This window comes from Pseudomonas khavaziana, from assembly GCF_019145205.1.
GTDB classification, from domain to species: Bacteria; Pseudomonadota; Gammaproteobacteria; order Pseudomonadales; family Pseudomonadaceae; genus Aquipseudomonas; species Aquipseudomonas khavaziana.
The window spans coordinates 1-56,546 of the sequence record NZ_JAHSTT010000002.1 but is presented as its reverse complement, the minus strand read 5'-3'; the positions used below and the strand labels follow the sequence as shown (position 1 = coordinate 56,546).

General features: G+C 59.6%; 54 protein-coding genes and 1 pseudogene (1 of these 55 running past the window's edge). 23 read left to right on the top strand and 32 right to left on the bottom strand.

The window, feature by feature from the left end:
* Both KVH01_RS04770 and KVH01_RS04765 read left to right on the top strand, forming a co-directional pair.
* Positions 1-361, top strand: the 3' portion of a protein-coding gene (locus tag KVH01_RS04770; RefSeq protein WP_217880634.1) for a cytochrome c oxidase assembly protein. 191 nt of this gene lie to the left of the window's left edge; 361 of the gene's 552 nt are visible here — the last part of the coding sequence; its start codon lies off the left edge, out of view; the stop codon is at positions 359-361.
* Between the two features lie 35 nt (positions 362-396).
* Positions 397-1,284: a cytochrome c oxidase subunit 3 gene (locus KVH01_RS04765; protein ID WP_217880633.1), complete on the top strand. Its 888-nt coding sequence runs from the start codon at positions 397-399 to the stop codon at positions 1,282-1,284.
* Positions 1,285-1,290: 6 nt separating this feature from the next.
* On the opposite strand, the gene KVH01_RS04760 is transcribed toward KVH01_RS04765, so the two are convergent.
* Positions 1,291-1,494 carry a twin transmembrane helix small protein gene (locus KVH01_RS04760; RefSeq protein ID WP_217880632.1) on the bottom strand — a complete coding sequence of 68 codons (204 nt, stop codon included), beginning with the start codon at positions 1,492-1,494 and terminating at the stop codon, positions 1,291-1,293.
* Between the two features lie 33 nt (positions 1,495-1,527).
* Here KVH01_RS04760 and KVH01_RS04755 point away from each other — a divergent pair, with 33 nt between their 5' ends.
* The 5 genes from KVH01_RS04755 to KVH01_RS04735 are packed head-to-tail and all read left to right on the top strand — an operon-like array spanning position 1,528 to position 5,451.
* Positions 1,528-2,292 carry an SURF1 family protein gene (locus KVH01_RS04755; protein ID WP_217880631.1) on the top strand — a complete coding sequence of 255 codons (765 nt, stop codon included), beginning with the start codon at positions 1,528-1,530 and terminating at the stop codon, positions 2,290-2,292.
* On the top strand, positions 2,258-2,842 hold the full coding sequence (locus KVH01_RS04750) for a hypothetical protein (RefSeq protein ID WP_043048381.1): 585 nt from the start codon (positions 2,258-2,260) through the stop codon (positions 2,840-2,842). The genes KVH01_RS04755 and KVH01_RS04750 overlap by 35 nt, the downstream gene beginning before the upstream one ends.
* Positions 2,843-2,852: 10 nt before the next feature.
* The gene (locus KVH01_RS04745; RefSeq protein ID WP_217880630.1) at positions 2,853-3,932 is read left to right on the top strand and encodes a COX15/CtaA family protein; all 1,080 of its coding nucleotides are present in this window, start codon (positions 2,853-2,855) and stop codon (positions 3,930-3,932) included.
* Positions 3,920-4,819, top strand: a complete 900-nt coding sequence (gene cyoE, locus KVH01_RS04740) for a heme o synthase (RefSeq protein WP_217880629.1) — start codon at positions 3,920-3,922, stop codon at positions 4,817-4,819. Before KVH01_RS04745 ends, cyoE begins: the two co-directional genes overlap by 13 nt.
* Complete coding sequence (locus tag KVH01_RS04735; RefSeq protein WP_217880628.1) at positions 4,816-5,451, top strand: SCO family protein; 636 nt, start codon at positions 4,816-4,818, stop codon at positions 5,449-5,451. The genes cyoE and KVH01_RS04735 overlap by 4 nt, the downstream gene beginning before the upstream one ends.
* 142 nt (positions 5,452-5,593) lie before the next feature.
* On the opposite strand, the gene KVH01_RS04730 is transcribed toward KVH01_RS04735, so the two are convergent.
* The 3 genes from KVH01_RS04730 to KVH01_RS04720 are packed head-to-tail and all read right to left on the bottom strand — an operon-like array spanning position 5,594 to position 8,097.
* On the bottom strand, positions 5,594-6,364 hold the full coding sequence (locus tag KVH01_RS04730) for a MetQ/NlpA family ABC transporter substrate-binding protein (RefSeq protein WP_043048319.1): 771 nt from the start codon (positions 6,362-6,364) through the stop codon (positions 5,594-5,596).
* Between the two features lie 51 nt (positions 6,365-6,415).
* The gene (locus tag KVH01_RS04725; RefSeq protein ID WP_003187354.1) at positions 6,416-7,090 is read right to left on the bottom strand and encodes a methionine ABC transporter permease; all 675 of its coding nucleotides are present in this window, start codon (positions 7,088-7,090) and stop codon (positions 6,416-6,418) included.
* Positions 7,090-8,097, bottom strand: coding sequence for a methionine ABC transporter ATP-binding protein (locus KVH01_RS04720; protein WP_043048321.1), 1,008 nt, complete (start codon positions 8,095-8,097; stop codon positions 7,090-7,092). Before KVH01_RS04720 ends, KVH01_RS04725 begins: the two co-directional genes overlap by 1 nt.
* Positions 8,098-8,362: 265 nt before the next feature.
* On the opposite strand from KVH01_RS04720, the gene katE reads away from it, so the two are divergent.
* Positions 8,363-10,504 (top strand): catalase HPII, encoded by a 2,142-nt coding sequence (gene katE / locus KVH01_RS04715; RefSeq protein ID WP_043048323.1) that lies wholly within the window; start codon positions 8,363-8,365, stop codon positions 10,502-10,504.
* A gap of 99 nt (positions 10,505-10,603) precedes the next feature.
* Here katE and KVH01_RS04710 read toward each other — a convergent pair whose 3' ends face one another.
* The 4 genes from KVH01_RS04710 to zur are packed head-to-tail and all read right to left on the bottom strand — an operon-like array spanning position 10,604 to position 13,394.
* Positions 10,604-11,323, bottom strand: a complete 720-nt coding sequence (locus tag KVH01_RS04710; RefSeq protein WP_217880627.1) for a PA5502 family lipoprotein — start codon at positions 11,321-11,323, stop codon at positions 10,604-10,606.
* A 37-nt stretch (positions 11,324-11,360) separates the two neighbouring features.
* On the bottom strand, positions 11,361-12,149 hold the full coding sequence (znuB, locus tag KVH01_RS04705) for a zinc ABC transporter permease subunit ZnuB (RefSeq protein ID WP_043048326.1): 789 nt from the start codon (positions 12,147-12,149) through the stop codon (positions 11,361-11,363).
* On the bottom strand, positions 12,142-12,912 hold the full coding sequence (znuC, locus tag KVH01_RS04700; protein ID WP_043048328.1) for a zinc ABC transporter ATP-binding protein ZnuC: 771 nt from the start codon (positions 12,910-12,912) through the stop codon (positions 12,142-12,144). The genes znuB and znuC overlap by 8 nt, the downstream gene beginning before the upstream one ends.
* Positions 12,912-13,394, bottom strand: coding sequence for a zinc uptake transcriptional repressor Zur (gene zur, locus KVH01_RS04695; RefSeq protein WP_043048330.1), 483 nt, complete (start codon positions 13,392-13,394; stop codon positions 12,912-12,914). Before zur ends, znuC begins: the two co-directional genes overlap by 1 nt.
* 58 nt (positions 13,395-13,452) lie before the next feature.
* Here zur and KVH01_RS04690 point away from each other — a divergent pair, with 58 nt between their 5' ends.
* The gene (locus KVH01_RS04690) at positions 13,453-14,382 is read left to right on the top strand and encodes a zinc ABC transporter substrate-binding protein (RefSeq protein WP_217880982.1); all 930 of its coding nucleotides are present in this window, start codon (positions 13,453-13,455) and stop codon (positions 14,380-14,382) included.
* A 171-nt stretch (positions 14,383-14,553) separates the two neighbouring features.
* On the opposite strand, the gene KVH01_RS04685 is transcribed toward KVH01_RS04690, so the two are convergent.
* Complete coding sequence (locus KVH01_RS04685) at positions 14,554-15,507, bottom strand: homoserine kinase (RefSeq protein WP_043048332.1); 954 nt, start codon at positions 15,505-15,507, stop codon at positions 14,554-14,556.
* Between the two features lie 55 nt (positions 15,508-15,562).
* Positions 15,563-15,853 carry a DUF2782 domain-containing protein gene (locus KVH01_RS04680; RefSeq protein WP_016978788.1) on the bottom strand — a complete coding sequence of 97 codons (291 nt, stop codon included), beginning with the start codon at positions 15,851-15,853 and terminating at the stop codon, positions 15,563-15,565.
* Between the two features lie 74 nt (positions 15,854-15,927).
* On the opposite strand from KVH01_RS04680, the gene polA reads away from it, so the two are divergent.
* Positions 15,928-18,723 carry a DNA polymerase I gene (gene polA / locus KVH01_RS04675; RefSeq protein ID WP_217880626.1) on the top strand — a complete coding sequence of 932 codons (2,796 nt, stop codon included), beginning with the start codon at positions 15,928-15,930 and terminating at the stop codon, positions 18,721-18,723.
* Positions 18,724-18,991: 268 nt separating this feature from the next.
* On the opposite strand, the gene yihA is transcribed toward polA, so the two are convergent.
* Positions 18,992-19,633, bottom strand: coding sequence for a ribosome biogenesis GTP-binding protein YihA/YsxC (gene yihA / locus KVH01_RS04670; protein ID WP_043048336.1), 642 nt, complete (start codon positions 19,631-19,633; stop codon positions 18,992-18,994).
* A 192-nt stretch (positions 19,634-19,825) separates the two neighbouring features.
* Here yihA and KVH01_RS29715 point away from each other — a divergent pair.
* The 6 genes and pseudogenes from KVH01_RS29715 to KVH01_RS04645 all read left to right on the top strand — a co-directional run bounded on the left by KVH01_RS29715 (position 19,826) and on the right by KVH01_RS04645 (position 25,321).
* Positions 19,826-20,046, top strand: a pseudogene (locus KVH01_RS29715) (cytochrome).
* A gap of 33 nt (positions 20,047-20,079) precedes the next feature.
* Entirely contained in the window at positions 20,080-20,706 is a 627-nt protein-coding gene (locus tag KVH01_RS04665; RefSeq protein ID WP_217880625.1) for a c-type cytochrome, read from the top strand.
* Positions 20,707-20,874: 168 nt separating this feature from the next.
* A complete protein-coding gene (gene dsbA, locus KVH01_RS04660; RefSeq protein WP_217880624.1) occupies positions 20,875-21,510 on the top strand; it encodes a thiol:disulfide interchange protein DsbA in 636 nt (211 codons plus the stop codon).
* 10 nt (positions 21,511-21,520) lie between these two features.
* On the top strand, positions 21,521-22,399 hold the full coding sequence (locus KVH01_RS04655) for an endonuclease/exonuclease/phosphatase family protein (protein WP_043048339.1): 879 nt from the start codon (positions 21,521-21,523) through the stop codon (positions 22,397-22,399).
* Positions 22,396-24,456, top strand: coding sequence for a GGDEF domain-containing protein (locus tag KVH01_RS04650; protein WP_217880623.1), 2,061 nt, complete (start codon positions 22,396-22,398; stop codon positions 24,454-24,456). Before KVH01_RS04655 ends, KVH01_RS04650 begins: the two co-directional genes overlap by 4 nt.
* 88 nt (positions 24,457-24,544) lie before the next feature.
* On the top strand, positions 24,545-25,321 hold the full coding sequence (locus KVH01_RS04645; protein WP_217880622.1) for an N-acetylmuramoyl-L-alanine amidase: 777 nt from the start codon (positions 24,545-24,547) through the stop codon (positions 25,319-25,321).
* Between the two features lie 94 nt (positions 25,322-25,415).
* On the opposite strand, the gene KVH01_RS04640 is transcribed toward KVH01_RS04645, so the two are convergent.
* Together KVH01_RS04640 and algB are read right to left on the bottom strand one after the other, a co-directional pair.
* On the bottom strand, positions 25,416-27,203 hold the full coding sequence (locus KVH01_RS04640; RefSeq protein WP_043048342.1) for a KinB sensor domain-containing domain: 1,788 nt from the start codon (positions 27,201-27,203) through the stop codon (positions 25,416-25,418).
* Between the two features lie 10 nt (positions 27,204-27,213).
* The gene (gene algB / locus KVH01_RS04635; protein WP_043048344.1) at positions 27,214-28,560 is read right to left on the bottom strand and encodes a sigma-54-dependent response regulator transcription factor AlgB; all 1,347 of its coding nucleotides are present in this window, start codon (positions 28,558-28,560) and stop codon (positions 27,214-27,216) included.
* A 391-nt stretch (positions 28,561-28,951) separates the two neighbouring features.
* On the opposite strand from algB, the gene KVH01_RS04630 reads away from it, so the two are divergent.
* The 5 genes from KVH01_RS04630 (at position 28,952) to KVH01_RS04610 (ending at position 33,325) form a co-directional block, all read left to right on the top strand.
* Complete coding sequence (locus KVH01_RS04630) at positions 28,952-29,236, top strand: hypothetical protein (RefSeq protein WP_217880621.1); 285 nt, start codon at positions 28,952-28,954, stop codon at positions 29,234-29,236.
* Positions 29,237-29,314: 78 nt separating this feature from the next.
* Entirely contained in the window at positions 29,315-29,479 is a 165-nt protein-coding gene (locus KVH01_RS04625) for a DUF1328 domain-containing protein (protein WP_003187386.1), read from the top strand.
* Positions 29,480-29,481: 2 nt separating this feature from the next.
* Entirely contained in the window at positions 29,482-29,949 is a 468-nt protein-coding gene (locus KVH01_RS04620; RefSeq protein ID WP_043048347.1) for an inhibitor of vertebrate lysozyme family protein, read from the top strand.
* A 716-nt stretch (positions 29,950-30,665) separates the two neighbouring features.
* Complete coding sequence (gene gltP / locus KVH01_RS04615; protein WP_043048349.1) at positions 30,666-31,997, top strand: glutamate/aspartate:proton symporter GltP; 1,332 nt, start codon at positions 30,666-30,668, stop codon at positions 31,995-31,997.
* Positions 31,998-32,095: 98 nt separating this feature from the next.
* Positions 32,096-33,325, top strand: coding sequence for a nucleoside recognition domain-containing protein (locus KVH01_RS04610; RefSeq protein WP_043048350.1), 1,230 nt, complete (start codon positions 32,096-32,098; stop codon positions 33,323-33,325).
* A 92-nt stretch (positions 33,326-33,417) separates the two neighbouring features.
* On the opposite strand, the gene KVH01_RS04605 is transcribed toward KVH01_RS04610, so the two are convergent.
* From KVH01_RS04605 to KVH01_RS04515, 19 genes are all read right to left on the bottom strand, one after another.
* Positions 33,418-34,029, bottom strand: coding sequence for an ABC-type transport auxiliary lipoprotein family protein (locus KVH01_RS04605; protein WP_217880620.1), 612 nt, complete (start codon positions 34,027-34,029; stop codon positions 33,418-33,420).
* Positions 34,026-34,964: an MlaD family protein gene (locus KVH01_RS04600; RefSeq protein ID WP_217880619.1), complete on the bottom strand. Its 939-nt coding sequence runs from the start codon at positions 34,962-34,964 to the stop codon at positions 34,026-34,028. The genes KVH01_RS04605 and KVH01_RS04600 overlap by 4 nt, the downstream gene beginning before the upstream one ends.
* 1 nt (position 34,965) lies before the next feature.
* Positions 34,966-35,769, bottom strand: coding sequence for an ABC transporter ATP-binding protein (locus tag KVH01_RS04595; RefSeq protein ID WP_014716351.1), 804 nt, complete (start codon positions 35,767-35,769; stop codon positions 34,966-34,968).
* On the bottom strand, positions 35,766-36,914 hold the full coding sequence (locus KVH01_RS04590) for an ABC transporter permease (RefSeq protein ID WP_217880618.1): 1,149 nt from the start codon (positions 36,912-36,914) through the stop codon (positions 35,766-35,768). Before KVH01_RS04590 ends, KVH01_RS04595 begins: the two co-directional genes overlap by 4 nt.
* 54 nt (positions 36,915-36,968) lie before the next feature.
* The gene (locus tag KVH01_RS04585) at positions 36,969-38,000 is read right to left on the bottom strand and encodes a DUF5924 family protein (protein ID WP_043048357.1); all 1,032 of its coding nucleotides are present in this window, start codon (positions 37,998-38,000) and stop codon (positions 36,969-36,971) included.
* Between the two features lie 68 nt (positions 38,001-38,068).
* Entirely contained in the window at positions 38,069-39,454 is a 1,386-nt protein-coding gene (locus KVH01_RS04580) for a M16 family metallopeptidase (protein ID WP_217880617.1), read from the bottom strand.
* Positions 39,455-39,512: 58 nt separating this feature from the next.
* Entirely contained in the window at positions 39,513-41,171 is a 1,659-nt protein-coding gene (locus KVH01_RS04575; RefSeq protein WP_217880616.1) for a Na/Pi cotransporter family protein, read from the bottom strand.
* Between the two features lie 242 nt (positions 41,172-41,413).
* Positions 41,414-42,181, bottom strand: coding sequence for a TerC family protein (locus KVH01_RS04570; RefSeq protein WP_043048361.1), 768 nt, complete (start codon positions 42,179-42,181; stop codon positions 41,414-41,416).
* A gap of 68 nt (positions 42,182-42,249) precedes the next feature.
* Positions 42,250-43,557 (bottom strand): CitMHS family transporter, encoded by a 1,308-nt coding sequence (locus KVH01_RS04565; protein WP_003187405.1) that lies wholly within the window; start codon positions 43,555-43,557, stop codon positions 42,250-42,252.
* A 368-nt stretch (positions 43,558-43,925) separates the two neighbouring features.
* Positions 43,926-45,887, bottom strand: coding sequence for a DUF7844 domain-containing protein (locus KVH01_RS04560; RefSeq protein WP_043048362.1), 1,962 nt, complete (start codon positions 45,885-45,887; stop codon positions 43,926-43,928).
* Positions 45,884-46,204: a DUF2388 domain-containing protein gene (locus KVH01_RS04555; RefSeq protein WP_043048363.1), complete on the bottom strand. Its 321-nt coding sequence runs from the start codon at positions 46,202-46,204 to the stop codon at positions 45,884-45,886. The genes KVH01_RS04560 and KVH01_RS04555 overlap by 4 nt, the downstream gene beginning before the upstream one ends.
* A gap of 26 nt (positions 46,205-46,230) precedes the next feature.
* Positions 46,231-46,539: a DUF2388 domain-containing protein gene (locus KVH01_RS04550; RefSeq protein ID WP_217880615.1), complete on the bottom strand. Its 309-nt coding sequence runs from the start codon at positions 46,537-46,539 to the stop codon at positions 46,231-46,233.
* A 106-nt stretch (positions 46,540-46,645) separates the two neighbouring features.
* Entirely contained in the window at positions 46,646-46,966 is a 321-nt protein-coding gene (locus tag KVH01_RS04545) for a DUF2388 domain-containing protein (protein ID WP_043048366.1), read from the bottom strand.
* A 328-nt stretch (positions 46,967-47,294) separates the two neighbouring features.
* On the bottom strand, positions 47,295-47,510 hold the full coding sequence (locus KVH01_RS04540; RefSeq protein WP_043048367.1) for a DUF1127 domain-containing protein: 216 nt from the start codon (positions 47,508-47,510) through the stop codon (positions 47,295-47,297).
* 318 nt (positions 47,511-47,828) lie between these two features.
* Positions 47,829-49,322, bottom strand: a complete 1,494-nt coding sequence (locus KVH01_RS04535) for an acetyl-CoA hydrolase/transferase family protein (protein ID WP_217880614.1) — start codon at positions 49,320-49,322, stop codon at positions 47,829-47,831.
* Positions 49,323-49,501: 179 nt separating this feature from the next.
* On the bottom strand, positions 49,502-50,938 hold the full coding sequence (locus KVH01_RS04530) for an NAD(P)(+) transhydrogenase (Re/Si-specific) subunit beta (RefSeq protein ID WP_217880613.1): 1,437 nt from the start codon (positions 50,936-50,938) through the stop codon (positions 49,502-49,504).
* A complete protein-coding gene (locus KVH01_RS04525) occupies positions 50,938-51,261 on the bottom strand; it encodes an NAD(P) transhydrogenase subunit alpha (RefSeq protein ID WP_005783507.1) in 324 nt (107 codons plus the stop codon). The genes KVH01_RS04530 and KVH01_RS04525 overlap by 1 nt, the downstream gene beginning before the upstream one ends.
* A 15-nt stretch (positions 51,262-51,276) precedes the next feature.
* Positions 51,277-52,398 carry a Re/Si-specific NAD(P)(+) transhydrogenase subunit alpha gene (locus KVH01_RS04520; RefSeq protein ID WP_043048372.1) on the bottom strand — a complete coding sequence of 374 codons (1,122 nt, stop codon included), beginning with the start codon at positions 52,396-52,398 and terminating at the stop codon, positions 51,277-51,279.
* Between the two features lie 453 nt (positions 52,399-52,851).
* Positions 52,852-53,751, bottom strand: coding sequence for a LysR family transcriptional regulator (locus tag KVH01_RS04515; RefSeq protein ID WP_217880612.1), 900 nt, complete (start codon positions 53,749-53,751; stop codon positions 52,852-52,854).
* A gap of 157 nt (positions 53,752-53,908) precedes the next feature.
* Here KVH01_RS04515 and KVH01_RS04510 point away from each other — a divergent pair, with 157 nt between their 5' ends.
* Both KVH01_RS04510 and KVH01_RS04505 read left to right on the top strand, forming a co-directional pair.
* Positions 53,909-55,090, top strand: a complete 1,182-nt coding sequence (locus tag KVH01_RS04510) for an acyl-CoA dehydrogenase (protein WP_003187423.1) — start codon at positions 53,909-53,911, stop codon at positions 55,088-55,090.
* 13 nt (positions 55,091-55,103) lie between these two features.
* Entirely contained in the window at positions 55,104-56,324 is a 1,221-nt protein-coding gene (locus KVH01_RS04505) for a CaiB/BaiF CoA transferase family protein (RefSeq protein WP_217880611.1), read from the top strand.
* The last annotated feature ends 222 nt before the right edge of the window (positions 56,325-56,546 follow it).

Genomic DNA, 56,546 nt, shown 5'->3' with positions numbered 1-56,546 from the left:
GTTTCTGTCAACCAATGCCATCGACATGGTCTGGGAGTTTCATTCCAAGGCTGATGAAATCGTGGTCAACCCCGGGGCGGTCAACGAGATGCTGTTCGTGGCCTACAACCCCACCGATAAGCCGATGACGGCCCAGGCGATCCCGAGCATTTCCCCGGCCGAGGCGGCGATGTATTTCCACAAGACCGAATGCTTTTGCTTTACCCAGCAGGTGCTGCAGCCAGGCGAGCGTATCGAAATGCCGGTGCGTTTTATCGTCGACCGCGCCATGCCCAAGGATGTGAAGCATTTGACCCTGGCGTACACGCTGTTTGATATCACTGCGCGGCAAGCGCCGGTGGCCGCGAACAGCGGCGGCTAGCTACTGTTTGCCCCTTCAATCAGGAGAGCGAATACATGTCGACTCATGATACGTACTACGTACCAGCGCAAAGCAAATGGCCAATAATTGCCACAATTGGCCTGCTGGTCACCGTGTATGGCCTGGCCGTATGGTTCAACGACTTGAAGGCGGCGCGCCCGGAATCCCATGGCCCGTGGATCTTTTTCGTCGGCGGGCTGCTGCTGGCCTACATGCTGTTCGGCTGGTTCGGCGCGGTGATCAAGGAAAGTCGCGCCGGGTTGTACAGCGCGCAGATGGATCGCTCGTTTCGCTGGGGCATGACCTGGTTCATCTTTTCCGAGGTGATGTTCTTCATCGCCTTTTTTGGTGCGCTGTTCTATGTACGCGTGTGGGCGGGCCCCTGGCTGGCGGGCGAGGGCCCCAAAGGCATCGCCCATATGCTGTGGCCTAATTTCGAGTTTGCCTGGCCGCTGCTTAACAACCCCGATCCCAAGCTCTACCCGGCGCCCAAAGGCACCATCAGCCCCTGGGGTCTGCCGTTGGTGAATACCATTCTGCTGGTGAGCTCCAGCGTGACCATCACCATCGCTCACCATGCGCTACGCAGAGGCCATCGCGGTGCGCTGAAGATCTGGCTGGCGATCACCGTGCTGCTGGGCCTGGCGTTTCTCGGTTTTCAGGCTGAAGAGTACATCCACGCCTATAAAGAGCTGGGCTTGACCTTGGGCTCTGGCGTGTACGGCGCGACCTTCTTCATGCTCACGGGCTTTCACGGTGCCCACGTGACCATCGGCACCATTATTTTGTTTGTGATGCTGATGCGCATCCTGCGCGGGCATTTCAACGCCGAGCATCAGTTTGGTTTCGAGGCGGCCAGTTGGTATTGGCACTTTGTGGATGTGGTGTGGATCGGGCTGTTTTTCTTCGTTTATGTGCTGTGAGGCGGTTTACCACGGCACATGAGAGACCAGCTGGCCGCTGAAAAAGCCCCAGGCGATCAAGCCCACGGTGATCAAGGCCAGTACCACGCGCACGGTCAAGGCAGTGACGAGGCGGTTGGAGTTGCCCTCGTCCTTGACCAGGAAGAACAAGCCACTGAACAGGCTCACGACAGTCGCGATCAGCATCAGGGCAATGGCTGCTTTGAGCATGGTCTGGCTCCAGGGCTATTGGGGGGAGGGGCGATGAGATCCAGTATAGCCAGTGCCATGCAGCGCTTTCGTCCGGGTATCGCACCGACGCTGGTGGTGCTGGTGTTGTTGCCATTGATGGTGAGCCTGGGGTTCTGGCAACTGGCTCGGGGGCATGAAAAACAGCTGCTGGTGGACAATTATGCCGAACGCCGTGCCGCCGAGCCGGTGAGCAGCGTGCAACTCAACGACATGGCCGATCCAGCCTTCCGCCGCGTCCATCTTCGTGGTCAATTCGATGCCGAGCACAGCGTGCTGCTGGATAACCGTATGCGTGACGGCAAGGTTGGTGTCGAGTTGCTGCAACCCTTTCACGATCAGGCCAGCGGCCTGTGGCTGTTGCTTAATCGCGGCTGGCTGCCGTGGCCGGACCGGCGTACGCCACCGGCCTTTTCCACTCCTGAGCAGGCACTGAATCTCGACGCCTGGGTCTATGTCGCCCCCGGTGAGACCTTCCAGCTGCATGCCGACCCTGCAAGCGCGCGATGGCCGCGTCTGCTCACCGCGTTGTACCCCGCCGCGCTGTGGGACGAGCTTGGGCGTAGCGGCTTTGCCTACGAACTACGTGCCGAAGCCGGGCCCGGTACGTACGAAACCACCTGGCCAATAGTCGCCATGGGCCCGGAAAAACACCTGGCCTATGCGGTGCAGTGGTTTGCCATGGCACTGGCGTTGCTGGTGCTCTATCTCTACCTCGGATGGCACAACAAAAAGGAGAAGCCCCATGGGAGCGGCCATGAATCCACTCAACATATCTGAGGTGCCTGACCGCCGCAAAGGTCGCTGGCAACTGGTCCTGATCCTGCTGATGGTGGTCGGCCCGATGGTGCTGGCGACCCTGATGTACAAGCTGCAATTCTGGGTTCCGGACAGTCGCAGCTACCACGGCGAACTGATCGGCAACGGCCAGACCCGTGCCGACATCGGCGTACAGGCAGATGAAGATCGCTGGCAGCTGCTGGTTACTGCCCCTGCTACTTGCGCTGCCGATTGCCAGCAATTGGTCTACCTCGCTCGGCAACTGCAGATTGGCCTCGGTCGCGACGCTTCCCGTGCCAGCCACGCCCTGGCCAGCGCGCAACCTGTCGCTGCGCAATACGACGCCAAGCTCAAGGCCGAATACCCACAACTGCAGCGTTACCCGCTGGATCTGCCGACCTTTACCAGGAGCGCCGCCGCCCCCGGCGAAGCGCAACTGTGGATCGTCGACCCCCACGGCAACCTGGTGCTGCGCTACGACGCCAAGGTCAAGGGCAAGGACTTGCTCAACGACCTGCGCCTGCTGCTGAAACTGTCGAACATCGGATAAGGGCATCGTCATGGCCAAGCCTGGATTTCGTCTCGCGCTGTTTGCCACGTTGCTGGCGCTGATTGTGGTGCTGCTAGGCGCCTACACGCGCCTGACCCATGCCGGCCTGGGCTGCCCGGATTGGCCGGGTTGCTACGGTTTTATCAGCGTGCCCAACAGCGAAGCCCAATTGGCCCATGCCGAACTGCATTTTCCCGACACACCGGTAGAGGCTGACAAAGGCTGGGCCGAGATGACCCATCGCTATTTCGCGGGCAGCCTGGGGCTATTGATCGCGCTACTGGCCGCGCGCTCGTGGAGCCATCGGCGTGATCCGGGCCAGCCGGTGAAATTGCCCATGTTTGTGTTGGTGGTGGTATTCGCCCAAGCCGCCTTTGGCATGTGGACGGTGACCTTGAAGTTGTGGCCGCAAGTCGTCACCGGGCACCTGTTGGGTGGTTTTGCGACCTTGAGCCTGCTGTTTTTGCTGACCCTGCGTTTATCTGGCGTGCTGCCGGCGCTGATTGTGCCCAAGCGCCTGCAGTATTGGGCGACGGCGGGGCTGGTACTGGTGATCGGGCAGATCGCGTTGGGCGGTTGGGTCAGCTCCAACTATGCGGCCGTGGCCTGTGTCGACCTGCCGACCTGCCACGGTCAATGGTGGCCGGCGGCAGATTTTGCCAATGGCTTTCACCTGACCCAGCACATTGGTCCCAATTACTTGGGCGGCCAGCTCGACAGCGAGGCGCGCACGGCGATCCACCTGACCCATCGCATCGGCGCTGTACTGGTCACCCTGGTGCTGCTGGGCCTGGCCTGGCAGCTTCGCGCCGTGGGCATGACGCGGCTGGCGGGTTTGTTGTTGATCGCCCTGGCTGCGCAAATCAGCCTGGGGGTGAGCAATGTGGCTTTCGGCCTGCCGTTGCCCGTGGCGGTGGGGCATAACGCGGGTGGAGCGGCGTTGTTACTAACCCTGGTACTGGTCAATTACCACGCCCGTACCAGCCTGGTCCGGGTTCGCCACCAGTTACCGTTCGGCTGGCGTTTCAGCCCGCGCAAACGGGTTTCGGGCCTGATCACCCTTAAAGGAGAAATGCCATGGCGACCTTGATCGGCGCACGTCGCGATCAGGCGATCTGGCGCGATTATCTGGAGCTGACCAAGCCGAAAGTAGTGGTGCTGATGCTGATCACCTCGCTGGTGGGCATGTTTCTCGCCACCCGCGCCGGGGTGCCGTGGACGGTGCTGCTTTTCGGCAACCTGGGCATTGCCCTGTGTGCCGGCGGCGCGGCGGCGGTGAACCACGTTGTCGATCGACGGATTGATGCGGTGATGGCGCGTACCCATAAACGCCCGATGGCCGAGGGGCGTGTATCGCCGGTTGCGGCGTTAGCGTTTGCATTGTTTCTGGCTGTTGCGGGATTGGCCCTGCTGCTTGCATTCACCAACCCGCTGGCGGCATGGCTGACGTTGGCTTCACTGCTCGGTTACGCGGTGATCTACACCGGTTTTCTCAAGCGTGCGACGCCGCAGAATATCGTCATCGGCGGCCTCGCCGGCGCAGCGCCGCCACTGCTGGGCTGGGTCGCCGTCACCGGGCATGTGAGTGCCGAACCCCTGCTGCTGGTACTGATCATCTTCGCCTGGACCCCGCCACACTTCTGGGCCCTGGCCATCCACCGCAAAGAGGAATATGCCAAGGCTGACATTCCGATGCTGCCGGTCACCCATGGGGAGCACTACACCAAGGTGCACATCCTGCTGTATACCTTTGCCCTGCTGGCGGTGAGCCTGTTGCCCTACGTCATTCATATGAGCGGCCTGCTCTACCTGGCTTGTGCCTTGGTATTGGGGGCGCGCTTTCTGCAATGGGCCTGGGTGCTGTACCGTGGCAGCAAGCCGCACGCGGCGATCAACACGTTCAAGTACTCTATCTGGTACCTGTTCCTGTTGTTTATCGCCCTGCTCGTAGACCACTACTTACTGTTGAACCTATGACTCGAACTCAAAAAACCGTTTTCATCCTTGTGGCCCTGGTGGCGTTGATCATGGGCCTGACCGTTAACAAAGTGCTCTCGGGCAAAGGCCAGGGCGACCCCACCGCGCTGATCGACGCCGGCATCATCCTGTTGCCGCAAAGCCGCCAGTTACCTTCGGTGAGTATGACCAACCAGGACGGCCAGCCGGTGCTGGTCAATGAATTGAAAGGCAAGTGGAGCCTGCTGTTTTTTGGCTACACCTTCTGCCCGGATATTTGCCCGACCACCCTCGCCCAACTGCGCCAGATCAAGAGCGAGCTGCCCAAAGAGGCTGTGGATAAGTTGCAGGTGATCCTGGTCAGCGTCGATCCGAACCGCGACACCCCGACCCAGCTCAAGCAGTACCTGGGCTACTTCGATCCGCAATTCGAGGGCCTGACCGGCGCGACTGTAGAGGATGTGCAGAAGGTTTCGAATGCCGTGAGCATACCCTTCATTCCGGCGGATACCAGCAAGCCGAACTACACCGTGGATCACAGCGGCAACCTCGCGCTGATCGGCCCGGACGGTACCCAGCGTGGGTTTATCCGTGCGCCGTTGAACAACCAAAAACTGGTAGCGCAGTTGCCAGTGCTGCTACAGCGAAAGTAGCAGGCAGCACAAAGCAAATGTGGGAGGGGGCTTGCTACCGATAGCAGGGTGTCAGTCGATGAAGATGTTGACTGACCCACCGCTATCGGGAGCAAGCCCCCTCCCACATTTTGATCTTCAGTGTGCTGGAGATCGAGGCGGATCAGAATGCTGGCTTGATCGCGCCTTTGTACTTCTCTTCGATGAATTTTTTCACTTCGGGCGTGTGCAGTGCTGCAATCAGCTTCTTCACTGCGTCCGAATCCTTGTTGTCTTCTCGAGTCACCAGGATGTTCACGTAAGGCGAGTCGCTGCCTTCGATTACCAGGGCATCCTTGGATGGGTCCAGCTTGGCTTCCAGGGCGTAGTTGGTGTTGATCAGCGCCAGGTCGACCTGGGTCAGCACGCGCGGCAAAGTGGCGGCTTCCAGTTCGCGGAATTTCAGGTTTTTCGGGTTCGCGGTGATGTCCTTGATGGTCGACAGGATGTCGGTCGGGTCCTTCAGGGTGATCAGGCCGTTCTTGGCCAGCAGCAACAGCGCACGACCGCCATTGGTGGCGTCGTTCGGGATTACCACGTTGGCGCCGCTTGGCAGTTCGTCCAGTTTCTTGTACTTGCTGGAGTAGGCGCCCAGGGGTTCCAAGTGCACGCCGCCAACGCTCACCAGGTGAGTGCCCTTGGCTTTGTTGAATTCATCCAGGTACGGCTGGTGCTGGAAGAAGTTGGCGTCCAGACGCTTTTCGGCGACTTGCACGTTGGGCTGCACGTAGTCGGTGAAGACTTTGACCTGCAAGTCCACGCCTTCTTTGGCAAGGGCAGGCTTCACGAATTCGAGAATTTCCGCGTGAGGCACCGGTGAGGCAGCGACCTTGATAGTCTCGGCATGGGCGGAAAACGCGGCAACGGCAGCGAAGGCAACCAGTAGTTTTTTCATCCAGCAAGCTCCTTGTTCGGGCATCTGCCGGCTCTGGGCCGGCAATGGCCGTTATTTTCGAGAAAAGTGCACCACCAGCCTGTCGCCGACGGTTTGCAGAATTTGCACCAGAATCAACAGCATCACCACAGTGACCACCATCACATCGGTCTGGAAGCGTTGGTAGCCAAAGCGGATTGCCAGGTCGCCCAGGCCGCCAGCACCAACCACACCGGCCATTGCGGTGTAGGAAACCAATGTAATCGCCGTCACTGTAATCGCCGCGAAAATGCCAGGGCGGGCTTCGGGCAACAGGGCGTTGGTGATGATCTGGCGGGTGGTAGCCCCCATGGCTTGAGTGGCTTCGATGATGCCACGGTCCACTTCGCGCAGTGCGGTTTCCACCAGGCGCGCAAAGAATGGCGTAGCGCCGACGACCAGCGGTGGGATCGCACCGGCGACACCCAGCGACGTGCCGGTGATCAGTACCGTGAACGGAATCATCACGATCAGCAGAATGATGAACGGCAGCGACCGCAGGATGTTTACGATCAGCGACAACAGCGCATACAGGCCTTTTTGTTCGAACAGCTGGCGCGGGCTGGTCAGGAACAGCAGCACGCCCAGGGGCAGGCCCAGCAGCACGGTGAAGAACAGCGAACCGAACAGCATAGTCATGGTGTCGCCGGTGGCGAGCCAGATTTCAGACCAGTCGATGTTGGCAAAAAAACTCAGGAAAACGTCCATCAGCGCAGGACCTCCATGTGAACGTCGGCGGCGGTGAAGCGCGCAAACGCGGCTTCCATGTCACCGCCGGTGACGGCGAGAGTCAGTTGCCCGTAAGGGATGTCTTTGATGCGGTCGATACGACCGGCAAGGATGCTGTAGTCCACACCCGTTTCCCGGGCGACGGTACCCAGCAGTGGCGCGTAGGTCGCTTCACCCTGGAATGTCAGGCGCACGATACGGCCTGGTACATGGGCGAAGTCGTCGCGCTGCTCGCCTTCGTCGACCTGTTCGGCTTCCTGTACAAAGCGCTTGGTGGTTGGGTGCTGGGGATGCAGGAACACGTCGGCCACCGAGCCTTGCTCGACGATCACGCCGGCGTCCATCACGGCGACCTGGTCGCACACGCGGCGGATCACATCCATTTCATGGGTGATCAGCACGATGGTCAGGTTCAGCTCGCGGTTGATCTCGGCCAGCAGTTGCAGGACCGACGCAGTGGTTTGCGGATCAAGGGCGCTGGTGGCTTCGTCGCACAGCAAGATTTTTGGTTTGGTCGCCAAGGCACGGGCGATGCCGACACGTTGCTTCTGGCCGCCGGATAACTGCGCCGGGTACTTCTTGGCGTGGTCCGACAGGCCGACGCGCGCGAGCAGTTCGGCGACGCGTTGGTCGATGGCCTTGCGCGACAGCTCACCAGCCAGGGTCAACGGCAGCGCCACGTTGTCGGCGACGGTCTTGGACGCCAGCAGGTTGAAGTGCTGGAAGATCATGCCGACCTGCTGGCGGAACCGGCGCAGGCCGTTGGCGTCCAGGGCGGTGACTTCTTCGCCATCCACGCTGATCTGGCCACCGCTGGGCTCTTCCAGGCGGTTGATCAGGCGCAGCAGGGTGCTTTTACCTGCACCCGAATGGCCAATCAGGCCAAACACCTGGCCGTTCTCGACGCGCAGGCTGGTGGGGTGCAGTGCGGGGATATCCTTACCGGCGACGCGGTAGGTTTTATGAACGTTTTGAAACTCGATCACGTAGCGAACCTTGTGGGGCGCATTGAAAAGGGATCAGCGGTTAGCCGGGCGCGCATTTTAGCCTGTCCGTATAGCGTTTCTTAGCATTTATTTCGCATTCATCCAGTCATTTGGCAATAACGCGATCAAAGGTCATAAAAAAGGAACGGTGCAAAACCGCGTCAGTCATTACTTAAGCAACTCGATTTCCCAGGTGCCGTGCCTGGGGTTTTGCTCAAACGAGCCGGGGACCGCTCTGGCCACTTTGAATAAGGAGTTTTGACTGATGAGTATCAAGAAGCCAGCCACCCCGGCCAAGAGTGAAGTCGCGGGTACTGATACCCTGGACCGTGGCAACACCAACGCCAAGCTGCAGGCCCTGGAAGAATTCCGTTCCGATGCGACCGGCCAGGCCCTGCGCACCAACCAAGGCGTAAAGATTGCCGATAACCAGAACACCCTCAAAGTCGGCGCCCGTGGCCCTTCGTTGCTGGAAGACTTCATCATGCGTGAAAAAATCACGCATTTTGACCATGAACGTATCCCGGAGCGCATCGTGCATGCTCGTGGTACTGGCGCCCACGGTTATTTCCAATCTTATGAAGACCATTCGGCGCTGACCAAGGCTGGTTTCCTGCGTACTCCTGAGCATAAAACCCCAGTGTTCGCACGATTTTCCACGGTGCAGGGCCCGCGTGGCTCGGGCGATACCGTACGTGACGTACGTGGTTTTGCCGTGAAGTTCTTCACCGAGGAAGGCAACTTTGACCTGGTGGGCAATAACATGCCGGTGTTCTTCATTCAGGATGCGATCAAGTTTCCTGACTTTGTGCATGCGGTAAAACCTGAGCCCCACAACGAAATTCCTACCGGTGGCTCGGCCCACGATACGTTCTGGGATTTCGTTTCGCTGCAGCCGGAGTCGGCGCACATGGTGATCTGGGCCATGTCTGACCGGGCCATTCCGAAAAGCCTGCGGGCCATGCAGGGATTTGGTGTGCACACCTTCCGCCTGATCAATACCGAAGGCAAATCCAGCTTCGTCAAATTCCACTGGCGGCCGAAGGTAGGCACCTGCTCCCTGGTGTGGGATGAAGCGCAGAAACTTGCCGGTAAAGACACCGATTACCACCGTCGTGACCTGTGGGAATCGATTGAAAGCGGCGACTATCCTGAGTGGGAACTGGGTGTGCAGATCGTGGCGGAAGAAGACGAACACAAGTTCGATTTCGACTTGCTCGACCCCACCAAGATTATCCCCGAGGAGCTGGTACCGATTACGCCGCTGGGCAAGATGGTACTCAACCGCAACCCGGATAACTTCTTCGCTGAGGTAGAGCAGGTCGCTTTCTGCCCAGGCCATATCGTGCCGGGTATCGACTTTACCAACGACCCGCTGCTGCAAGGCCGTCTGTTTTCCTATACGGATACTCAGATCAGCCGTCTGGGCGGGCCGAACTTCCACGAGATCCCGATCAACCGACCTGTGGTGCCGTTCCATAACGGCCAGCGCGATGCCCAGCATCGTACGGTCATCGACAAAGGCCGTGCTTCGTACGAACCAAACTCGATTGATGGCGGTTGGCCGAAAGAAACCCCGCCTGCGCCGCAGGATGGTGGCTTCGAAACCTATTACGAGCGTGTCGACGCCAACAAAGTGCGCGAGCGCAGTGAGTCTTTCGGTGATCACTTCTCCCAGGCTACGCTGTTTTACAACAGCATGAGCCATCACGAGAAAGAGCACATCATCGCGGCCTATAGCTTCGAGTTGGGCAAGGTGGAACGTGAGTTTATCCGTGCGCGCCAGGTGAATGAGATTCTGGCCAATATCGATCTGGAATTGGCCAAGCGCGTTGCGCAAAACCTGGGCGTGCCGGCGCCGACCAAAGGCACAGTCCCAGCGCGTGAGACATCGCTGAAAGAATCGCCAGCGTTGAGCCAGGTGAACTTGCTGTCGGGTGATATCAAGACGCGCAAAGTGGCGATTCTGGCGGCTAACGGCGTGGATGGTGCGGCGATTGATGCGCTTAAGGCCGCGCTGGAGGCTGAAGGCGCCCATGCCAAATTGCTGGGGCCGACGTCGGCGCCTGTGACTACCGCAGATGGCAAAACGCTACCGGTAGACGCTTCGATGGAAGGCATGCCGTCCATTGCCTTTGACGCGGTGTTTATCCCAGGCGGTGCAGAGTCTGTCAAAGCACTGAGCGGTGATGGTGTGGCGTTGCATTACGTGCTGGAAGCTTACAAGCACCTCAAGGCGATTGCGGTGGCCAGTGATGTGAAGCCGTTGCTGGACCTGCTGAAGCTGGAAGCGGATGCGGGGTTGATCGTGGGCGCTGATGCCAAGGCGTTCAAGGCGTTCTTTGCTGCGATTGCTCAGCATCGGGTGTGGGAGCGGGAGCCGAAATCCAAGGCGATTCCGGCCTAAACTCAGGGTTGTTAGTTAGATCGTCATCGGGAGCAAGCCCCTCCCACACTTGAATTGTTAAGACATTCAAGTGTGGGAGGGGCTTGTTCCCGATGCTCTTTAGTCCGCCTTGCGCGGAATCAGCACAACCTGCGCCGGAATATGTTTCAGAATCTGCCGGTGAATCTTCAGGTCGTACCCCGAATCAATCCGCTTCACCCGTTTGGTCAGCAATGTGGCCAGCCACGGGTAGTCCTGGGTGCGCGGCACTTGAATGCTGACGTCGCACTGGTAATTCACCACGTCGGTAGCGATGGCATCCAACTGATGACGCATGTCGTCGATATCCGCGAGGTTCAACGCCACCGTGGTGCTGGGCGCCGCCGGGTCGATGACCTTGGCCGCCGGCTTGGCTTCGGCGGCTTTCAGTGCGGCTTCTGCCTGATCCAGTTCGGCCTTGCGCGCATGGCTGATGGCGCTGTTGACGCCACCGGTCAGTGCGGGCGCCTTGGGCATCAGTGCGCGGGCACGGCTCAGGGCTGTGGCGGCGACATTGACGTCGCCTTTTTGCAGCACGATCTGACTGCGCTGCAGGTAGGCTTCGGCCAATTGACGCTGATAGGCCTCAAGTGCGGGGTCGTTAGGCGACTGGGCCTGCAACGCCGCAAGTTGGTCTTCGGCGGTTGCCAGCTCGCTGCTGGCCAGGTTTTGCTCCAGCTGCGCGATGGTCACAGCGCGTGCGTCCGGGGCCTCGGGGGCAGCGGGCGGCGTGCTTTGACAGGCGCCCAGCAGCAGGGAAAATGCGGCAAGGAGCAGATAACGGGAGGTGAACGGCTTCATTCCTGCGACTCTCTATTTGCGCAAAAAGCGAGCAAGTCTACACCCCTCGACGGGGCAGGACAAAACTCAGCAGAAACAGGGCGGCCGCCGTAACCACAATCGACGGTCCGGCCGGGGTGTCCTTGAACCAGGACAGCGCCAGGCCCCCGCACACTGCCAGCATCCCCAGGAAGCTGGCGCCGATTGCCATCTGCTCCGGAGAGCGAGCATGGCGCTGGGCGGCGGCGGCGGGAATGATCAGCAGCGACGTGATCAACAATACGCCGACTATCTTCATCGCGACAGCAATCACCACCGCGATCAACAACATCAACGCCATGCGCAGGGCGGGCACCGGCAAGCCTTCCACCGTGGCCAGCTCTTCATGCACCGTGATCGCCAGCAACGGCCGCCACAGGGTCACCAGCAGCGTCAGCACGGCCACGCTGCCGCCGAGGATCCAGGCCAGGTCAGTCGGGCTGATCGCCAGCAAATCCCCGAATAGATAAGCCATCAGGTCGATGCGCACTTCATGCATGAAGCTCAGCACCACCAGGCCCAGGGACAGGGTGCTCGGCGCGAGGATGCCCAGTAACGTGTCGGAGGCCAGCGGCTGGCGCTGTTGCAGGGTCACCAGCAGCACCGCCAGTAACAGGCAGCCCACGGTCACGGCGATGGCCGGGCTAACATCCAGCAAGAAGCCCATGGCCACGCCCAGCAGCGCGGCATGGGACAAGGTGTCGCCGAAATAGGCCATGCGCCGCCAGACCACGAACGAGCCCAATGGGCCCGCCACCAGTGCCAGAGCCAAGCCTGCCAGCAGGGCGTAGAGCAGAAAATCAGCCATGCTTGCAGCTATCTCCATGGACGTGGGGAGTATCGACGACGGCACCATGCAGGTCATGAGCGTGGTCGTGATGGTGGTGGTAGATCGCCAGGCTCTGGGCATTTTTGCCGAACAGCTCGACGAAAGCCGGGTCGCTACTGACCTGCTCCGGATGGCCGGAGCAGCATACGTGGCGGTTGAGGCAGACAACCTGGTCGGTAGTGCTCATCACCAGGTGCAGGTCGTGGGAGACCATCAGCACGCCGCAGCCATGGCGGTCGCGCAAGCGGGTGATCAGGCTGTAAAGCTCGGCCTGGCCGGCGACGTCGACGCCCTGTACGGGCTCATCGAGTACCAGTAGCTGCGGCTCGCGCAGCAGAGCACGGGCCAGCAGCACACGCTGCATTTCGCCGCCGGAGATACTTTGTACCGGGCTGTCGATCACCTGCTCGGCGCCGACTTCCTTGAGTGCGGCCTGCGCGCGGGCGCGGTCGACGCCGGGCACCAGACGCAGGAAGCGCAATACGGACAGCGGCAACGTCGGGTCCACATGCAGCTTTTGCGGCATATAGCCCACGCGCAGCTTGGGCTTGCGCCACACGCTGCCGCTGTCGGGCTTGAGCAAGCCGAGTACGGCGCGCACCAGGGTGGTCTTGCCGGCGCCATTGGGCCCGATCAAGGTGACGATTTGCCCAGGCTCCACGCTCAGCGCGATGTTATCCAGCACCTTTTGCCCGGCGAATGTGACGCCGACCTGTTCCAGGCGGATTAAGGCGTTGCTCATCAAGCCCCCTGGCAGCCCGCGCACAGGCCGACCACTTCGACCGTTTGCCCTTCGACCTTGAAGCCGACCTCGGCAGAACTTTTGATAATGGCGTCACTGATGCTTTTTTGTTCAAGCTCGATGGCGGCGTGGCATTCGCGGCAGATCAGGAACTGACCCTGATGCGCGTGCTCCGGGTGGTTGCAGCCGACAAAGGCGTTGAGCGAAGCGATACGATGCACCAGGCCGTTTTCCAGCAGGAAATCCAACGCGCGGTATACGGTAGGCGGCGCGGCGCGACGGCCGTCCTGCTCGCTGAGTACGCCGAGAATGTCGTATGCGCCCAGCGGCTTGTGGCTCTGCCAGACCAGCTCAAGCACCCGGCGACGCAAGGCGGTCAGGCGCAAGCCTTTCTGCGCGCACAGGGTATCGGCCTCCGACAATGCAGTGTGCACGCAGTGAGAGTGGTCGTGGGGACGGCTGGCAAGCGGTGTTTTAGGCATGAGCGGCGACAGATATTTGATAGAGACGTTATTATGTTACCCGTTCCTACGCCATCGAGTGGTCATCGTGTCCCGACTTTTTGCCGTTTTTGTCGTATTTGTCACCAGTTTGTTCGTTGCCAGTGCCGCCCAGGCCGAGGTCAAGGTGCTGACGAGCATCAAACCGTTGCAACTGATTGCCGCTGCTGTGCAGGACGGGGTGGCTGTTCCGGAGGTATTGCTGCCGCCGGGGGCATCGCCGCATAACTTCGCGTTGCGCCCATCCGATGTACGGCGTGTGCAGTCGGTGGACCTGTTGTATTGGATCGGGCCGGATATGGAGACCTTTCTGCCCCGCGTGCTGAAAGGCCGTACGACCGCTACCGTAGCCGTCCAGGACCTGCCTGGGATGAAATTACGTATTTTCGGCGAAGATAGCCACTCCCACGCCGACGATGCCGACGAACATGACCATGATCATCGCCCTGGCAGCGTCGATGCGCATTTATGGTTGTCAACGGTGAACGCGCGGGTAATCGCCACGCGCATGGCTGCCGATCTCAGTGCGGCTGATCCAGCGAATGCCGAGCGCTATCAGGGCAACGCAAAAGCCTTCGGTGAGCGCCTGGATGCGTTGGATACGCGCTTGAAAAAGCGACTGGCGGGCGTCGATGGCAAGCCTTACTTCGTATTCCATGAGGCGTTTGACTACTTCGAAGAGGCTTACGGCCTCAAGCACGCCGGTGTGTTCAGCGTGGCCGCCGAAGTGCAGCCAGGCGCCCAGCATGTAGCGGCGATGCGCACGCGCTTGCAGGAGGTGGGCAAGACCTGCGTGTTCAGCGAGCCGCCGTTGCGGCCGCGATTGGCCGAGACGCTGGTGGCCGGGTTGCCAGTGAAGTTGGCGGAGCTGGATGCGTTGGGTGGCTATACCCCGGCTACCGCCCAGGGTTATGAGCAGGTGCTGGAGAAGCTAGGCAACGACTTGGCAGGGTGCCTGGAGTCGTTGTAAGCCTCAATGGGGCCAAATGTGGGAGGGGGGCTTGCTCCCGATGGCGGCCTGACAGCCAACCAGGATGTTGGATCAGACCGAGTACATATCCGTTGCTGACCCACCACAATCGGGGGCAAGTCGAATCGTCGCACCGCCCCCCTCCCACATTTTTGACCGAGCAGATCTTCTTTAGAGCGCGAACGGCAGGTGGACACTGACCTGCTGGCGTTGCGCCAGGCGGTGTTCGAACTCCGCGGGATCGTGAATGAGAACATCCTGCCCGGCAAAGGATTCGGCGGCGATCAGTCGTGACAGCCAGAAGCGCACGCACGCCACGCGCAGCAGGGTCGGCCATAGCTCGGCCTCCTTCGCGGTGAACGGTCGCAGTCCTGCGTAGGCCCCCAACAGTGCCCGGGCACGTTGCCCGTCAAGCACGCCATCGGCATCCGAACACCAGTCGTTCAAGGCGATGGCGACGTCGTAGAGCATCGGCCCCGAGCAAGCGTTATAGAAGTCGATCAGGCCGGTCAGGTGCGTGCCTTCAAACATCGCATTGTCGCGAAACAGGTCGGCGTGCACGTTGGCCCGTGGCAGGGCGAGGATGTCGGCTTTGTGAGCTTCGATCTCGCTCAACGCGTCCTGCAGCAAGCGCTGTTGTGCGTCGTTGAGGTGCGAAATCAGCTGCGCGCCCTCACTGAGCATCCAATCCAACCCACGGTCGGTCTTGCGCTCCAGCACCTTTGCGCCCTGAGTGGCCAGGTGCAGGTGGCCGAGCAGCTCGCCGACCTGGACGCAATGCTGGGCGTTGGCATCCTTGATGTGCTTGCCAGCCAGGCGCGGTTGCAGCAAGGCCGGTTTGCCCTTGAGCTCGCGCAAAGCGATGCCATCGGTGGTGCGCAGAGCGTAAGGCACCGGCAGGTCAGCATCGTGAAGCACGTCAAGCAGTTCGATGAAGAACGGCATTTCCGCCACCGGGCCGCGTTCAACCAGGGTCAGGACAAACTCGCCCTGTTCCAGGCTGATGAAGAAATTGGTGTTTTCGCTGCCGGCGGCAATCCCCTGGAAATCAAGCAGGCGGCCGAGCCCGTAGGGTGCGAGAAATGTTTCCAGCTCGGGCCGAGCCAGGGGTGTAAACACAGACATGGTTAAACTGCCGTTACGGGCGCGGCCGTGGGCGGCGCCGGTTAAAATTAAGAAATCATTTCCATTCGAAGATCTTCCATGACGGGATCAGCATATCCGGCTGGTCAGAACGGATGAAGTTCGCATCGGTTCCGTCAGCGCGCACCAGGAAGTACGGCGGTGCACCTTTGGGCGTGACCTTGATCGCATACAGGAAACCGTTCTGGCGGTATTCCTGGATCGTCTTGTCGCCTTCCGTGCGAATGGTAACTTCCGGATCACCCCCAGGCGCACTGTCTGCCGCCATGGCAGCCATCGGAGCGAGTGCAATCAAGCCGGTCAACAGCAGGCGATTGAATGTACGCATGATAACCTTGTCCCTTTGTTTTCATTGGTCCGGCTATTCTAGCGCCTGACCCGCCGAAAAGGTTGATCCTGCTCATGAGCCAATCGCCCCTCGTCCTGGTGGACGGTTCTTCTTATCTGTACCGCGCCTTCCATGCGCTGCCACCGCTGACCACCTCCAAAGGCCTGCCGACCGGTGCGGTCAAGGGCGTGTTGAACATGCTCAAAAGCCTGCGCAAGCAGTACCCGGACAGCCCCTTCGCGGTGGTCTTTGACGCCAAGGGCGGGACCTTTCGCGATGAAATGTTCGCCGAATACAAGGCCAACCGCCCGAGCATGCCCGATGACATGCGCCTGCAGATCGAGCCGCTGCACCAGAGCGTGATCGCCCTGGGCTTCCCTTTGCTGTGCGTCGAAGGCGTCGAGGCCGATGACGTGATCGGCACCCTGGCCCGCAGCAGCGCGGCCGCTGACCGCCCGGTGGTGATTTCTACCGGCGACAAGGACATGGCGCAGTTGGTCGACGGGCACATTACCTTGGTCAACACCATGACGGGTAGTTCGATGGATGTTGAGGGCGTAAAGGAGAAATTCGGCGTCGCTCCGGAGCAGATCATCGACTATCTGGCGCTGATGGGAGATTCGTCCGACAACATCCCAGGCGTTCCGGGCATTGGCCCGAAGACGGCTTCCGGCTTGCTGGTGGGGGTCAATGGCGGCCTCAAAGAGCTTTATGAGCAGTTGGATATTGTGCCGACCCTGCCTATCCGCGGGGCCAAGACCCTGCCGGCCAAGCTGCAAGAGCACAAGGAAATGGCGTTCCTGTCCTATCAGCTGGCGACGATCAAGATCGATGTGCCGCTGGAGGTGGGCCTGGATGATCTGCACCTGATCGAGCCAGACCGCGAGAAGCTGCTGGAGCTGTACACGCTGCTTGAGTTCAAGAGCTGGTACGAAGAGATCCTGCGCGATGCCAAGCGCGTGGAGCTCAAGTCGGCGAGCGAGGTTGTGCCTGTCGCCGAAACGCTGGTTGAGGCTGTTATATCGGTACCGGTAGAGGCGGTTTACACCACCATCCTGGACCAGGCCACGTTCGACGTATGGCTGAAGAAACTCCACGATGCGCCGTTGTTTGCCTTCGACACCGAAACCACCGGTATCGACGCCCAGCAGGCGCAATTGGTCGGGCTCTCGTTCGCTGTGCGGCCCCACGAAGCCGCCTACATCCCGCTGACCCATTCCTATATCGGCGCGCCGGATCAATTGGACCGGGACACCGTGCTGCTGGCCCTGAAACCGCTGCTGGAAGACCCGACCAAACTCAAGGTTGGCCAGCACGCCAAGTTCGATATGAACATCCTCGCCAACTGCGCCATCGGTGGCGACCCTGCACAGGGCATCACTGTGCGTGGTATCGCCTTCGACACCATGCTCGAATCCTACGTGCTGAACTCCACGGCGACCCGCCACGACATGGACAGCCTGGCGAAGAAGTATCTGGACCACGACACGGTCAGCTTCCAGGACATCGCCGGCAAGGGTGCCAAGCAACTGACCTTCGACCAGATTGCCCTCGAGCAGGCCGGCCCTTACGCCGCCGAAGATGCCGATGTGACCTTGCGCCTGCATCAGGAACTGCACGCGAAGCTGGCCGCGATTCCGAGCCTGGCCAGTGTGCTGACCGATATCGAGATGCCGTTGGTGCCGGTTCTGGCACGTATCGAGCGCCAGGGCGCTTTGGTAGACAAGGAGCTGCTGGGCATCCAGAGCATTGAGTTGGGTAACAAAATGGTCGAGCTGGAGCGCCAGGCCTTCGAGATCGCCGGCGAAGCGTTCAACCTGGGTTCACCCAAGCAGCTTGGGGCGATCCTCTATGAAAAACTGGGCTTGCCGGTGTTGAAGAAGACCGGCAAGGGCCAGGCATCCACCGCCGAGGAAGTGCTGGCCAAGCTGGCTGAAGATGATTTCCTGTTGCCCAAGGTGCTGATGCAGTACCGCAGCATGAGCAAGCTCAAGAGCACCTACACCGACCGCCTGCCTGAGCAGATCAACCCGCGTACCGGGCGCATCCACACCTCTTATCATCAGGCCGTGGCGGCGACCGGGCGGCTGTCCTCCAGTGACCCGAACTTGCAGAACATCCCGGTGCGCACTGCCGAAGGACGGCGGATTCGCCAGGCGTTCGTCGCGCCCAAGGGCTACAAACTGCTGGCGGCGGACTATTCGCAGATCGAACTGCGGATCATGGCGCACCTGTCCAAGGACGAAGGCTTGATGAATGCCTTTCGCAATAATCTGGATGTGCACACGGCCACGGCGGCCGAGGTGTTCAAGGTCGAGCTGGGCCAAGTCACATCTGATCAGCGCCGTAGCGCCAAGGCCATTAACTTTGGCCTGATCTATGGCATGGGCGCCCAGAAGCTCGGCAAGGATATTGGTGTCGATACCAAGACCGCCAAGGCTTATATCGATGTCTACTTTGCCCGTTATCCCGGAGTTCGCGAGTACATGGAGCGCACTCGTGCCCAGGCTGCCGACCAGGGTTATGTAGAAACGTTCTTCGGTCGCCGGCTGTACTTACCGGATATCAACTCCAACAAGCCTCAGGAGCGCGCGGCGGCAGAACGCACAGCGATCAACGCGCCGATGCAGGGGACGGCGGCGGATATCATCAAGAAAGCCATGGTGTTGGTGGATGATTGGCTGACCGAGTCGGGCCTGGATGCCAAGGTGATCCTGCAGGTGCACGATGAACTGGTACTTGAGGTGCGCGAAGACTTGGTGGCGCAGGTCGGCGAGAAGATCCGCGAACATATGAGCGGCGCAGCACAGCTGGATGTGCCGTTGGTGGTGGATGTGGGCGTGGGCGACAACTGGGACCAAGCGCACTGATCCTGCGGCTGCGCCACCCCTGCGTGGGGTGGTGCAGCGCTTCAGATCGGAAATCGCCGTCAGTTATTTCCAATAGTTTTTCGGGCCTGCCGGAACTTAACCTGTGAATTGCGACTCAGAGTTACTGAATGGGTGGTGAAGCCCTTCAATGCTCCTATGTTGTGTTAAGTGTTGGCAGATATCTGGACCCCGCCCTAGCGGTCCGGAACTTGGACCCCGAACTTCCCTCCCCATACGAAGTCCGGGGTTTTTTTTGCCCGCAGGAAAGTTACTCGGTAACTTCTGCGCCCTTGTCCGCCAATTCCATCCAGTCGGCCAATACGGTGTAAGCCTCTTCCAGGCCCATACGTTTTGGCGCTGAGAACAGTTGAATACTGATCGCGTCGCCCCAGCCCTTACGGATTTCGGACTGCACTTTGAGCAAGGTGTTCTTGGCTGCGCCGTAGGTGAGCTTGTCGGCCTTGGTCAGCAGAATATGCATCGGCATGCCGCTGGCGACAGCCCAATCGAGCATCAGCAGGTCGAAATCGGTCATTGGATGACGGATGTCCATCATCAGGATCAAGCCCTTCAAACTCTCGCGGCCACCCAGGTAAGCCTCGAGGTGACGCTGCCAGTGCAGCTTCAACGGGATAGGCACTTTTGCATAACCGTAGCCAGGCAGGTCGACCAGACGCCGATCATCGTCTAGCTTGAAGAAATTGAGCAGTTGCGTGCGGCCCGGGGTTTTTGAGGTGCGTGCCAGGCTGGCGTGGGTCAGGGTGTTCAGTGCGCTGGACTTACCGGCGTTGGAACGGCCGGCAAAGGCGACTTCAAAGCCCTCGTCATCGGGGCATTGGTCCACTTTGGCGGCGCTGAGCATAAACGTGGACTGTTGGCACAGGCCGAGGATGGGATTCTTGAGTTGCATGAGATTTCCGATGTGGGCGGTGCCGAAAAAGGGTGCGGCAAGCGGTGTCGTTTCCGTTTCAGTAGCGCCAGTATATAATGCCGCAGATTTTGTGTGTGCTTTGTCCCAGCGAAGGATGAAGTTCACGGGAGCGAAAGACCTTTATTGCGCATTAGAACGCAAAACGCTCTCAAACCCTGAAAAGGTCGATGTATGGCCTCAATGGTTGCCGCTTCTGGCGTCCTGGACCCGCTTATGGCGCTCAGGCTACACAGGATCCGGAAGCGCTGTACAACCGAGTTTGCGTGGTCACGCTTTTGCCACGCATGACCCAGGGTTTCAAGGTAATGCCGCCGCGTGGTTTGTGCATGGACTGCAGTACTGAGGATTACCAGGCCGTCATTGAGTTGATGGTGAGTAAACCCGGTAGATAACTCTTAAACCCTTAGCCGTAGTTGGATTAGCTGATGAACAAACTGATCGTGAGTCTGCTGTTGACCTTGGGCATCACAGGCGCTTCCGTCGCTGCAGAGGGCCCCGTCAAAGGTGATGCCACTGCCGGTCAAGCGAAGGCCGCCGTGTGTGGTGCCTGCCACGGGCCGGATGGCAACAGCCCGGCGCCGAACTTTCCCAAACTGGCAGGCCAGGGTGAACGCTACCTGAGCAAACAGATGCACGACATCAAGGATGGCAAGCGCACGGTGCTGGAAATGACCGGTTTGCTGACCAACCTCAACGATCAGGACCTGGCGGACCTCGCGGCGTATTTTGCCAGCCAGAAAGGCAGTGTGGGAGCTGCTGATCCTAAACTGGTTGCCCGCGGAGAGAAGCTGTTCCGTGGCGGCGATCTGGAAAAGGGCCTGCCGGCCTGTACAGGTTGCCACTCGCCGAACGGCGCTGGCATAGCCTCTGCAGGCTTCCCGCATCTGAGTGGTCAGCACGCTACCTATATCGCTAAACAGTTGACCGACTTCCGTAAGGAAGAGGCTGGACGAGCTAACGACGGCGACGCGGCAATCATGCGTACCATCGCCCGCAAGCTGAGTGACGAAGACATTGCAGCCGTCTCCAGTTATATCCAAGGCCTGCATTAAGATGCACGCGACGTTAACACTCGATTAATCCCGCGATGCAAGCATAAAAAGGGTGGCCCAGGCCGCCCTTTTTTGTGGCCGCTGCCGTTACACTAACGAACTCATGCCCGCGTAGACCTGTCACAACAAAGGTCGCGTGAGGCGACTTTATTTGTCCAGGAGTAAAGCATGCGTAATCTGATCCTCAGCGCCGCTCTCGTCACTGCCAGCCTCTTCGGCATGACCGCACAAGCTGCCGACGTGCCGCTTGAAGCCGGTAAAACCTACGTCGAACTGAGCAACCCGGTTCCGGTTTCGGTGCCAGGCAAGATCGAAGTGGTGGAGCTGTTCTGGTACGGCTGCCCGCATTGCTATGCCTTTGAACCGACCATCAACCCATGGGCTGAAAAGCTGCCCAAGGACGTTAACTTCCGTCGTATCCCTGCCATGTTCGGTGGCCCGTGGGACGCTCACGGTCAACTGTTCCTGACCCTGGAAGCCATGGGCGTGGAGCACAAGGTCCACAACGCCGTCTTCGAAGCGATCCAGAAACAGGGCAAGCGCCTGACCAAGCCGGACGAAATGGCTGACTTCGTCGCCACCCAGGGTGTCGACAAGGACAAGTTCCTGGCCACTTTCAACTCCTTCGCCATCCAGGGCCAGATCAAGCAGGCCAAGGAACTTGCACAGAAATACGGCGTGCAAGGCGTTCCGACCCTGATCGTCAACGGCAAGTACCGTTTCGACCTGGGCTCTACCGGTGGTCCTGAGCAGACCCTCAATGTCGCCGACCAGCTGATCGCCAAAGAGCGGGCAGCCAAGTAAGGGGCTCGTTATGCGCCGCTGGCGTACCGAACGCGCTGTTGGCCTGCATGACCCGCAGGTCAACGAGCACCACCTGGAGTCCACGGGGCTGCCGCCGGACAGCCGTCTGCGCCTGCTCAGCTTCAATATCCAGGTCGGTATCAGTACCGAGAAGTACCGGCACTACCTTACCCGTGGCTGGCAACACCTGCTGCCCCACAATGGTCGGGCCGGTAACCTGCAGAAAATCGGCACGCTGCTCAACGACTTCGACCTGGTCGCCTTGCAGGAGGCCGACGGCGGCAGCATGCGCTCCGGCTACATCAATCAGGTGGAACACCTTGCCCAGCTCGGTGCTTTCCCTTATTGGTACCAGCAACTCAACCGCAACCTCGGGCGCCTGGCGCAGCACAGCAATGGCGTGCTCAGCCGCCTGAAACCCACCGCCATCGAAGATCACCCATTGCCGGGCCCAAAGGGGCGCGGAGCGATCCTTGTGCGTTTCGGCGAAGGCCCGGAAGCCTTGGTGGTGGTGATGATGCATCTGGCGCTCGGCGGGCGCACGCGCAACCTGCAACTGGCCTACGTGCGTGACATGATTGGCAACTACAAGCATCAGGTGCTGATGGGTGACATGAACACCCATGCCAATGACCTGTTGCAGAATTCTCCGCTGCGCGACCTCGGACTATTGGCGCCGCAAGTCGAGGCCACGTTCCCGAGCTGGCGCCCGCAGCGTTGCCTTGATCATATTTTGCTCAGCCCGACCCTTACGCTGGAAAGCGTGCAGGTACTCGCTCAGCCCATTTCTGACCACCTGCCGGTTGCGGTAGAGATTCGTTTGCCGGGTTCGCTCACGGCTGATGCATTCCCCGTGTTGAGCCCAGGCACCAGCGGACCGCTTGCATGAGCGACGACGCCCAGCGTTGGAAAGAGAAATACCTCAAGAGCATTGAGCAGCAAGACAAGCTCGAACGCCGCTGGGCTGCCCGCCTCGACCTGCTGCGCCGCGGGCTGGTACGCAGCACGCTGGCCGCTGAGGGGACCGATCGCGCCGTCGATCAATGCATGAAGGAAATGCGTGACGTCGTGCGTACCGACGATATGGACGCAGCCCTCGCCGCCTTGCTGCCGCGCTTGGAAAAGGCCGTGCTCGATTCCGAGCAGCGCCGCGAAACCCGGATCGACCAGATCAGCACCGCGCTCACCGCCTTGGTTGCCCAGTTGCAAAAGCTCCCGCTGCCCCGCGAGGTGGCGCGGCCGCTGAAAACCTTCGCCAAGCAGCTCGATGGCCGCGTCGGGCAGGCGCGGGAGATACCGCTGCTGCTCAGTGAGCTGAGCAGCCTGCAAGGGCAGGCACTGAATAACCTGGAGCCTGAGAGCGAAACCGTACGTCCGGGTCCGGGTCTGCTGCAACGTCTGTTTGGTAGCAAGGATGCATCGAGTGAAGCCCCGGTGGCCGACGCTGAGCCACTGTCTCCAGCGCACGTGGCGCCGCCGAAGACCGCTGCGCCACAACCAGCGCCCGAGTCGCAAGAGCCCACGCAATCGGACGAATTGACACAAGCCTTGCGTGCCTTTGCGCCGCTGCCGCAAACACCTGCGGCCTTGAAGCCTGAGGCTGTTTCACCGGCCAAAGTGGAACACGTCAGCGACGCACCTGTAGTCGAGGCGCCCGCTCTTGAGTCGCCAGCAGTTGCGTCTACGCAAGCATCTGAACCGGATAGGCAGGAGCCACCGATTGCGGAGCCTGCGCATGAAAGTGCACTCGCTGCCTTTATCGAAGCACCGCAGGTTCAAGTAGACATACCCGAGGAAACCACCATCGGCAGCCTGTCTCTGCCGCCTGTGCTGGAAAGCCCCGAGCCAGACGACCTGCAATCAGGCGGGATATACGCCCTGCCTGATTCGCCCGAACCGTCCTACAGCTCGGTGGCCAAGCACATTGAAGACACTTTACTCGGCTTGCTGGAAGACCTGTCGTTGCCCGAGCGCCACCGGCCCCAGGCCGAGGCCATGCGTGAGCGTCTCGCCCATGGCCTGAACTGGTACGAACTGCTGCCGATCCTCGATGACTTGGCGGTGCTGATGCTGGCGATCACTGACAGCGGCCAGCATGAGTTCGAGGCTTACCTCAAGCAACTCAACGAGCGCCTCGAGGCATTCCAGGGTCATCTGCAGGTCGCCAGCGCAGACCATGCCGATAGCAGCCTGGCTGCGCGGGAACTGGATACGCAGATCCGTGAACAGGTCGACGGGCTGCAAAGCAGCGTGCAGGACGCCGCCGATCTGGACAGCCTCAAGCAAGTGCTCGAAAGCCACCTCGAAGGCTTGCTCGGCACCATGGACGCCCATCAGCAGCAGCGTGACCAGCGCGAACAGGAAGTGGCCGCACGCCTCAAAGGCCTGGCGGAGCGGGTGGCCAACATGGAACAGGAAGCCCTGGGTTACCGCGAGCACTTGGAAGTACAGCGCCAGAAAGCCTTGATCGATCCGCTCACCGGCCTGCCCAATCGTGCAGCCTGGAGCGAGCGTCTCGATTATGAAGTCAACGCCTGGCATCAGCGCGGCAACAGTCTGTCGCTGGCCATGCTCGATCTGGATCACTTCAAGCGTATCAACGATGGCTACGGTCACCTGGCGGGCGACAAGGTCTTGAAGATCATTGCCAATGTGCTGAGCAAGCGCCTGCGGCCCGCCGACTTCATCGCACGCTTCGGCGGCGAGGAGTTCGTGCTGCTGATGCCCGATTCAACCTTGGCGGATGCCTTGGCCGTGGGTGAGGGGTTGCGCGGGGCCATCGCCGCCTGCCCGTTTCACTTCAAGGGCGAACCGGTGACGATCACGGTGTCCATGGGCGTGGCGCAGTTTCAGCCCGGCGAGCGCAGCGACCTGGCACTCAAGCGCGCCGACGAAGCGCTGTATAAGGCGAAGGCGGCGGGACGGAACCAGGTACAGGCGGCATAAAAGATGTTCCATTTTGTAATTTGACCGCCTTGGCATACACGTTACGTTACACTGTTGCATTATCGACTTTCAGTGTAATGCTTCTGCCATGAAATCTTTGTATATCGCTTTTGCGTTGCTGCTGCTCGCCGGTTGCGCCAGCGGCCCGCGCCTGAACACCAGCCATCCTTCGGTGAACCACGACAACCGCATACAGTTCGTTGTCGTGCATTACACCTCCACTAACCTTGAACGCTCCCTGGCGTTGTTGACCCATGGCCAGGTCAGCAGCCATTACCTGATCGGCGACGACGCTTCAGGCACCATCTACAAGCTGGTGGATGAAAGCCAGCGCGCCTGGCATGCCGGTGAAAGCGAGTGGATGGGACGCACCTGGCTCAATTCCAGCTCCATCGGTATTGAGATCGTCAACCCAGGGTTCAGCGATACGCCGACGGGGCGCGTGTGGTATCCGTACTCCGAGGCGCAGGTAAAATCACTGATCGTGCTGCTCAAGGACATCAGCAAGCGTAATGGCATCGACCCCAAGAACATTATTGGGCATAGCGACATTGCCCCGCTGCGCAAGCTGGACCCGGGGCCTTTGTTTCCTTGGAAGCGCTTGGCTGCAGAAGGCCTGGCCATTTGGCCGGATGCCCAGGCAGTCGCCCGATTCCAGGTGCAGTACGCCGCGCAACTGCCTAGCATCACCTGGTTCCAGGAAGAACTGGCTCGCTTGGGCTACCAGACGCCGCAGACCGGGGAGCTGGATGTAGCCACGCGCCATGTGATCGCAGCGTTCCAGATGCGCTTCCGTCCATCATTGTTCGATGGCACCCCGGATGCTGAAAGCGCCGCGATCCTACGGGCCCTGAACCAGCGCTGATTGTGTACCTGCTGCTCGCGAAGAACCTCGACGATAACGTTGTGCTGTCAGGCAGCTCGCGTTGTTCATGCATTTTTCGCGAGCAAGCTCGCTCCTACAACGGCAGCGCCATATAGAACTGCGTGCCCTGCCCCGGTCGCGAATACACACCCATGCGGCCGCCATGCAGTTGCACGATCTCCTTGCACAGTGCCAACCCAAGGCCCGCCCCGCCTTTCTTGCGGCCAACCTGCACAAAGGGCTCGAAGATGCGCCCTTGCTGGCCATAGGCAATGCCTTCGCCGTTATCTTCAACGCTGATAATCACCCGCTCGCCATGACGTCGCGCCTGCAGGCGAATCTGCCCACCTTCAGCGGTATGGCGCAGGGCGTTGCCCAGCAGATTGTCGAGCACCCGCTCCAGTTGCACCTTGTCGGCGTACAGGCGCGGTAATTCAGGCTGGGTCTCCACCAGCAACTCAATGCTTTGCGCATTGGCAGGCTCGACGAACCGGGCCCGTGCGTGCTCCAGCAGGTCAGTCACATCGCACGCCCCCAGGGTGAGTTTTTGCAGGCCGTTCTGGTAGCGCGAGAAATTGAGCAGGTCGTTGATCAGCTGCATCAGGCGCTGCATTTCTTCATTGACCGTATCCAGCAGGTCCGCTTCACGGGAGTCCGCCGGGAATTTGGCCCGTTCGCGGAACAGACCGAAGGCCATGTGCATACCGGTCACCGGCGTGCGCAGCTCATGGGAGGCGCGTAACACGAACTCGCTGCGCACTCGCTCGAAGGCGCGTTGTTCGGTGACGTCATGCAGCACCATCACCGCGCCGAGAATATGCCCCTGAGTATGGCTGACAGGCGTCAGGCTGTAAGTCAGCAGGCGCAGCTCACCCTCGACTTCTACCTCCAGGTCATCCGGCGCCCGCTCCAGGTTGCCGCCGCGCAGCACCAGCTGCAGTTGTTCATCCATCTCCTCACGACCCAGGGCCTCGCCCAGGCCTTGGCCAAGTCGCTCCTCGTCCCAACCCAGTTGGCGCTGCGCGACAGGGTTGAGGTGTTCCAGGCAGCCTTGGCGATCAATCATCAGCAAGCCGTCATCGATGCTGTCCAATACCGCTTGCAGGCGCTGCTGGCCGGCCAGCAACTCATCAACGTTGGTGGCCTGATGTTGGCGCAGTGCTTCTGCCATGATGCCGAAACGGCGGGTCAACTGATTCATTTCTGCCGCTGACGAGATAGGCAGCGTAACCTCGAAATCGCCCTGACCGATCTTGTCGGCGGCCTTGGCGAGCGCCTCGATGGGGCCACCGAAACGCCGGGCGATGCCATGGGCCGTGACGAAGCCGATGATCAGCACCGCAAGCCCCACCAGCCCAAGCAGGCCGGCGATCAATAACGCACGCTCGCGGGATTTATGCTCGCTGGTGCTGATGTTTTCCAGCGCCTGCTTGTGATCGGCGATCAGCCCATTGCGTAGCACGTTGAAGGTTTCAGTCAGCTTTTCCTTGCTGCCTGCAGGCGGCGAGGCCTGTTGGGATTGATCAAACGCCTCTAGCAGGTTTTGGTAATCGGCACGTGCTTGGCTGAAACCATGGCCTCTACCATCGAGTTGCTCATGGGCGATACCTTCATCCAGCAGCTCGAAGTAGTGTCGCTTGGAGGCACGCAGCGCCTCGGAATCGGGTTGTTTTTCCAGCATCATGATCAACTGGTCGCCCAGGCTCTGGCGTAACTTGAGCCCCAGGTCCAGGGTGATGAAGTTGCTGCGGATCAACGATTCCTGGGTCTTGGCCATCTGCATGACGCTGACCAAGCCCAGGATCAATCCCAGCAAGGCCACGGTGATCAGCGCTGAGATGCTCAGGAATAATCGAGTGCGCAGTTTCATCGCGAGCTTCATAAGGTCCTGCTCACAGGTTGTACTGTTTGCGTTTGCGGTACAGTGTCGATGCGTCGATGCCAAGGGTGCGGGCTGCCTGGTCCAAGGTGTCACTGGTAGCGAGTACCGCGCCGATGTGGGCTTTTTCCAGCTCGTCCAGGCTCAGTGCGGCGCCGATACGCGGTGCATTGTTGGTCGGTTGCTCGGCCATCCCCAAGTGGCTGATCTCGACCTTCTCCTGAGGGCAGATGATGCTGGCGCGCTCCACCACGTTACGCAACTCGCGGATATTGCCGGGCCAGCGATAATTGAGCAGCGCTTCCCGGGCGTCATCACTGAAGCCGCGAGCGGGACGGGCGTACTCCTTGACGAAACGCGCCAGGAAGCGGTCGGCCAGGGTCAAAATATCTTCACTGCGTTCGCGCAGCGGCGGCAGGTGCAAGGTGATCACATTGAGACGGTACAGCAGGTCTTCACGGAAACGGCCATCGCGCACCATGTCTTCCAGATTGAGGTTGGTAGCCGCGAGGATGCGTACATCGGCGCGACGGGTGACCGGGTCGCCCACACGCTCATATTCTTTATCTTGAATGAAACGCAGCAGTTTTGGCTGCAAGGTGAGGGGAAAATCGCCGATCTCGTCGAGAAATAGCGTGCCACCGTCCGCCTGGTTAACCCGGCCCAGCGTGCTTTCACTGGCGCCAGTGAACGCACCGCGGCTGTGACCGAACAGTTCGCTCTCCATCAGCTCGGCGGTCAGCGATGGGCAGTTGATGGTCACGCAAGATTTCTTGGAGCGTTTGCTCCAGCCATGGATGGCTCGTGCCAGTTCGCCTTTGCCGGTGCCGGATTCACCGAGGATCAAGATGTTGGCGTCAGTCCCGGCCACCTGCCGTGCGGTTTCCAATACCACCATCATGGATGGGCTATGGGAGTCCAGGCCATCCTTGGGCTGGCGCACTTCGCCTTCCAGGGCTTCCAGTCGTGCAGAAAGTTGGCGCACTTCCAATTGCTTGGCGGTCGCCAGGCGCAACTGGTCCGGGCTGCAAGGCTTGACCAGATAGTCGGCGGCACCTGCCTGGATCGCATCGACTGCGGTATCCACGGCGGAATGGGCGGTGACAATCACTACGCGCATCCACGGCGCCTGTATACGCATTTGGGCCAATACATCCAGGCCATTGTCCTCGCCAAGACGCAAATCGAGGAAGCACAAATCGAACACCTGGCGCTGCATCAGGGCATCGGCCTGGGCCGCGCTATTGGCGGTGGCTACGGTGTAGCCCTCATCTTCCAGGCAATAACGGAACGTGCGCAGGATCGCGGATTCGTCGTCCACTAAAAGAATGCGGCCTTGAAGTTCCTTGGCTGATCCCATCTGTCCCGCGCTCCTTAACTATAAATGTGATGATGTTTAGTCCCGGAATAATCGGGCAAGTTGCATGGTTTATTCTGATTCATAAAAGACTTGGCCGTGCAGGTATCTGCACGCCTCCAGCATAGGCTCCGGCTGATGGCGTTTTCATGCCTTCCTGCTACTCCGGCAACGAGGTGGGTGGGATAGATCCCTCGACCCGACCATTGGCCATCGTGCATTTCGCACGGGCCGCGTCGGGGCATCGTGCAGGATGCGAGGCGATAGATCTATGTCGTGTATTTAACTTATTGATTTTATTGAGTTTTATTTTGCAATAAAACTGGCATGTACTCTGCAATATCTCCCCCAAGAGTGTCATGACCGAATAATCAGAATGCGGGAGAACAGCAGAATGACTCGCCAAAGCCTCAGCCAATTGCGTGTATCCCCGCTTCGTATGCAGCAGGGCCTGTTTGCCAGTCTGGCATTGATGGTCACGCTGATTGTCGGCCAGCAGATGCAGCATTGGCAGCAGAGTGCGCAGCCAGCCCCGCAATTTGAACGTCCGGTCATGACTCAGACCCATTTCCGTTCCATTGGCAGCGCCAGCGCTAATGTAACTGCCCCGCACTTGAGCTTGGTCGACCAGGATTCCACTCTGGAAGAACTGCCAACCCAAGAGCGCTGGGTGTTCTAGGCAAGACAAGGTCGCTTGAATTGAGCGGCTGTACGGCACTACCGCTGTTACCTCTATAGAAGCATAAGGAGAATCACCATGTTGAGTTGGGCAATCACATTTCTGATCATCGCCATTGTGGCTGCAGTCCTGGGCTTTGGTGGTATCGCGGGCACCGCCACGGGTATCGCCAAGATTCTCTTTGTCGTCTTCCTGGTGATGTTTATCGCTTCGTTCTTCTTTGGTCGTAAAGGCCGAGGCTGAATATGACCACTCTGCCTTTTAAAGCCATTGCTGCCGCCCTGCTGTTGGGCGGCAGCAGCCTGGCGATGGCTGCCAATGACGGTCAGTCCCGGGCTAACGAATTGCTCAGCGCGGACCCGCAGTACCGTGAGACTTGGCAAGGCGTGGTGAAGAAAGAACAGCGCCTGCCGGAATGGGTGATGAACCTGTCGGGTACCGCCGAACAAATGAATGCTGTTGAAGAGGACGGTGACAAGTATCTGGTGGGGCCGCTTTGCGAAACTGCCGATACCTGCTTGAACAAGCGCCTCATCGTGGCATTCAGTTTCGATAAGGAAGATGCCTACGCGATGTTGGTGGAAGTCCCAGCTGGTCTGCCGGCCGACAAATCCCCGACACGGCATGCCGATTACCGTTTTCTCGGTAAGCCGGATGAAGGCATGCAAAAGCTGTTGATGGAACAACTGAAGAAAGATCCGAATTGGTACTAGGTTCCGTCTGAGACGGAGCCTGCGTCCATAGAAAGAAGCCCCTGCGCTTCTTTCTGTCTGCATCGCTCGCCAAGAGTGATGCATGACCAGGGGGCCGGGTTGCTCTGATCAATCGAGATCGGCGTGACCTACGGGCACAGGGAGTGCCTGCGCAAGGGCCGGGTCAGGCGAAAAGCTGCGACGCAAGTTCACAAGTCCTCAAGCTTGCTGAACTTGCGGCGGGCTTATGACTCTCATGCCCGCCTGTCATGCCTTCCATAGCCGCGATTTTACTTTTTGCGTCACGCCAACCATTACTGGGTATGTCCGCGTGACCATCTATCGAGAAATTTTCGGTCGCGCCATAGGACTTTTCTCGCGCTAGGTGGTGGATTTCTCAAGCATTTCTGCCAATCACTTCAAGTTGTCCTGCTTCGCTGAGCGAGCCTGATTTGGCAGCTTCACGGCATATTCACCCGCCTTAATGGCGTATTCGAACTGACCGTTCGGACAGTTATTTTCAAAAAAAGCCATGCCGATTCGGCATAGGGTAGGCGTTTACGGCATTAGACGTCGCTCCCTTGCATGGGAATAGTTGCGCCTTTTTTCGCCTGCCAGTAAGCCATTTCGGCCACGCTGCGGTGACCTTCCATGGAGGCTGATGCTCACACTTTTTCGCTTTCGGGCGTTCCAGCTGGCGCATTCGCCTTAAGTCCACTTGAAGTAAGGGTAATGACATGAAGAAGGCAAAGCTAAGCCTCGCCTGGCAGATCCTCATCGGTTTGGTACTGGGGATCGCAATCGGTGCAGTGCTCAACCATTTCAGTGCTGAAAAGGCCTGGTGGATCAGCAATGTGTTGCAGCCGGCAGGCGATATCTTTATCCGCCTGATCAAGATGATCGTGATCCCGATTGTGATTTCCTCGCTGATCGTCGGCATTGCCGGTGTAGGCGATGCGAAAAAGCTCGGACGTATCGGCGTCAAAACCATCCTTTACTTCGAAGTGGTCACCACCATCGCCATCGTGGTCGGCCTGTTGCTGGCCAACCTGTTCCACCCCGGCGCCGGCATCGATATGAGTACCTTGGGTACCGTCGATATCTCCAAGTACCAGGCGACCGCCGCCGAGGTGCAGCATGAACACGCGTTTATCGAAACCATCCTCAACCTGATCCCATCGAATATCTTTGCAGCGGTGGCCCGTGGCGAGATGCTGCCGATCATCTTCTTCTCCGTGCTGTTCGGCCTGGGCTTGTCGAGCCTCAAGCCTGAGCTGCGCGAGCCGTTGGTGACCATGTTCCAGGGCGTTTCCGAGAGCATGTTCAAAGTTACCCACATGATCATGAAGTACGCGCCTATCGGCGTGTTTGCGCTGATCGCGGTGACCGTCGCCAACTTCGGCTTTGCCTCCCTGCTGCCGCTGGCCAAGCTGGTGATCCTGGTTTATGTGGCCATCCTGTTCTTTGCCTTTGCGGTACTGGGCTTGATCGCCCGCCTGTTTGGCTTCTCGATCCTGAAAGTGATGCGCATCTTCAAGGATGAGCTGGTGCTGGCGTACTCCACTGCCAGTTCCGAAACCGTATTGCCACGTGTGATCGAGAAGATGGAAGCCTACGGCGCGCCGAAGGCGATCTGCAGCTTCGTGGTGCCGACCGGTTACTCGTTCAACCTCGACGGTTCAACCCTGTACCAAAGCATCGCCGCGATCTTTATCGCACAGCTGTATGGCATCGACCTGTCGATCGGCCAGCAACTGATGCTGGTCCTGACCCTGATGGTGACCTCCAAAGGCATCGCCGGCGTGCCGGGCGTGTCCTTCGTGGTACTGCTGGCCACCTTGGGCAGTGTGGGCATCCCGCTGGAAGGCTTGGCGTTCATTGCCGGTGTCGACCGTGTGATGGACATGGCGCGTACTGCACTGAACGTGATCGGGAATGCCTTGGCCGTACTGGTTATCTCTCGCTGGGAAGGCATGTACGACGATGCCAAGGGCGAGCGCTACTGGAATTCCCTGCCGCACTGGCGCAGCAAGGAAGCGCTGCCGGCCGGCGAGATCACTCGCGGCTGATCGCTCGATTGCGCTGACACAAACCCCGGATAATTCCGGGGTTTGTCGTTTCTGCCAGCCCCGTTATCATTCGCCCCATCTTTCGGGGGATTTAACTGATGCTCAATGGCCTGTGGCTTGGCTTCTTTGTCGTGGCAATGGTGTCAGCACTGGCGCAATGGCTGGTGGGCGGTAACGCCGGGATTTTCGCCGCAATGGTGGAAAGCATTTTCGCCATGGCCAAATTGTCGGTGGAAGTCATGGTGCTGCTGTTCGGCACCCTGACCCTGTGGCTGGGCTTTTTGCGCATCGCCGAAAAAGCCGGGATCGTCGACTGGCTGGCCAAGGCCCTTGGCCCGCTGTTTCGCCGCCTGATGCCGGAGGTGCCCGCCGGCCACCCCGCCATCGGCTTGATCACCCTCAACTTCGCTGCCAACGGCCTGGGTCTGGACAACGCCGCCACACCCATCGGCTTGAAGGCCATGAAGGCGCTGCAGGAACTCAATCCGATCCCCAACACGGCGAGTAACGCGCAGATCCTGTTCCTGGTGCTAAACGCGTCCTCGCTGACGCTGTTACCGGTGACCATCTTCATGTACCGCGCCCAGCAAGGCGCCGCAGACCCGACCCTGGTGTTCCTGCCGATCCTGCTGGCCACCAGCGCGTCGAGCCTGGTGGGCCTGCTGTCGGTGGCGGTGATGCAGCGCCTGCGGCTGTGGGACCCGGTGGTGCTGGCCTACCTGATTCCCGGAGCATTGATACTGGGCGGCTTCATGGCGCTGCTGGCGACCCTGTCGGCCACGGCGCTGGCCGGTTTGTCGTCGATCCTGGGCAACCTCACGCTGTTTGGCTTGATCATGTTGTTTCTGGTGATCGGCGCCCTGCGCAAGGTCAAGGTGTACGAGGCTTTTGTCGAAGGTGCCAAAGAAGGCTTTGACGTTGCCAAGAACCTGCTGCCCTACCTGGTGGCGATGCTGTGTGCCGTTGGCGTGCTGCGTGCTTCGGGGGCCTTGGATTTCGGCCTGGAGGGGATTCGCCATGTAGTGGCCTGGACCGGCATGGATACGCGCTTTGTCGACGCGCTGCCAACGGCGATGGTCAAGCCATTCTCCGGCAGTGCGGCGCGGGCGATGCTGATCGAGACCATGCAGACCCAGGGGGTGGATAGCTTCCCGGCGTTGGTGGCGGCGACGATTCAGGGCAGTACTGAAACCACGTTTTATGTGTTGGCGGTTTATTTCGGCTCGGTGGGCATCCAGCGGGCGCGGCATGCGGTGGGCTGTGCATTGCTGGCGGAGTTTGCCGGTGTCGTGGCGGCTATCTCGGTGTGCTACTGGTTCTTCGGTTAAGCCTTAGATTGCTATCGGGGACAAGCCCCCTCCTACACTTGATCTGCGAATGCGTTCAAAATGTGGGAGGGGGCTTGCTCCCGATGAGGCCGTCAGCGTTTAGAGGAAACCTTGCCCTGCTGCACCACCCAATTCACCACCTGCCCATTCAACTGATCCCCCGCCTTGCCAAAGGCTGCCACCACCGCGGGCACCTTGGTGTCACCCACTGGCTGTCTTACCTCAAACCGCCGACTGGCAATAATCCTCTGGTCACTGCCGCGCACCAACCGTGCGTCGAGGCGAATCACGACGTCTACCGCTTTGCCACTGTACTCACTCTGAAATGCCTGCAACTGCCCGCCCAGCTCATAGTCGGCTTGCAGGTTTGTCTCGTCGGTACTCAACAACGTCACTCGCCCATCGCGTTGGAAGCCGTCCAGCAGGCGGTTGCGTAAGAGCACCGGCGCCGGATCGCTCCAGCGTGAGTTCGTATAGCTGCTGATCAGGTTGCCGTCAGGCACCACGGCAATGCGTGGACTGTCGAGAAACTCGCTGGTCTGGGGTTTGGCCACGCGCAGTGACCAACTCACCGGCGCGCCTTGGGTGGTGGGTTGAGTGGACACCAGGCGGTACACGTCTGAAGGGTCCGGCTTGGGCAGGATCGAACATCCACTGACCAGGGCCAGGACGATAGGGGCGATCATTGGGTAAACACGCTTCATGGCGTGAACTCCTTGTTCTTGTCACTGCCCAGCAGGTAACCGCTGGGGTTGGCTTCCAGGCGGCGGGAAATGGCGCGCAGCGAGCCAAGGGTTTCACGCAGTTCTCGCACCGCCGGCGCCAATTCGTTAAGACCCTGCATGCCGCTGTTTACCGAGTCCTGATTGTTGGTCAGCAAGGTATTGATGGTGGCGGTGCTTTGCTCCAGGGATTTCATCGCCCGCTCGGCGCTGCCAAAGGCCTGCTTGCCTTGCTCGTTGAGCAGGCCATTGGCGCTGCGCATCAGCACGGTAGTTTGCTCAAGGGCGGCACCGGCCTGTTTGCTCACCTGCATCAGTTGTTGCATCACCACCCTGATATCGCCACGTTGCTCGGCGATAGCCCCAGTGGTTTGTTGCAGGTTATCCAGGGTGTTGCTCAGGCGTTCGACGTTTTCCCGGGAGAACATGTGGTTGGCGTTGTGCAGCAGCAGGTTGACGCTGGTCATCAGGTCGTTGCTGTTATTGAGCAGGCGCGCGATGGGCGATGGCGACGCGATGATTTCCGGCAGCTTGCCGTCCTTGCCCTTGAGCTCCGGGCTCTGCGGGGTCCCGCCGCTGAGCTGGATGATCGAGGTGCCGGTGATGCCGATCAGCGCCAGCTTGGCCTGGGTGTCTTCCTTGATCGGCGTCTGCCCGGCCAGGCGGATGCGTGCGAGCACACGGCGCGGGTCTTTGGGGTCCAGGCGCAGGCTGGTGACGTCGCCCACCTTGATCCCGCTGTACTGCACCGCGCTGCCCTGGGACAGGCCGCTGACCGCTTCGTTGAAGATCACTTCGTAATCCTGAAAGGCGCTGTCGACGCTGGACTTGGCCAGCCACAGGCCAAACAGCATCGCGCCGACCACCACTATTACGCTGAACAGTCCGATCATCACATGATGGGCTCGGGTTTCCATGTCATACCTCGTTGAGCGATTGAGCGGCATCCAATGCCGCGCGGCCCCGGGGGCCGTGGAAATATTCGTGAATCCAGGCGTCGTCGGTTTCCGAAACGACATCGATGGCGTCGGCCACCAGCACTTTCTTCTGCGCCAGCACCGCCACGCGGTCGGTGATGGTGTACAGCGTGTCCAAGTCATGGGTGACCAGGAACACACTCAAGCCCAACGCATCGCGCAGGGTCAGGATCAGTTGGTCGAACTGCGCCGCGCCAATCGGATCGAGACCAGCGGTGGGTTCATCGAGGAACAGGATGTCCGGGTCCAATGCCAGCGCACGGGCCAGGGCCGCGCGCTTGATCATGCCGCCGGACAATGAGGCGGGGTATTTGTCGGCCGCCGACAGTGGCAACCCGGCCAGCGCCAGCTTGACCGCCGCCAAGTGCTCGGCGTCGGCGCGGCTGAGACCGGCGTGTTCAATCAACGGCAGGGCGACGTTCTCGGTGACAGTCAGCGAGGAAAACAGCGCACCCTTCTGGAACAGCACGCCAAAGCGCCGCTCCACCAGCGAGCGTTCATGCTCAGGCAGGCTCGGCAGGTTCTTGCCGAACACCCGCACTTCACCTTCACTGGGGCGCCGCAGGCCGACGATGCTGCGCAACAGCACGGACTTGCCGCTGCCGGAGCCGCCGACCACCGCCAGGATTTCGCCCTTGTACAAATCCAGGTCGAGGTTCTCATGCACACTCTGACTGCCAAAGCGGTTGCACAAGCCGCGCACTTCAATCACCGCCTCAGTGGGCGCACGGTGTAGACGACTCACCAGCCCATCTCCATGAAGAACATCGCGGCGACCGCATCCAGCACGATCACCACAAAGATCGATTGCACCACGCTGGAAGTGGTGTGCGCGCCGACGGATTCGGCGCTGCCGCTGACCTTGAAGCCTTCCAGGCAGCCAATGGCCGCGATCAGGAAGGCGAAGATAGGCGCCTTCACCATGCCTACCAGAAAATGTTGAACGCCAATGTCCGATTGCAGCAGCGAGAGGAACATCGCCGGTGAAATATCCAGGGCCACCGCACACACCACGCCACCGCCGACGATCCCCGAGAGCATCGCCAGGAAGGTCAGCATCGGCAGCGCCACCAGCAGCGCCAGGACCCGGGGCAATACCAACAGCTCCATGGGGTCCAGGCCCAAGGTACGGATGGCGTCGATTTCTTCGTTGGCTTTCATTGAGCCGATTTGTGCGGTGAACGCACTGGCGGTACGGCCAGCAATCAGGATCGCAGTGAGCAATACGCCGAACTCCCGCAGGAAGGAGAACGCCACCAAATCCACGGTAAAAATCGTCGCGCCGAAGCTCTTGAGCACCGTGGCGCCGAGAAACGCCACCACCGCGCCGACCAGGAAGGTCAGCAAAGCCACGATAGGCGCTGCGTCGAGGCCGGTCTGTTCGATATGCGCGACCATCGGCGTCAGGCGCCAGCGCTTGGGCCGCAAGATGCCACGGGCGAAGGTTTCGAGGATCAGGCCGATAAAGCCCAGCAGCTTCATCGCGTCTTGCCAGACGGTGTCCACGGCACGGCCGATGCGCGCCAGGACTTGGATGCCGACAGCCTCTTCCGGATCTTTGATCGGCACGCAGAAATCATTCAGGGAGCGGTAGACCGTCTTGAGCAATGCGCGGTCTGCGGCTGACAGGCTGCAATCGGTCTGCTCGGCGGAGTGTTCGATACGCGCCGACCCCAGCAGCTCCACCAGCAGTGAGGCGCCCGCGGTATCCAATGCGCCGAGGCCATTGAGGTCGATATGTGCACCAGCGTCATATTGACCGTCGAGCTTGTCCGACAGCTTCTTCAGCGTGGTGTAGTGGGCAAGCGTCCAGTCGCCGGTAATCCGGAGCAAAGGTGGAGTGATGGACGTATCAAGGTGGGCCGCGCCGGCCGTCGTACGAGTGGTCATAAGCTCCGAGCTTGTATGGCTATCCACAATGGCTACGTAATAGCACACACTCGTCTACTTTGGGTTGTCCGCTTGTGCTGTGTCTATCACCTTGAAGCGCAATACACCGATGACTTGCCCGTCTTCGGTCAGCACCTGGACCTGCCAGCGCCCTGCTGAGTCACCCGGGAAATTCTGCTTGTGGGTCCAGGCGCGGTAGCCCTCCTTGCGACCGCCATGGATATCCAGGGCAATACGGTCGACTTCCTGGCCGTTGAATTTCCACACATGGTAGATCCGCTCATCCAGCCCGCGTGGTGCATTGATCGCGGTGTAGGCGTACAACCCCCCACTGCGCAACTGGGCGGCAGTGACTTCCTTGAGGTGATCGCCGGGTGTGCGGTCTTGCAGCTGGGTGCTGATCGCCACTTCGGTCATCCACAGGGTGGCGGGCGGCACCCAGCTGCGCAGGAACCAGCCGGCGCAGCCAATGGCAGCGGTGACGCCCAGCAGCATCGCCCAGCCTTTGAGACTGCGCAGCGGCAGGCTGACGGCCAGGCTGGGAATCGACAGGGCCATCGCCACGCCCAGCGCCAGTTTGTAGCTCTCGGCAGTGGTCAGATGCAGGATGATCGGCAGCGCAGTGAGCAATGCGGCGAATAGAGTCAGAGTATGCAGCGCCAGGAACAGCGAACGCTTGGGTGCCAGCCATTTGTAGTACAGCGGGTCGATGATCGACACCAGCGCGGCCGCGCCGAGCAGGCCGGTAAACACCGATTGGCCGCTGTTCCAGGCTGTGGTGATGAAGAAGAACGGCAGTACGAAAAACAGACTTTCCTGGTGGATCATCTGGGTGGCGTAGCGCAGCAGTGGTTCAGGGATTTCGCGCTTGAAGAGCTTGGTGAAAAGCTGTGTGAAGCTGTTTTCCAGCATCAGCCACAGCCAGCTCACCAGCATGATTACCGCAATCCAGCTGGCCATGCCTTGCTGGCGGTCCACCAGAATGAAGCTGCCCACTCCCGAGATGAAACCGCCGAGTGCAATCACCCCTGGGTAGCGCTTCATCAGCTCGAGGATGCGCTGGATTAAGTGGGTCAGGTTTGGCATTCGGCGGTTCGCAGTCTTTGTATGAAAAATCCCAGACAGAATAACGTCTTAGCCCTGGGTCCGGTGCCTCATTCCACGATCCGTTGGCGATAACGCCGAACGCCAATCAACGCTATTGCGATCAGCCCCAGTACGCCCGCGCCGATCCAGGTCAGGGCGTCATAGCTCAACAGCGGCTTTTCGATGCGCCAATAACCCGGTTGCTTGAAGACCTCGCGCATGGCCTGGTTGGTTTGCGCCAGGCTCACGGCCTTGATGCGTTTGACCGGGTCGCTGAAATGACCATCGGCGTAGTCACCGGAGGCACTCCAATAATAGTCCGCCAGTGCGCTGTTGCCCTGTACGGCCCAGGCTTGGCGTGCGATAGCCGCGTGTTGCAGGCGGGCAAATACCATTGGGTCCAGACCGTCCTTGAGCAGTTTTGCCTTGAGGTCTTGCAGCACCTGTTCGGCTTCGGGCAGATTTTCCCGTTCGAGGTCGGCATTCAGGCTCATGAAGCCGACGCCGCCGAGCACTTCGCGTTCAGTCCAGGGGCCGTAGGACAAGCCGTGCTCGAGGCGCAGTTGCCGGTACAGCGCCCAGTCCAGGTAATCCTTGAGCAGGTCGTAAGTTTCGTCATGCTGGTCATCCAGTACCGGCTCGGGGAACAGCCAGTGCAGCTTGGCGCCATCGCCGACCCAGCCGTGGATCAGGTCGCGGTGGCCGGCGGCGGTGTGGCGGATTTCCGGAAGCGGCCGATGTTCGCTGGGCTCCACCGGGGCGAGTTGGCCGTAGGTGCGCTCCAGGTAGGCGGGCAGCAATTTGTCGAGGTCACCGACGACGATCAGGGTCATGTTGTTCGGCGCGTACCAGTTCTTGCGCACCGCTTCCAACTGATCGCGAGTCAGGTGATTGGCCTCGGCGCGTTCGGCGCATTTGAGGCCCAGTTCGACGGCCAGTTGGTTGCTGGCGTTGTGGCCGAGGTCCTGACGGTCCAGCAGGCGCTGCAAATGGGAGTAATGGCCCCCGTCTTCACGTTCGACCACCCGCTTGGCCGCATTGATATTGGCGTCGGTCAGTTGCGTGCGGGTGAGGATGGCCAGCAGCAGGTCCAGCACCTTGCGTTGGTTTTGCGCGGGGGCCTCGATGACGAAGGTGGTATCGGCATTGCTGGTATAGGCGTTCCACTCGCCGCCCAGGGCTTGCATGCGGTCTTCGAGATCGCCTTCTCCGCCGCCGTCGATACCGCTGAACAGCAAGTGTTCGAGCAGGTGCGGCAGTTCCTTGTCTTCGCAGCCGAAGTCATCCAGCCCCACGCCCACCACCAGGCGAATCGCTACGTGCCCGCGTTCGGTGCCCGGCTTGAGCAGCAGTTGCAGGCCGTTGTGCAAGGTATAGCCTTCGACTTGCAGGCGGTCAAAGGCAAAGGTATGTGCCGAGCCCAGGAGCAGGCAGGCGATTAACAGGCGACGCATAACAAGCTTCCTGGCGAATGAGGTCCATTGTTAACTGACTTCACTCGCCGTCGTACGTTCAGGGCGAATGGGTGATGTCGGCGATATCTTCTGCGGAGAGTGCGCCAGTGTCGGATGTTTCCAACACTACGTAAGCGCTGCTACAAAATAACGAATTCAAGCGTTTCATGTCGGCAATCAGCTCCAGATGCAGTGAGCTGGTCTCCAGGCTCTGCACGATCTTGCGTTGCAGGCGGCTGACGTGGGCGTGGGCGAGGCGACGTTCCTGGGCGCGAAAGCGGCGCTTTTCACGCAGCAACTGGCGGGCGCTTTCCGGGTCACCGCTGAGGAACACCGAGAGGCCCAGGCGCAGGTTGGCGATCAACTGGCTGTGCAAACCGCTGAGCTCTTCCAGGCCCACTTCGGAAAATTGCCGGCGTTGCGAGGTTTTCTGCTGCTGGACTTTACGCAGCATGCGCTCGATCAGGTCGCCCGCCAGTTTCAGGTTGATCGACAGCTCGATGATTTCTGCCCAGCGGCGGTTGTCTTGTTCGCTCAGGTCTTCCCGGGACATTTGCGCCAGGTAGAGTTTGATCGCGCTGTAAAGCGCTTCGACGTCATCGCTGAGGCTGCGCATCTCCTGGGTGATTGCGGTTTGTTTGCCGCGCAGCACTTCCTGCATAGAGGTAAGCATATTGTCGATCAGGTCGCCCAGGCGCAGGGTTTCTCGCGCGGCGTTGGCCAGGGCCAGGCTCGGCGTGGTGAGTGCGGCCAGGTCAAGGTGGCGCGGTTTGGCCTTGCCATTGGTTTCTTCGCGCTCGGGCAGCAGCCAGGCGCACAGCCGCGCCATAGGGCCAATGGTGGGCAGCAGGATCAAGCAGCGCGTGACGTTATAGAGCAGGTGGAAGGTGATGACCATGCCTTGGGCGCTGTAGTCCAGGCCGTCCATCCAGAGGACGAGCGGGTCAAGCACAGGAATGATCAGCAACAGGCCGATCAATTTGTACAACAGGCTGCCCAGGGCCACTTGGCGCCCGGCAGTGTTCTGCATGCTGGTGCTGAGAAAGGCCAGTACGCCGCTGCCGATGTTGGCGCCGATCACCAGGCCGATAGCCACATGTAACCCGATCACGCCGGCGCCGGCCAGAGTTGCCGTGAGCAGCACAGCTGCAAGGCTGGAGTAGGAAATCATGGCGAACAGCGCGCCGACCAGCGCGTCCAGCAAGATATCGCCGGTCAGCGAGGCGAAGATGACTTTGACACCCTGGGCATGGGTAATCGGCCCGGCGGCTTCGACGATCAGTTGCAGCGCGAGGATGATCAGCCCCAAGCCGATGCCGACCCGGCCCAGTTGCCCGGCGCGCGTCTGTTTGCGCGACAGGAAGAAAATCACCCCGAGGAAGATCAGCAGCGGCGACAGCCAGGACAAGTCGAAGGTCAGCACCCGGGCCATCAACGCAGTACCGACGTCGGCGCCAAGCATGGTGGCCAAGGCCGGCGTGAGGCTCATCAGCCCTTGGCCGACAAAGGACGTCACCAGCATCGCGGTAGCGTTACTGCTTTGCACCATGGCTGTCACCGCGATACCGGCGACAAAGGCCAGCCAGCGCTTGGACATGTTCTGCCCGATGACTTGGCGCAAATTGGAGCCGTAGACCCGCAGGATGCCGGTACGGACGATATGCGTGCCCCAGATAAGCAGGGTCACGGCGGAAAGCAGATTGAGCAAGGTCAGCATGCTCGGCCCCCCGTGTGGGTGCGCTCCAGCAGGAGCGAAGGAAAGTTGCCGCGTGCCGCTCTACGTCTTGTACTTAAGCTGTAGTTGGCGAATGGGCTCTGCGCCAGCATCGCATAGGTAGGAGCGAGCTTGCTCGCGAAAAAACGTCAACGAAATCGCGGACTGTCTGGATGTACGCGGTGTCCTTGGGTTCTTCGCGAGCAAGCTCGCTCCTACAGGGGCATGAAATCGCGGGTACGGGTTTATTGACCCGGCATGTCCTTGCGCAGTTTCACCGGATCCTGCTGTTTTTTCTTTTTCGCCATGGCGGTGCGCATCTTGATGTTCACCGCTTCCACTGCCAGGGAGAACGCCATGGCGAAGTAGACGTAGCCTTTTGGCACGTGCACATCGAAGGATTCGGCGATCAGCACGGTACCCACCACCAGCAGGAACGACAGCGCCAGCATTTTCAGCGACGGGTGCTTGTCGATGAATTCGCTGATGGTGCCGGCGGCCAGCATCATCACCAATACCGCAACGATGATCGCGGCAACCATGACCGGTACGTGGGAAACCATACCGACTGCGGTAATCACTGAGTCCAGGGAGAACACGATGTCGATGATGGCGATCTGGATGATGGTGTAGATGAACTTGCCACCGGCGCCCTTGGGCTCGTCGTGGGTTTCATCTTCGCCTTCCAGGGCGTGGTACATCTCCTGGGAGCTTTTCCACAGCAGGAACAGGCCGCCGAAGAACAGGATCAGGTCACGGCCAGAAATGCCCTGGCCAAACACCACGAACAGGTCGGCGGTCAGTTGCATGACCCAGGTGATCGACAGAAGCAACAGGATGCGGGTGACCATGGCCAGGGCCAGGCCGAAGATCCGGGTGCGCGCCTGCATGTGCTTGGGCATGCGGCTGACCAGGATCGAAATCATGATGATGTTATCGATGCCCAGGACGATCTCGAGGGCCGTCAGGGTGAAGAAGGCAATCCAGATTTCCGGATTGGTCAGCCATTCCATGTGTATTCCTTTGAGCAAATGTTATACCGCGCCAGCTGCAGCGCCGCGCGGTGAGTGAGTCGGTACGATTATAGAGTGCTGAACAGCGGAAAAATCCCCATCAGCAGTGCGGCGAACATTATGCACAGGCACACCAGTACTGCCCACTTGAGGGTGAAGCGTTGATGGTCGCCGAACTCTATACCCGCCAGGGCCACCAGCAGGTAAGTCGAGGGTACCAGTGGGCTGAGCAAGTGTACCGGTTGCCCGACAATCGACGCACGGGCCATTTCCACGGCGGTGATACCGTAGTGGCTGGCGGCTTCGGCCAGTACCGGCAGCACGCCGTAGTAGAACGCATCGTTGGACATGAAGAAGGTGAACGGCATGCTTACCAGCGCGGTGATCACCGCCAGGTACGGGCCCATGGCCTCGGGGATGACCGCCAGCAGACTCTTGGACATGGCGTCGACCATGCCGGTGCCCGACAGGATGCCGGTGAAAATGCCGGCGGCGAAGATCAGCCCCACCACCGCCAATACGCTGCCCGCGTGGGCCGCGACGCGGTCTTTCTGCTGTTGCAGGCACGGGTAGTTGACGATCATCGCGATACTGAACGCCACCATGAACAGCACTGGCAGCGGCAACAGGCCGGCGATCAGGGTGCACATCAGCGCCAGGGTCAGGGCGCCGTTGAACCAGATCAACTTCGGGCGGCGAGCGTCAGGGAACTGCGACACGCTGATTTCGCTGTGGTCGATCTCGTCGCCTTGCAGGTGCAGTTCACCCAGACGCGCACGCTCGCGCTTGCCGTACATGTAGGCAATCACCAGGATTGCCACGACGCCGGCGGCCATGGCCGGGATCATCGGCACGAAGATGTCCGAAGGGTCCACATGCAACGCACTGGCAGCGCGGGCCGTCGGGCCACCCCAAGGGGTCATGTTCATCACGCCACCGGCGAGAATGATCAGGCCGGCCATGATCCGCGGGCTCATGCCGATGCGCTGGTACAGCGGCAGCATGGCGGCGACGCAGATCATGTAGGTAGTGGCGCCGTCACCGTCCAGGGATACCACCAGGGCCAGAACGGCGGTGCCGACCGAGACCTTCAGCGGGTCGCCCTTGACCATCTTGAGGATCTTGCGCACGGCCGGGTCGAACAGGCCGGAGTCGATCATCAAGGCAAAGTAGAGGATGGCGAACATCAGCATCACGCCGGTCGGCGCGAGCTTGGTGATGCCTTCGAGCATCATCGGGCCTATCTTCGGCGCGAAACCGCCGAACAACGCGAACAGGATGGGCACGATGATCAGGGCGATCAGCGCGGACAGGCGCTTGGTCATGATCAGGAACATGAACGTGATGACCATGGCAAAGCCAAGGAAAGTCAGCATAGGAATACTCCAGGCGTAGCGCGGCTAGGGAATGGCGAACCGGGTGAGGGTCAGCGCAGAACGAAAAGCACGAGGCGTACGGGTGGAGCTGCAGCGAACAGGCGGGTAAGAGCGGACATCGGGAATCACCATTGTTGTTGTTAACAGCCGGTCTGTTGCCGGTAGTGGGGCGATCCTAGACGGGGAAGCTTTCAGCCAGCTTTCGCCGGGAAAAGACGGGACACACGGTCATGAGACTTATGCAGATAAAAATGTGGGAGGGGGCTTGCTCCCGATAGCGGTGTATCAGTCATTGAAGATATTGACTGAACCAAGGCTATCGGGAGCAAGCCCCCTCCCACAATTTGATTGTGTGTGCCGCTAAGTCTTTAGGGCAGTTCGAGGCCACCAGCCGCTTTATGCAGCGCACGCAGATGCTCGCCCAGCTGCTTGAGGTTGGCTTCACTGGCGGCAATCTCGGCAGCGCGGGACGGATCGAGCAGCGCCCTCACCTCTTTATCCAGCTCGCCGGTCAACGATTGCAGTTGCTTCTGGCGCTCGGCGCTTTCCGATTCCAGGCGCTTGGCTTCCGAAGGTTGCGGCAGGCCATAGCCACCGCTGTCCAGCAGCTCGGCTGGGCGACTCAGGAAGCCACTATTGGCGAGGATTTGTTGCAACGTATTGTTGGCTTTTTCCATTCCGCCGTTTTTCAGCTCGCGAGCATTGAGGTAGCGCTGTTTGACTTCATCCTGGGCGAGCATCAGCTGCCTGCGATAGCTGGCCTGCTCCAGCAGTAGCAGCGCGGCGCTGGTGCGCAGGTCGGCCTGGCTGAACCACTGGCGACGCGCTTGTGCATCCAGGGCCAACCAGTCTTCGACCTGGGTCTGCTTGATCGGCAGGCGCTTGCGCAGCACATCGAACATGGCCTGGTAACGCTCGCGGAACGAGTCGAAGTGATAGCCCAGACGCAGTGCCTCGCGTTTGTCATTCAACACGCTGGTGTCGGCCAGGCCGCGCGCGCTGAGGACTTCGAGCAAGCCGTTGGGGGTGATGTTGTCCAGGCCGGTCAATTGCGGGTTGGCGCTGCCACTGCGTAACAGCTTCAGGCTCTCCACCGCACAGTTGTTGGAGATGAAGAAGTAGTTGCCGTCATAGCTCCAGTGCATTTCAGCGGCATGTTCGACGGTGTCGTTGATTTCCTGGCGGTTGAGCTTCAGCGGCACCGACGCCAGGCCACGCAGTTCGGTCTTGGTGTATTCGTCGATGACCTGGGCCAGCGGCAGTACGAACAGCCGCGACGGGTACTTGCCGACCAGGCCATCCCAGCTCGACAACTGCACGTCACCGACGAAGGCGCGGTAGGACAACACCAGGTGTCGGTCCAGGTCCAGCCGACAATCCGGGCCACGCGGGCGACCTGGGGCGCAAATCACCAGGCGCAGCATGCTATGGCCCCAGCGGCTGACCAGATTCTGGTTGGCCTCGGCGAGCAGGTAATCGATTTCATACACCCGTTCCGGGTCAATCTGGCCCAGGGGCGTCTTGGCGAAATCGTTGCCGGCGTTCAGGAACGGATAGGTCGTGGCACAGGCGTCCTGCACGGGTGGTGCCCAGCCGAAATGTTCCTTGTAATAGCGGAACAGCGCGGGGCGTCGGCAGGCGTAGCTGGGGTCGAGGAGGAAATACTCGATGTTGACCGCCACGAACTCCAACGGGCTGGTGGTTTCGTAGATATCCGGGCTGCGCACCACCTGATTATTGTGCTGTTCGCGTTCGCCGCGGCGGCCGACGTATTGCGGCCAGCCGGCGAGGTCCAGCAGGCGCGGATCGTCACTTAGGGTAAAGCGACGGTCGTTCTGGCCACGGCATTGGTCGGGCAAACCGATCAAGCCGGTGATGTTGTTCTGGCGGCTGCAGCGTTGGATCAGGGCGCGTTCATCTTTGGGCCACAGGCGCGCACGGTCATAGATGTGGGTCAGTTCATGCAGCACTGTGGCTAGCATTTCCCGGCGCACGGTGCCGTGGGGGCGATTGGTTTTCTGGGTGGCGGCGCTGCCGTCGGTCAGGCTGGCGAGCAGGTTTTGGTTCAAGTCCAGTTCGGACACAAGAGAGGCTTGGCCGTAAGCGTTTGCTGGCATCTTGTCGGTCCAGCCGACATCGATGCGGCGATCCAACTGCTCGATGAAGCGTGGCGGCAAGGCGCGCATTGCATCATCGAGCAATGCCTGGCTGGCCTGCTGTTCAGCCGGGCTCAAGCCATCGGTCTTGAGCCGCAATTGCAGGCTGGCCTGGGCTGTAGTTGCACACAGCAGCACAGCCCCGGCCAGGAGCCAGGCTTTGATACGCCTCACAGAGCGAGAATAGCTTCGGCGAGGGTCTGGTCACTGGCGTCACGGGCTTGCGGTACGCGGGTGCGTAGGGTGTCGAACGCAGCCTCGAGCTGCGCACCGCGAATCTCGCCATTGGTGGCGACGAAACTGGCGGCATCATCGTGGGCTTCACGCACGATTTTGGAATCGCGGATGGAGGTGGTGGTGTCCGAGGTGAAATCAATAGTGCGCGCCGAAGCACGCACGACGATGTTACTGGTGGCCTTCAAGGTTTGCGCCTGGGCGACATCGGCCAAAAACAGCAGGCCGAGGGCGGCGACGATCAACGGGCTACGCATTGCGGTGACTCCAAATACAAAGATGATTATTGGACGAGAATTGCTTGCGCCAGTTCAAGGTCGCTTGCATGAAGTTTTGGTTGGGTGCGGCGCAGATAATCCAGTGCGGACTCCAGGCGTGCGCCCCGCCATTGGCCGGCAGTGGCAATGAAAGCGGCTGCATCATCCTTGGCAGCCACGACCAACTTGTTGTCGAACGGTGCAGAGGTCACCTTGCTGGTGGCGTACACACTGACAACGGTGCTCTGGGTGGACACATCAAGGGCCCAAGCAAGGGGTGACCAGCAGGCGGAAAACAATATAGGGACAATCAACAGGCGGTATGAAAAAGCCATGGGACTCGACAACTGAAAGCGAGCGCCAAGGCTAGCGCAATGCTCGGGCGAGAGCCAGCACGCAGGCATCCAGGAGCGGCTGGCGCTCCCTTCTGGTTGCCGTGGATCAGATAGCCAGGATGGCCTGTGCCAACTGTGCATCGGTTGCGGTGTTCAGTTGCGGCGCTTGTTGGCGGATATGGGCCAAGGCACTTTCCAGCTTCACGCCTCGGATGGCGCCTGCACTGGCGACAAAGCTGGCCGCGTCGTCACGTGCGGCCTGTACCACTTTGTTATCGCGCAGGGAGGAGGTGGCATCTGAGGTTGCGTCGGAAGTGGCTTTCAGCGCGCCGACGATCGAGTCGGTGGTCATGATAAAGCTGCTCGCATGGGCATTGGCAGCCAGGGTTAATACAGCAGCAGTGCATAACAGGCGGAGACGGGACATGGGGAAACTCCTGTAGACGAATAATAAAGTGGCGCGAAGCGGCCACTGCGAAACGGACTGGGACTGTTGAGCATCAGACGCACGCTCTACAAGGTTCGCCACGTGGTGAGTGGATATTAGTCTCGCGATTGTCTATTCGGAAGCCTGCAATTAACTGTACTTGTCATTTTTTGTATTTATAAAACTGTACAGTTAAACGGAAATCCCGCGGTTTCAAGCCCCTATCGCAGAAACAACAAAGCCCGCCTCCGGTTACCCGGGGCGGGCTTTGTTTCATAAATCTGGGTGCTGGCAGTGGACCCGGCGGGTCAGGGCCAGCGGGCGCCAATTAGCGCCAGAACGGCTTGCTCAGCTCTTCGTAGCGTTGGGCTTCGCTGATACCGGCGTCAGCCAGCAGACGCGAATCCAGGCGAGCCAATTGGTGGCGGCTGGAGATGCGGCGCTGCCACAACATCAAGTTGGCGAGAACGCGCAAAGGCAGGGAAGCGTTGGTGTTTACAGCTTTATCTTCGAAGAACAGTTCGGAACTGAGTGTACGTTCCATGATGACATCCTTCCGCTTGTGGCGGGATTAGGTAGTGGTTTAACTGATGCCAATGATCCTCCTCCAGCGCAAGACTCTCTAGATACAGTTCACTTGTATTGTGAGAGGCCAGTTAACTGTTTAATCAGGCTGTACGGTACGAAAATGGGGCAACTGTACCTGTCTGCACCTTAAGAGTGCGAAATGGGTGTTTTTGAGAAAGGATGTGGGATATTTCAGTAGGAATTGACCAGTACAGTAGTACAGTTTTTTGCGAGGGCGTCGGTTGGATCTCCGAGCTGATGAAACTGTATTTGCATCAGCCCGGATCTGTATCGATCAAGCCTTGAGCATATGACCGGTCTCTTCAAGGTTGATGTGCCAACTGAGCGCTTCACGCAGGATGTGCGGCGTGTGCCCGCCGATGGCGCACGCGGCCTCAAAGTAGGTATTGAGCGCGTCGCGGTAGGCCGGATGCACACAGTTGTCGATGATCACGCGGGCGCGCTCCCGTGGTGCCAAGCCACGCAGATCGGCGAGGCCCACCTCGGTGACGAGAATGTCCACGTCATGCTCGGTGTGGTCCACATGACTGACCATCGGCACCACGCTGGAAATCGCGCCGCCCTTGGCAATCGATTTTGTGACGAAGATCGCCAGGTGCGCGTTGCGTGCGAAGTCACCGGAGCCGCCAATGCCATTCATCATTCGCGTGCCGCACACATGCGTGGAATTGACGTTGCCGTAGATATCGAACTCCAGCGCGGTGTTGATACCGATGATGCCCAGTCGCCGCACCACTTCAGGGTGGTTGGAGATTTCCTGCGGGCGCAGCACCAGTTTGTCCTTGTAGTGCTCCAGGTTGCCGAACACGTCGGCGTTGCGTCGCTCTGACAGGGTGATCGAACTGCCGGAGGCGAAGCTCAGCTTGCCCGCGTCGATCAGGTCGAACGTGGAATCCTGCAGCACTTCTGAGTACATGGTCAGGTCTTCGAACGGCGAGTCGATCAAGCCGCACATCACCGCGTTGGCAATGTTGCCGATCCCCGCCTGCAGCGGGCCGAGCTTGTTGGTCATGCGCCCGGCGTCCACTTCTTGCTTGAGGAAGTTGATCAGATGGTTGGCAATGCCTTGAGTGTCGCTGTCAGGCGGCGTCACCGTGGAGGCGGAGTCGGCCTGGTTGGTGATCACGATGGCGACGATCTTCTCCGGCGGGATCGGAATTGCGGTGCTGCCAATGCGGTCGTCGACCTTCACCAACGGGATCGGCGTACGGGTTGGCCGGTAGGTCGGGATATAGATGTCATGCAACCCTTCCAGGTTCGGGTTGTGCGCCAGGTTGATCTCGACGATTACCTGCTTGGCAAAAATCGCGAAACTGGCCGAGTTGCCTACGGAGGTGGTGGGCACGATGTGCCCTTGCTCAGTGATCGCGACGGCTTCAATCACCGCAATGTCCGGCAGTTTGAGCTGGTTGTTGCGCAGCTGCTCGACGGTTTCCGACAGGTGCTGGTCGATAAACATGACTTCGCCGGCGTTGATCGCCTTGCGCAGGGTGCTGTCGACCTGGAATGGCATGCGTCGCGACAGCACGCCGGCTTCGGTCAGTTGCTTGTCCAGGTCATTGCCCAGGCTGGCGCCGGTCATCAGGGTGATTTTCAGAGGCGAAGTCTTGGCGCGTTCGGCCAGGGCGTGGGGGACGGCCTTGGCTTCACCCGCGCGGGTGAAGCCGCTCATGCCGACGGTCATGCCGTCCTCGATCAGTGCGGCGGCTTCTGCCGCGCTCATGACCTTGTTCAACAACGAAGGCAAGCGGATACGATCACGGTACATGAATTGTTATCTCAGGCTACGGAAGCAAGGTGGGCAGTGTAGTGATTTCAAAAAGTTTCGGCCCGCTACCATGGTCGAATGCCAGGTAGCGATTTAGAGCCTTTGGTCGGGTTTCATCCCGTAATAAAAAACCCCAGCCTACGGGAGGCCAGGGTTTGGGGTATTGCGCTGGCGCAGTGTTATTCGACGGCCTTGACCATGTCTTCGATGACCTTCTTGGCATCGCCGAAGACCATCATGGTCTTGTCCAGGTAGAACAATTCGTTATCCAGGCCCGCGTAGCCGCTGGCCATCGAGCGCTTGTTGACGATGATGGTCTTGGCCTTGAACGCTTCGAGGATCGGCATGCCGGCAATCGGTGAGTTCGGATCGTTCTTCGCAGCCGGGTTGACCACATCGTTGGCGCCCAGCACCAGCACCACGTCGGCCTGGCCGAACTCGGAGTTGATGTCTTCCATCTCGAACACCTGGTCGTAAGGCACTTCTGCCTCGGCCAGCAGTACGTTCATATGCCCAGGCATACGGCCCGCCACGGGGTGAATCGCGTACTTCACAGTGACCCCGCGGTGAGTGAGCTTTTCGGTCAGCTCTTTTAGCGCGTGTTGGGCCCGTGCGACTGCCAAGCCATAGCCCGGCACGATGATCACCGTGTCGGCATTGGTCAGCAGGAAGGTGGCGTCGTCGGCCGAACCGGACTTCACCGGGCGCGCTTCCTTGGAGCCGGCTGCCGCGCCGGCATCCGCTGTATTGCCGAAACCTCCCAGCAACACATTGAAGAAGGAGCGGTTCATCGCCTTGCACATGATGTACGACAGGATTGCGCCGCTGGAGCCCACCAAGGAGCCGGCGATGATCAGCATCGAGTTGTTCAGCGAGAAGCCAATGCCCGCCGCTGCCCAGCCGGAGTAGCTGTTAAGCATCGACACCACCACCGGCATATCAGCGCCACCAATCGGGATGATGATCAGCACACCCAGCACGAAGGCCAGGGCCAGCATCAGCGCGAAGGCGGTGAGGTTGCCGGTGAACATGAACGCCAGGCCCAGGCCAAGGGTTGCCAGGCCGAGCACCAGGTTGAGTTTATGTTGCCCGCCGAACTGTACTGGTGCGCCTTGGAACAGACGGAACTTGTACTTGCCCGACAGCTTGCCGAACGCGATCACCGAACCGGAGAAGGTGATAGCACCGATGGCGGCACCGAGGAACAGCTCCAGGCGGTTACCGGCAGGGATCGAGTCGCCCAGGTGCTTGACGATGCCTAGGGATTGCGGCTCGACCACCGCAGCAATCGCGATAAACACCGCGGCCAGGCCGATCATGCTGTGCATGAACGCCACCAGCTCCGGCATCTTGGTCATTTCTACGCGCTTGGCCATGATCGAGCCGGCGGTGCCGCCAACCAGCAGGCCAACGATGACGTAGCCGATACCGGCAGTCGCCAGTTCAGCCCCCAGCTTATAGATGAGGCCGACGGTGGTGAGTACCGCCAGCGCCATGCCGAGCATGCCGAACAGGTTGCCGCGCCGCGAAGTGGTCGGGTGCGAGAGGCCCTTGAGGGCCTGGATGAAACAGATCGACGCGATCAGGTAGAGCGTCGTCACCAGATTCATGCTCATTACTTCTGCACCTCTTCTTTCACAGCTTTGGGCGCTTTCTTCTTGAACATCTCAAGCATCCTACGCGTAACCAGGAAACCACCGAATACGTTAACCGCCGCCAAGGCTACCGCCAGGGTGCCCATGGTCTTGCCCAACGGCGTCACGGTGAGTGCGGCGGCCAGCATGGCGCCCACAATCACGATTGCGGAAATTGCGTTTGTCACTGCCATCAAAGGCGTGTGCAGCGCGGGTGTTACGTTCCAGACCACGTGATAACCGACATAAATCGCCAGCACAAAGATGATCAGGTTGTAGATACCGGGGGAGATAAGCTCTTCCATCGTCTGAATCCCTGCTTAGGCGTTTTTGCGGATGACTTGGCCGTCGCGGCACATCAGGCACGCGGCGACGATGTCGTCTTCGAGGTTGATTTCAAACTGCCCTTCCTTGGTGAAGACCAGCTTAAGGAAGTCCAGCAGGTTGCGTGCATACAAGGCCGACGCGTCGGCGGCGACAGCGCCCGCCAGGTTGGTCGGGCCGCAGATGATCACGCCGTTTTCCACCACCACTTGGTCGGCGACGGTCAGCGGGCAGTTGCCGCCTTGGGCAGCGGCGAGGTCGATGACTACCGAACCGGGCTTCATTTGCGCCACGGTATCGGCGCTCAGCAGGGTTGGAGCCTTGCGGCCTGGGATCAACGCTGTGGTGATAACGATGTCGGCCTGCTTGGCGCGCTCGTGTACGGCCAGGGCCTGGCGCTGCATCCAGCTGGTCGGCATCGGGCGTGCGTAACCACCGACACCGACAGCGCATTCACGCTCTTCATCGGTTTCGTAAGGTACGTCGACAAATTTCGCGCCGAGGGATTCGATCTGCTCTTTAACCGCCGGGCGTACATCGGACGCCTCGATCACCGCACCCAGGCGTTTCGCCGTGGCGATGGCCTGCAGCCCCGCAACACCGGCGCCGAGGATCAACACGCGCGCAGCTTTTACAGTGCCGGCGGCGGTCATCAGCATCGGCATGAAGCGCGGGTAGTGATGAGCGGCCAGCAACACGGCCTTGTAGCCGGCGATGTTGGCCTGCGAAGACAGCACATCAAGGCTCTGGGCCCGTGAAGTGCGCGGCGCGGCTTCGAGGGCGAAGGCGGTGATGCCGCGCTCTGCGAGCTTGGCGATGATTTCGTTGCTGAACGGATTGAGCATGCCCACCAACACGGTGCCACTTTTAATCAGCGCCAGTTCGCTGTCGCTGGGGGCAACCACCTTGAGTATCAGCTCGGCGCCAAATACATCGTTGGCGCCGCCAATGGTTGCGCCTGCCGTTTCATAGGCACTGTCGACGATGCTGGCGTTAATGCCGGCGCCGCTTTGCACAGTGACCTGATGGCCCTGGCCGATCAGCTTCTTGATGGTTTCCGGGGTGGCAGCCACCCGCGTTTCACCGGTCTGGGTTTCGAGAGGAACACCAATGTGCACGTCAAATCTCCTGCATGATCTTTTTGCTTTTGATCTTTTTGTAAAAAGGCCAGTGCACCGCGAGTGGCGCATCTGGGGCGGCCGATCAGCACGATCCCGCTGAAATGACAGCGGGGCGCGGCATTTTGCAGGCGAACTTTACGGCCTTCAAGGGATTATGACGGGTGACGAAAAATTAACTACAAGTCACCCTGTGACTGATTGTCGCAATGCCATGGAATAACCTCATTAAATACAAGTAATTAAAGGGCCGCAGCTGTTTTTAGCTGCTTTTTCCATCTTTGGCGTGAATAGTCGGTTATTGGCTGGTTAGTGTCGCTCAAAGCCATGAAAATCATGGCTTGGAGCCGTATTTTAAGCAAATGGGTACAGTCTGCTCAAATGCGACATATATTTATATCTGTAGGATTGAAAATAATCTGACTACAGGGTCAATAATTTGAATTGTTTCGCTCAAGTGCTGGGACTGTAGCGCTGTGATTGGTCGATCAGCCAATCCCTGAAAGCGTGTAATGAGGCTGATTCGACCTTCTTGTCGGGAATCATCAGGTAATAAGCCTTTTCGCTGTTCAGCGCTTCGGTACTGGCGATGACCAGTTGCTGCTCCTTCAGCTCCCGCTGGATGAAAAAGGGAGGAATCAGCGCAATGCCCATGTCATGCATGGCCGCTTGGGACAACATCGAGAATAGCTCGTATCTGGGGCCTGTCATGTCGCGAGGAATGTTCAGTTGCTGGGCGTTGAACCATTGGCGCCAGGCATAAGGACGCGTGGTCTGTTGCAGTAGCGGCAGTTCGGCGACCTCTTGGGGAGTGAAATGCGTACGGCCGCCGAGTAGGCGTGGGCTACACACCGGCAAGGGGTTTTCGCCCATCAGTCTATGGGACTCTGTACCGGACCAATCGGCATCGCCGAAGTAGATCGCGGCGTCGAACTCTGTGTCGGCGAATAGGAAGGGGCGCGTGCGGTTGGTCAGGTTGACCGTTACTTCCGGGTGCTGACGTTGAAAGTCTTTGAGGCGCGGGATCAGCCATTGCGTACCGAAAGTCGGCACCACTGCCAGTTCGATGACATTGGCCCCTTGCTGGCCCATGACGGATAAGGTGTCTCGCTCTACGGCGTCTAGCTGTGTTGCCACTCTGCGGCTATAAGACAGTCCTGCCTCCGTCAATTTCACACCGCGCCGTGAGCGGCGAAACAGTTCGACACTTAAAAACTCCTCAAGGCTGGCAATCTGCCGGCAGATGGCCCCCTGAGTGATCGAAAGCTCCTGCGCCGCCTTGGTAAAGCTCTCGTGACGGGCTGCTGCTTCAAAGCTTATCAGCGCGGTGGTGCTGGGAATCTTTCTGCGCATGTACATTGCCCTCACAGATAAAGCACGTTTCTGGCCTGGTTGAGTGTTACGAAGTGACAAATTAGCACAAGCCTATGCGCAAACCTCGTTTGCCCTCTGGGCCGACCCGGCCTAGTCTGCATCCACGACTTCTGATGTTTTGCGCGAGGACTTATTCATGGCTGGCAAGGCAAGCTTCAACTGGATCGATCCACTGCTGCTGGATCAACAGCTCACCGAAGAAGAGCGCATGGTGCGCGACAGCGCTGAGCAATTTGCTCAGGACAAGCTGGCCCCGCGTGTGCTTGAAGCCTTCCGTCATGAAAAGACTGACCCGGCGATCTTCCGCGAGATGGGGGAAACCGGTTTGCTGGGCGCGATGATTCCCGAGCAGTACGGCGGCAGTGGCTTGAACTACGTCAGCTATGGGTTGATTGCGCGTGAAGTGGAGCGTGTCGACTCTGGCTATCGCTCGATGATGAGCGTGCAGTCGTCACTGGTCATGGTGCCGATCAATGAATTTGGCACTGAGGCGCAGAAACAGAAGTACCTGCCTAAGCTTGCTTCTGGCGAATGGATCGGCTGTTTTGGTCTGACCGAACCTAACCACGGCTCCGATCCGGGCGCGATGATTACCCGGGCGCGCAAAGTGGATGGCGGCTATAGCCTGACCGGCGCGAAGATGTGGATTACCAACAGTCCGATCGCGGATGTGTTTGTGGTGTGGGGTAAAGACGATGCGGGCGATATCCGTGGCTTCGTCCTGGAGAAGGGTTGGAAAGGCCTGAGTGCACCGGCGATTCACGGCAAGGTCGGCCTACGCGCCTCCATCACCGGTGAAATCGTCATGGATAACGTATTCGTGCCAGAAGAGAACATCTTCCCGGACGTGCGTGGGTTGAAAGGTCCTTTTACTTGTCTTAATTCGGCACGGTACGGGATTTCCTGGGGGGCGCTGGGGGCTGCGGAATTCTGCTGGCACACGGCGCGTCAGTACACCCTTGATCGTCAGCAGTTTGGTCGGCCATTAGCCGCCACGCAGTTGATCCAGAAGAAGCTGGCCGATATGCAGACCGAGATCACCCTGGCTCTTCAAGGTTGCCTGCGTCTGGGCCGAATGAAAGACGAAGGTACGGCGGCGGTTGAAATTACCTCAATCATGAAGCGCAACTCTTGTGGCAAGTCCCTGGACATCGCACGCATGGCCCGGGACATGCTGGGTGGCAACGGCATTTCCGATGAGTTCGGAGTGGCGCGCCACCTGGTCAACCTGGAGGTGGTCAATACCTACGAGGGGACCCATGACGTGCATGCCTTGATTCTGGGGCGCGCGCAAACCGGTCTTCAGGCGTTCTATTAATAGGAGCATGGGCATGGGCGCGCTTTCGCATCTGCGGGTACTGGATTTATCGCGAGTACTGGCGGGACCCTGGTCCGGGCAGATCCTTGCGGACCTTGGGGCCGAGGTGATCAAGGTCGAAAGGCCAGGCAGTGGTGATGACACGCGTGCCTGGGGGCCGCCCTTCCTGAAGGATGCTGATGGCGAGAACACCAGTGAGGCAGCTTATTACCTTTCGGCTAACCGCAATAAAGAGTCGGTGACTATCGACTTTACGCGGCCGGAGGGGAAAAAGTTGGTGCGCGATCTGGCTGCCAAGTCGGACATCTTGATCGAGAACTTCAAGGTCGGGGGGCTTGCAGCCTATGGCCTGGATTATGAATCGCTCAAGGAGGCCAACCCGGAGCTGATCTATTGCTCAATCACGGGGTTTGGCCAGACGGGGCCCTATGCAGCGCGTGCCGGCTACGACTTCATGATCCAGGGGCTGGGTGGGCTCATGAGTTTGACGGGCAGGCCTGAGGGGGATGAGGGTGCCGGGCCGGTCAAGGTTGGCGTCGCGCTGACGGACATCCTGACAGGGCTTTATTCGACCGTGGCGATCCTGGCGGCGCTGGCGCATCGTGATCACGATGGTGGTGGCCAACATATCGATATGGCATTGCTGGATGTACAGGTGGCTTGCCTCGCTAACCAGGCGATGAATTACCTCACAACCGGAGCGTCGCCGAAGCGCCTGGGGAATGCCCATCCTAATATAGTGCCCTATCAGGACTTTCCCACAGCCGATGGGGATTTCATTCTTACCGTGGGTAATGACAGCCAATTCCGTAAATTCGCCGAAGTCGCTGGGCAGCCACAGTGGGCGGATGACCCGCGTTTCTCCACCAACAAGGTTCGAGTGGCCAATCGAGCGGTGCTTATTCCATTGATCCGCCAGGCTACGGTCTTCAAGACGACTGCAGAGTGGGTGGCAGGGTTGGAGCGGGTGGGCGTGCCGTGCGGGCCGATCAATGATCTGGCACAGGTATTTGCTGATCCTCAGGTGAAGGCGCGCGGGTTGGCGATGGAGCTGCCTCATGCGTTAGCGGGGATGGTGCCTCAGGTTGCCAGCCCGATACGGTTGTCCAAGACGCCTGTGGAGTACCGTAGCGCGCCTCCTTTATTGGGGGAGCATACGCTTCAAGTGTTACAGGGGGTTCTGGGGTTGAGTGCAGCTAACGTGGCTGCGTTGAAGGCGGCCGGTGTTATCTGAGTGATTCCTTCTATATAGAAGTACAAAGAGCGTTCTTCTAGAGTGTGCTCGTTTTTTAATCAATCCTAACTTATTGATAGAAAGGCAAAATTAACTGTTGACGGCAGATTCTGGAAGCCTATAATTCGCCCCACTTCCGGCGCAGTCGAAACGGAAAACTTCTTGGTAAACAATGAGTTATGAAGTTTTCGGCAGCAAGTTGCTTCAGTTCATCGAAGCGAG

Coding starts and splice junctions, on each gene's coding strand:
- KVH01_RS04765 (WP_217880633.1), top strand. CDS start 397: ATGTCGACTCATGATACGTACTACGTACCAGCGCAAAGCAAATGGCCA.
- KVH01_RS04760 (WP_217880632.1), bottom strand. CDS start 1,494: ATGCTCAAAGCAGCCATTGCCCTGATGCTGATCGCGACTGTCGTGAGC.
- KVH01_RS04755 (WP_217880631.1), top strand. CDS start 1,528: ATGAGATCCAGTATAGCCAGTGCCATGCAGCGCTTTCGTCCGGGTATC.
- KVH01_RS04750 (WP_043048381.1), top strand. CDS start 2,258: ATGGGAGCGGCCATGAATCCACTCAACATATCTGAGGTGCCTGACCGC.
- KVH01_RS04745 (WP_217880630.1), top strand. CDS start 2,853: ATGGCCAAGCCTGGATTTCGTCTCGCGCTGTTTGCCACGTTGCTGGCG.
- cyoE (WP_217880629.1), top strand. CDS start 3,920: ATGGCGACCTTGATCGGCGCACGTCGCGATCAGGCGATCTGGCGCGAT.
- KVH01_RS04735 (WP_217880628.1), top strand. CDS start 4,816: ATGACTCGAACTCAAAAAACCGTTTTCATCCTTGTGGCCCTGGTGGCG.
- KVH01_RS04730 (WP_043048319.1), bottom strand. CDS start 6,364: ATGAAAAAACTACTGGTTGCCTTCGCTGCCGTTGCCGCGTTTTCCGCC.
- KVH01_RS04725 (WP_003187354.1), bottom strand. CDS start 7,090: ATGGACGTTTTCCTGAGTTTTTTTGCCAACATCGACTGGTCTGAAATC.
- katE (WP_043048323.1), top strand. CDS start 8,363: ATGAGTATCAAGAAGCCAGCCACCCCGGCCAAGAGTGAAGTCGCGGGT.
- KVH01_RS04710 (WP_217880627.1), bottom strand. CDS start 11,323: ATGAAGCCGTTCACCTCCCGTTATCTGCTCCTTGCCGCATTTTCCCTG.
- znuB (WP_043048326.1), bottom strand. CDS start 12,149: ATGGCTGATTTTCTGCTCTACGCCCTGCTGGCAGGCTTGGCTCTGGCA.
- znuC (WP_043048328.1), bottom strand. CDS start 12,912: ATGAGCAACGCCTTAATCCGCCTGGAACAGGTCGGCGTCACATTCGCC.
- zur (WP_043048330.1), bottom strand. CDS start 13,394: ATGCCTAAAACACCGCTTGCCAGCCGTCCCCACGACCACTCTCACTGC.
- KVH01_RS04685 (WP_043048332.1), bottom strand. CDS start 15,507: ATGTCTGTGTTTACACCCCTGGCTCGGCCCGAGCTGGAAACATTTCTC.
- KVH01_RS04680 (WP_016978788.1), bottom strand. CDS start 15,853: ATGCGTACATTCAATCGCCTGCTGTTGACCGGCTTGATTGCACTCGCT.
- polA (WP_217880626.1), top strand. CDS start 15,928: ATGAGCCAATCGCCCCTCGTCCTGGTGGACGGTTCTTCTTATCTGTAC.
- yihA (WP_043048336.1), bottom strand. CDS start 19,633: ATGCAACTCAAGAATCCCATCCTCGGCCTGTGCCAACAGTCCACGTTT.
- KVH01_RS04665 (WP_217880625.1), top strand. CDS start 20,080: ATGAACAAACTGATCGTGAGTCTGCTGTTGACCTTGGGCATCACAGGC.
- dsbA (WP_217880624.1), top strand. CDS start 20,875: ATGCGTAATCTGATCCTCAGCGCCGCTCTCGTCACTGCCAGCCTCTTC.
- KVH01_RS04655 (WP_043048339.1), top strand. CDS start 21,521: ATGCGCCGCTGGCGTACCGAACGCGCTGTTGGCCTGCATGACCCGCAG.
- KVH01_RS04650 (WP_217880623.1), top strand. CDS start 22,396: ATGAGCGACGACGCCCAGCGTTGGAAAGAGAAATACCTCAAGAGCATT.
- KVH01_RS04645 (WP_217880622.1), top strand. CDS start 24,545: ATGAAATCTTTGTATATCGCTTTTGCGTTGCTGCTGCTCGCCGGTTGC.
- KVH01_RS04640 (WP_043048342.1), bottom strand. CDS start 27,203: ATGAAGCTCGCGATGAAACTGCGCACTCGATTATTCCTGAGCATCTCA.
- algB (WP_043048344.1), bottom strand. CDS start 28,560: ATGGGATCAGCCAAGGAACTTCAAGGCCGCATTCTTTTAGTGGACGAC.
- KVH01_RS04630 (WP_217880621.1), top strand. CDS start 28,952: ATGACTCGCCAAAGCCTCAGCCAATTGCGTGTATCCCCGCTTCGTATG.
- KVH01_RS04625 (WP_003187386.1), top strand. CDS start 29,315: ATGTTGAGTTGGGCAATCACATTTCTGATCATCGCCATTGTGGCTGCA.
- KVH01_RS04620 (WP_043048347.1), top strand. CDS start 29,482: ATGACCACTCTGCCTTTTAAAGCCATTGCTGCCGCCCTGCTGTTGGGC.
- gltP (WP_043048349.1), top strand. CDS start 30,666: ATGAAGAAGGCAAAGCTAAGCCTCGCCTGGCAGATCCTCATCGGTTTG.
- KVH01_RS04610 (WP_043048350.1), top strand. CDS start 32,096: ATGCTCAATGGCCTGTGGCTTGGCTTCTTTGTCGTGGCAATGGTGTCA.
- KVH01_RS04605 (WP_217880620.1), bottom strand. CDS start 34,029: ATGAAGCGTGTTTACCCAATGATCGCCCCTATCGTCCTGGCCCTGGTC.
- KVH01_RS04600 (WP_217880619.1), bottom strand. CDS start 34,964: ATGGAAACCCGAGCCCATCATGTGATGATCGGACTGTTCAGCGTAATA.
- KVH01_RS04590 (WP_217880618.1), bottom strand. CDS start 36,914: ATGACCACTCGTACGACGGCCGGCGCGGCCCACCTTGATACGTCCATC.
- KVH01_RS04585 (WP_043048357.1), bottom strand. CDS start 38,000: ATGCCAAACCTGACCCACTTAATCCAGCGCATCCTCGAGCTGATGAAG.
- KVH01_RS04580 (WP_217880617.1), bottom strand. CDS start 39,454: ATGCGTCGCCTGTTAATCGCCTGCCTGCTCCTGGGCTCGGCACATACC.
- KVH01_RS04575 (WP_217880616.1), bottom strand. CDS start 41,171: ATGCTGACCTTGCTCAATCTGCTTTCCGCCGTGACCCTGCTTATCTGG.
- KVH01_RS04570 (WP_043048361.1), bottom strand. CDS start 42,181: ATGGAATGGCTGACCAATCCGGAAATCTGGATTGCCTTCTTCACCCTG.
- KVH01_RS04565 (WP_003187405.1), bottom strand. CDS start 43,557: ATGCTGACTTTCCTTGGCTTTGCCATGGTCATCACGTTCATGTTCCTG.
- KVH01_RS04555 (WP_043048363.1), bottom strand. CDS start 46,204: ATGCGTAGCCCGTTGATCGTCGCCGCCCTCGGCCTGCTGTTTTTGGCC.
- KVH01_RS04550 (WP_217880615.1), bottom strand. CDS start 46,539: ATGGCTTTTTCATACCGCCTGTTGATTGTCCCTATATTGTTTTCCGCC.
- KVH01_RS04545 (WP_043048366.1), bottom strand. CDS start 46,966: ATGTCCCGTCTCCGCCTGTTATGCACTGCTGCTGTATTAACCCTGGCT.
- KVH01_RS04540 (WP_043048367.1), bottom strand. CDS start 47,510: ATGGAACGTACACTCAGTTCCGAACTGTTCTTCGAAGATAAAGCTGTA.
- KVH01_RS04535 (WP_217880614.1), bottom strand. CDS start 49,322: ATGTACCGTGATCGTATCCGCTTGCCTTCGTTGTTGAACAAGGTCATG.
- KVH01_RS04530 (WP_217880613.1), bottom strand. CDS start 50,938: ATGAGCATGAATCTGGTGACGACGCTCTACCTGATCGCGTCGATCTGT.
- KVH01_RS04525 (WP_005783507.1), bottom strand. CDS start 51,261: ATGGAAGAGCTTATCTCCCCCGGTATCTACAACCTGATCATCTTTGTG.
- KVH01_RS04515 (WP_217880612.1), bottom strand. CDS start 53,751: ATGCGCAGAAAGATTCCCAGCACCACCGCGCTGATAAGCTTTGAAGCA.
- KVH01_RS04510 (WP_003187423.1), top strand. CDS start 53,909: ATGGCTGGCAAGGCAAGCTTCAACTGGATCGATCCACTGCTGCTGGAT.
- KVH01_RS04505 (WP_217880611.1), top strand. CDS start 55,104: ATGGGCGCGCTTTCGCATCTGCGGGTACTGGATTTATCGCGAGTACTG.